Below are 57,671 nucleotides of genomic sequence, written 5' to 3'. Positions count from 1 at the left end.
GTTGGTGTGCGCACCGGCGCCGTTCCAGTCACCCTTGGCCGGCTTGGCGTCCAGGGTCGCGGCGACGTCGTACTCCTCGGCGATGCGGTAGAGCAGCCAGCGGGCCACCCACAGGTGGTCGGCGACCTCGACCGGACCCACAGGGCCGATCTGGAACTCCCACTGGCCGGGCATGACCTCAGCGTTGATACCGGAGATCTTGAGGCCCGCCTCGATACAGGCGTCCAGATGCTTCTCGACGATCTCGCGGCCGAAGACCTCGTCGGCGCCGACGCCGCAGTAGTACGGCCCTTGCGGGGCGGGGAAGCCGACGGCCGGGAAGCCGAGCGGACGCCCCTCCTGGAAGAAGGTGTACTCCTGCTCGATGCCGAACCAGGAATCCTGCTCGGCGTACCGTTCGGCGATCGGGAGGAGCTTGGCGCGGTTGTTGGTCGGGTGCGGGGTGCCGTCGACAAGGTAGACCTCGCACAGCACCAGCTTGTGGTCGCCGCCGCGGATCGGGTCGGGACACGAGAAGACCGGCTTGAGTACGCAGTCCGAGTTGTCACCGGGTGCCTGGTTGGTGCTCGAACCGTCGAAGCCCCACTCCGGCAGTTCGGCGCCGTCGGAGAGGATCTTCGTCTTCGAGCGAAGCCGCGCGCTCGGCTCGGTACCGTCGATCCAGATGTACTCGGCCTTGTAGGTCAACCGTCTGTCCCTTCGTCGCGGCCGTCCCTCAGGTATTCCTGAACCGACCGACGTCGACAGTGCCAATCGGCCATTACGGACCTGTTGCCCGATTGTGAACAGCGTGTTAACCGCGCCCTCTGACCCCTGTGCCAGTGGAGTTTCCCACTGCCGAACCGCTGATCTGGGTGGGCCATCTTCGATGGCAGAACGAGTGCGTGACCAGGTGGCCGTTCGACTTCCCGTTGCGCGAAGCGGCATTTTATGGCCGCTGCGGCAGGCCGATAGCGTCGGATTCATGGAGTGGAGTTTTCTTTCGACCGAAGAGCTTTCGGCTGCTTTGCGTGCCGGTGAGACGACCTCAGTGGAACTGACCGAGGAGGCGATAGCCCGTATCGACCGGGACGACAAGGTGATCAACGCGATCTGTGTGCCGGACTTCGACCGCGCACGGGCTGCGGCGCGCTCGGCCGATGAGGCGCGGGCCTGTGGCGAGGATCGGCCGCTGCTCGGTATTCCGGTGACGGTCAAGGAGTCCTACAACCTCGCCGGGCTGCCCACGACCTGGGGCATGCCGCAGCACCGGAACTATCTGCCGGCCGAGGACGCAGTACAGGTGTCGCGGCTCAAGGCCGCCGGCGCGGTGGTGCTCGGCAAGACCAATGTTCCGTTGGGGCTGCAAGATATCCAGAGCTTCAACGAGATCTACGGCACCACCAACAACCCGTGGGATCACGCCCGCACGTCGGGTGGATCCTCCGGCGGATCAGCGGCGGCCCTGGCGGCTGGATTCGGCCCGTTGTCCATCGGCTCCGACCTCGCCGGCTCGCTGCGCACTCCCGCGCATTTCTGCGGTGTCTACGCACACAAGCCGACGCTTGGGCTGGCGGCAACCCGCGGCATGGTCGCTCCGTCCGCGCCCGCCTTGCCGGTCGATCTCGACCTCGCCGTTGTCGGCCCGATGGCGCGCACCGCCCGCGACCTCATGCTCCTGCTCGACGTGATGGCCGGACCGGACCCGCTGACGCTCGGCGTCGCGTACGACGTGACGCTGCCGCCCGCGCGCCACGAGCGGCTCCGCGACTTCCGGGTCCTGGTCATCGAGGAGCATCCGCTCATTCCGACCGGGTCCGCCGTACGAGCGGGCGTGAACCGGGTGGCCGACGCGCTTGTCGACGGCGGCGCCCGCGTCGAACGGCACAGTCCGCTGCTGCCCGATCTGACCGAAGCCGCGACGCTCTACATGCAGTTCTTGTTTTCGGGCTCCGTTGCCCGTTTCCCCGTCGAAGCGTACGAACAGCTGCGGACCCGCGCGGCCGGACTGAGCGCGGACGACCAGAGTCTGGATGCGGTGCGGTTGCGCGGCATGGCGTCCAGCCACCGTGACTGGATGGAGGCGAACAACCGTCGCGAGCTCCACCGGCACGGCTGGCGGCAGCTTTTCGCCGAGTTCGATGTCGTGGTGTGTCCGATCACGCCGACGCCCGCGTTCCCGCACGACCACAACCCCAATCCGCTGGAACGCCGGATCGACATCGACGGCGTCGAGTACCCGTACTTCGACCAGCTCGTCCTGGCCGGTCTGGCCACCATGCCCGGCCTGCCCGCCACCGCCATCCCCGCTGGCCGGTCCCCCGAAGGCCTACCGGTGGGAGTGCAGCTCATCGGTCCGATGTTCCAGGACCGCACCCCGCTACGGCTGGCCGAACTGCTCGAGCAGAAGATCGGCGGCTTCCAGGCACCCAGGTAGGGCGTACTCCCGGGTGACCGTCGAGCACGAGGTGCGGATCAGGCCCCTCGAGGACGCGATCGCCGGGACCGGCTTCGTCCTGCCCACTCAGTGCAGGGCCGCTGATGACCGCGGGAGCGCCAGGCGCGGTTGGTTTCGGACGTGGTCAGGTGGCGTTCAGGAGGGTGGTGAGGTAGGCGTCGAGGCGTCGTTCGGCGGCTCGGGTTGTCAGGTCGGGTCTGCCTGCTGCGCGCCAGGCTTGGGAGATCAGGTCGATGTCTTCGGACAAGGCGAGGGCGTCGCGTACGAGCCAGTACTGGCGTTCGGCCGGACCTGCCGCGAGGGTGCCGCCGGCGGCTTCGTAGGCGCTGACGAACTGGAGGCCCCAAGCAGCGCTGTGGAGTACGGCGAGGTTGGTGGCGCAGTGCGCGACGTCCAGGTCGGCCGGACCCCAGCAGGGACTTGCCCAGTCGGCCACGCCTGTGAGGGCTGTGATCGGTCCGCCGAACAGGACGTTGCCGGGTTGGAAATCCCGGTGCAGGTAGCGGCCTTCGTACGACGGCGCCGACCGGCGGATGATCTCGATCGCGGCGGACCATGCCTGAGCATTGACGCCGGGCGGAGTGACGACGGTGTCGGCGGTCGTCAGGGTCTCGTAGATGGGAGGCTGTTCGATGGGCTGGATGGCATGGATCGCCACGAGTTCACGGGCCAGCAGCGGGATACGCGCCTCCACTCCCTTGTCCTCGAGGACTGCTCGACCCGGCAGATGCGTCATCAGCAGCGACGGGTACTCGCACTCCGCAGCGAGGGGATCGACCCCGACCAACTCGGGAGCCGTCACCTCTGTTGCTGCAAGCATCGTCAGTGCGGCGGCTTCTCTGGTCAGGGCGTGGTTGGCATTGCCCACGCCGACGTACGAACGCAGCACCAAGGTGCGGGTGTCTCCGTTCAGACTGCCGATGGTCAACCGTCGCATCTCCGCGGTGATGCCGCCAAGCAGAACATCGGCGCGGACGATCCGTTCACCGGCGGCGAGGTGACTGGCTGCCCAGGCCAGAGTATTCGCTCGCACAGCCGTGTGGTCGCTCACGTCACCACCTCATCATTCGGGCGGCGCTGCGCGGAAACGGTTTTCGGTTCACCCGCGGCTCCTCCGGCGAAACGGAAACGCCACCCTCGGCTGCCTGGGAGTTCGATGTGGGCCGCACGATCTTGTTCCGACGACCTGCAACCTGACGCCGCCGGCTCGCGGAGATCCCGCTTTGGAAGACTCCCTCAAACATCTGAGGCAGCGCCGAGCCGAAGCCACACAACAACTGAAGCCGACAGCGGCAGCCCCACTCGCGACTGGTTGAGTTGGTTCTGGGCAGCGGTTTCTACATCCATCGTGCACGGTCGTGCGGTGCGTTGGAGGTGAGCGTTGTCTGAACGTGGTCGATCAACTAGGAGCTCCGCAACAGCGACGCCCGCACCTCTCGCGGTTCCGGGGACAGCGGCGGCTGATACCGCCTGACCTCGGTTCAATACTCCGTTGCTGCGGCATCGGCGGTTCGGTTGGATGCGGACATGGCATCGGACGTCAGGCTAGTTCTGCTGTGTGGGACCTCGTTCTCCGGGAAGAGTACGGTGGCGCGGTCCCTGGCGCCGAGGCTGTCTGCGCGGATCGTGAGTCTCGATGAGATCAATGAGCGCCGCGGGTTGTGGGGTGGTGACGGTATTCCAGCCGAGGAATGGATCCGGACCCATGAGCTGGCCTCTGATGAAGTCCGTGGACTCCTAACCTCAGGGATGTCCGTCATCGTCGACGACACCAGTTCGCCGCGGTTCCTGCGCGACGGCTGGCGTTCGCTGGCTGCGTCAGCGCAGGCCCGATTCGGCCTGATCTATGTCGACGTCGATCACGCGACGATTCGCCGGCGCCGGGCCGAGAATCAGGTGGATCCGCGTCGGCGAGATGTTGCGGGCGCAGTACTGGATCAGCACCTCGCCGAGTTCGAGCCGCCACAGGACGATGAGAACGCGGTACGGGTGGAGTCTGCCGACGACCTGCAGGACTTGACGATCTGAATGCCTCCGGAACGACCGAGGCGAGCGTTGCGAGGGGCGTCGGCCGAGCGGGCGCCAGGCTCGGCGTCAGGACTTGAGCAACTGTTCGCTCAGATTCCCGATCTAGCTGCTGCGCCACGCCGCCTGCCAGCGCCGAACTCGCCCGCTGGATCAGCACACCACGCCGCCTCTGCGATCGCAGCAGGTTCGCCGTCACCGTCATACAGGTAGGCGAGCTCGTCACCCGTCTGCCTCGTACCATGAATTCACGTCAACCCGAGTTGGCGGAGCCGGCCAAAGGTTCCCGATTTCAAAGACCTGCAGCCGTACGGCAGGTCCTCCTTCAGCCCGCCGTCGTGGTGAGGCGGCGTCTGGTCGCGGTGGAAATTCCGTCGGCTTACGTCGATGGATCGCCTAGTGTCATGTGTCATGAGCGAGTCGTTCGTGACCTCCGGTCCGCTGCGCGTGTGGACCGAGCGGATCGGAAACCCCGATCATCCCGCCGTTCTGCTGATCGCGGGCGCGTCGGCTCAGGGCATCACCTTCCCCGACGCGCTGGTCGACCGCCTCGTCGTTCGCGGCGTGCAGGTGATCCGGTTCGACCATCGCGACACCGGGCGCTCGAGCATCATCGACTTCGACCGGCATCCGTACGGCCTGTCCGACCTGGCCATCGACGCTGTGGCCATCCTGGACGCCTATGAGCTGCCGTCCGCCCACGTCGCCGGGGCATCGATGGGCGGCGTGATCGCGCAGTGGCTGGCCGTGCACAAGCCGGCCCGCGTACGCTCCTTGACCCTGCTCTCCACCACCCCCATGAGCCACGATCCCGGTCCGGTTTGGCAACGAGCCATGGCCGGGCAACCCGCCGACCCGGACGACCTGCCCCCGCCGACCCCGCGTTTCCTGCAGCACGTGGCCGACTCGGACGGCACCCCGCCGGGCGTGGAAGCCGACGTAGCCATCTTCCAGGTCATGAACGGCGACGTCCGCCCCTTCGACGAACCGGCCGTCAGAGCGATGCTCCAGCGCTGCTGGGCGAGGGCCACCGACCCGTCCGCCGCCGCTCACCACGGCTTGATCGGCCGGAAGAAGGGCCCGGACCTGCTCACCCCCCTGTCGACGATCACCGCCCCGACCACGATCGTCCACGGTGACCAGGACCCGATCTTCACGCTGGCCCACGGCGAGGCTCTGGCCGCCGCCATCCCGGATGCACACCTGCACGTCATCCCTGGCATGGGACACGTCTACTTCTCCCCCGGCCTCCCGCAGCAGCTAGCCGACCTGATCTCCGTGGATGCCCCGTAACCCGGCCGCCAGCCCGAGCTGCAGGCCTTCGCGGCCGGCCAGAATTTCTCGGCCGGTCGCGTGCCCAGCGCCTTCGCTCCGCCGGGAGCGGTTCCCCTCGCGGTGCTGCTGCCCTGATCAGGTGCTGATCTTGAACTTCGCCGACGTCACCAGCTCGGCCAGCTGATTCTTGGTGAACACCGGTTGCGTCAGCGGCGACCGCCGCTGATCGTCGCTCTGCTTGGCCTGAGCGAGGTACACGACGGTGCCGTCGTCGTGCCGGTAGGCGGCCCACTGGTCGTAGCTGCCGCGCCCATTGGTGGTCAGCACGCCGACCTTCTTGCCGCCGACGACCACGATGGTGCAGGGACCGGTGCCACCCCAGAACTTCTGCGCCAGCTTGCAGGGGTCCATCGCCGCTTTCCCGTCGGGCGTGGTCGACTGCACCAGCAACTGGCCGACCCGGTCGTCCTTCTGCACCGGGATGGAGGCCTTGTACTCCCAATAGTCCTGCTCCCCGGCATTGGACGCGTACTGGCTCTGCGGCCATCTCATCGAGCGACCGTCCGGGTACTTCAGGTTCGGCGTGCTGAACCCCGGCGGCACCGACGAGCTCAGTTCGTTCATCAGAGTCACGGACCGAGCGGCGCGAGGACCCGCGGTCGCCGTGCGGTCCACCTGGCCGTCCGGCCACGGGTCATTTGTCTTCCGCGTCGTCGGCGTCGTCGTCGGCGTCACGGTGGAGACCGGCGGCGGTGTAGACACTGGCTGCGACGTGCTGGTGCCGCTCGCCACCATCTGGCCCGCCGACCGGTTACCGGTGTAGTTCGCGACCAGCGCGGGACCGGCCCCTACGCCAACCACCAGCGGCACGACGGCGACCCCGGCCCACGCCACCCTGCGCCGCCTGCGCGCCCGGCGGCCCTGTTCAAGCGCGTGCGCAGGATCCATCGACGGCGGCGGACTGCTGCGCACCATGACGTCATGCAATGCCTCGTTGAGATCCTCTTCGTTCATCGAACCCTCTCCTCTTCAAGCAGACCGCGCAGCGTCGCCAGCCCGCGCGCAGCCTGGCTCTTGACAGTTCCCGCCGAGCATTCGAGCAGCGCGGCCGTCTGGTCGACGGACGCGTCCTCCCAGTACCGCAGGACCAGAACGGCGCGTTGCCTCGGCGGCACCTTCGCGAGTGCCTCCAACAACACGAGCCGTTCGTCGGCAAGGCCAGACGATGGCGCCGCCCGATCGGCCGACTGAGACCCGACCGACTCGTACCGGAACCACCCCCGGCGCCGCTCGGACAGGAACGTACGTACGAGGGTCTGCCTGGTGTAGCTGTCCATTGCCTCGTGCCGCTGGATCCGGCGCCACACCAGGTAGATCTTCGTGAAAGTCTGCTGGACCAGGTCTTCCGCGCGATGCCAGTCGCCGCACAGCAGGTATGCCGTGCCGCGCATGGCGTCGGAACGTGCAGCGAAGTACGCCTCGAACGCTGCGTCCCGATCACTCATCTGTCCTCCTCATCCTCGGTACCGGGTTAGACACGCCTACGAGGGTTGAGTTGGTTGCATCCACGGACCGATCCGGCACACACGACGTCACCAGGCATCCGCACGGGTGCAACGGCACATCCACGCGCTGATGGACGAGGTCGGCGCGGCCACCCGGTTGCACTCGGCATGGAACTGGTCTGCCGACCAGCGCCGGCGGGGTCAGACCGTAGTGGATGCCGTCGTTCGGAGGCCTTTCGGCAAGGCGGTAGAGGTCACCTGCGGGTCAGCGTGACCGCCACCGGTGTCACGTCGTACGGCGTATCGGTCACGAACGCGAAGCGGGCGGCATAGGCACCGGCCGTCGAGGTGGCAGCGGGATCGAATCGCACGCGTACGGTCACCGACCCGCCGGGCGGCACCGTGAGCTGCGTACGGTCGGTCGAAAGCCATCCCACGTCGGAGCCGGTCACGCAGGCATCCTGGCCGGGCAACTGCTCGGCGTACGGCGATGCGGTGAAGGAACCGATCGAACCGCCGATCCGGCTCAGCCCACAGGCTGCACCGCCGCGGAACATGGTGTACGTCGCGTTGGGCAGCGCCGACCACGCACCGCTCTCGGGGTCGAATTCGACGGCCTGGTTGGTGATCGAACCGCTGGTGATGCCGCCGACGAGCTGCAGCTTGCCGCCACTGCCCGAGGACGCCATTCCCCAGACGGGATAGGGCAGGTCGGCGATCCGGGTCCAGGTATCCGAGCCGGCGACATACTGATACGCGCTGGCAACCGGGAACTCGTGCCACGGGTCGTCCGACGGCACCAGACCGCCGGCGCAGATCACACTGTCCGCCGAGCCGGTGCAGGCCTGCATCACCACGTGCTCGGGGTACTCCGCCAGCCGCGTCCAGGCGTCATGGCCGGAGTCGTAGCGATACGTGGGAGCCGTCTCGGCGCAGGCCACGGTTTCGCAGCCTGCGACGACGTACAGCTTCCCGCCGGCGACGGCGCCTGCCGCCGCACTGCTCGGCGACGGCAGATCCGCAACGCGCGACCACCGGTTCGCCGCCGGGTCGTAGACGTAGGTCGTCGAGGTCAGGTTGCCCTGCACGTCCCAGCCTCCGGCGACGTACAGCTTGCCGCCGACGAAGCCGCCGACCGCGTTCTCGCGCGGCTCGGGTAGGTCGGCGATCCGCCGCCAGGACTTGGCCGTCGCGGCGTACGCGTATCCGGCACCGGTCAGGCCGTTGTCGGTTGCTCCGGCGACCGAGTAGACGATGCCGTCGTTCGCGGCGACGACGTTGTCCATGATCGGTGTCGGATAGTTCGGGAGAGCGGACCACGCCGGGTTCTCCGAGACGTCACGCGACGGTGCGGGTTCGTGTCCTTTCCCGTGCTGCTGGGCGAACGAGAGCGGCGCAGCATCCACCTTCTCTCGTCGCAGCGGTGCACCGGGCGACGCCGTACGGCGCTGAACGCCGGCCGACGTGAATCCGCGGTCCTGTTCGACGAAGGTCACCTTGGCCGGCTCGGTGCCGTGGTTGGTGAACGTCACGGTGCGCGAATCCACCGGCCGTCCGCCAGTGCTGACCGATATCGAGTGTGGGGTGACAGTCACCTGTCCCGCCCGCAGCGACCAGTCCTGGCGGGCCGTCCGATGCTCGGCGACGGCCGCGGTGGCGGCAGCCGACGCATAGCGACGCCCCGAAGCGGTCAGCGCGACCCGGCCGGCGTGATTGCTGAACAGCCAGTAGTAGCCGTCGCCGAGCTGCGCGTCCTCAGGTGTCGCCTGGCTCACGGCCGGCGTTCCTCCGGAGATCTGTACGCCGCTCAACGCCGCGCCGGTGTTGTGGTCGCGCACGAAGCCGGCCACGAGTCCACCGGGCGTCGCCTCGCACGAGCGAGTGCCGACGTACACGTTGTCCAACTCCCAGTAGTTGTCGTTCTCACCACTGAAGCGGAACCGCACCCGGACGTCCTTCGCGTTCGCGGCTTGTGGAACCGGGACTTCGACATGTCCCTGGACGAACGCATCCGGCGCGCGCCAGACGGTCCCCCAGGTCGCCCCGCCGTCGAGGCTCAGGTCGACGTACCCGTCCTGCGTGCCGAAGCCGTAGTCGTAGTAATAGGTGTCGAAACCGATCACAGGCTTCGACTGCCCGGCCAGGTCAACGGTCGGGCTCGTCAGGCTGGTGTCGTTCCGATCGACGGGCGACGTCGACCTGTCACCTTCTTGACAGGCCGGTCCCACCACGCATTCAGCCCCGCGCAGGTCCGTGGACACGCAGCTGGGCCGGGTAGGGACCCCTTACAGACCTACGCTTTCTCGCACAAACCTCCGCAGGTGGTCGCGCACGACGTCCGGCTGCTCGAGCCATGGTTCGTGTCCGGCGCCATCGATCCGGGTCAGCCGAACGCCGAGCCGGACCGCCAGTGATTCGTGCCGACAGCGGGCGAGGATCACCAACACTGCCGAGGATCTCCACCTGCGGAGGCAGGCGCGCGCTGAGCTCGTCAAGGTGCAGATCGAGCGGATCTGTGCGTCTTTCCTTGCCCAGTTCACCGTTCATTGTGTAGTTGATGGGACTACGTTCCCGGGCAGCCTCCGCGGCCCAGCTCCAACCGCGTCCGGGGTCGAAATGGTCAGTGAACCAGCCCAGCGTGAGCCACTCGAGTTCCTGGTCCTCTGTGCGGTGCGGCAGTTCATCCAGCTGGCGGTAGCGGTTCTGCTGTGCTGCCGACATGCGGCGGCTGCGCGCCAATCGGTCTCCGGCGCGCCAGTCACCGACGAATGGCCCGGCCATCAACAACATCGCGGCCACTCTGTCCGGGTGGGCCAGGCAGAACCGGCAGGCCAGGTCAGTGCCGTAAGAGTGTCCGATCAACACGGCCGTCGGCGCCTCCCACAGGTCGAGTAGCTCGGCGAGGTCCGAAACATGCCGCGAGCTGGTATGACGGCCCTGCCACGGCGACCGGCCCGTGGCACGCTGGTCGTAGCGGAAGACGGGCGCGAGATCCTCGATCATGCTCGCGACGTCGCCGAGATAGTCCGGCAGGCCAGGCCCGCCATGCAGGATCACCAAGGGAGGCGTCCGAACTGTGTCACCCAGCGCAGTCCAGCTAAGGCACGCCCCATCGGTCACTGGCGCGAGACCCCGCGCCTCCCCCGAGCTCATTGGTGCCCGGCGGCCGACGGGCGGTCGCCGGGCGGACATGGCTCAGACCAGCACATTCTTGTAGAAGATGCTGGAGCGCCGGTGGTCCCTCTTGCCAGTGGCGAAGCCGATGAAGAGGCGGACCTCGCCACCATCGGTTTTGTAGATCGCCAGGCCCTCGGGTTCGCGGTACCAGAGCTTGCCGCCGGCCTTGGTGAGGACCGGCTTTTCCTTCACGGTGCCGGTGTTGATGTTGATCCTGCTGATCTTCGTGTTGCCGTCGCCGTTGGGGTGGCCGTCGCCGGGGTACGGGTCGCCCGTCAGGTAGTACATGTACGAGCCGTAGAGGGCGTAGCCCTGCGGAGTGCCGGAGATGCTCGGCTGCTTGAAGTCGACCAGCGGCGAACCGAAGCTGCGCGTCTGGAAGGCGGACAGGGGGTACACGGCGATGCGCTTGCCGCCGCTGCTCTGGTAGCGCACGATCATCCGCTGGTAGACCGGATCAACGGAGCAGGTGTACTCGGTGGCCCCCGAGATCGGCCGGTAGGCGGCCGAGGCAGCCGGCGAGCCGAGGGTGGTGTTGGCGGCGTACTGGACGGGGGTGAGCGCGGTGCCGAACCCGTTCTTGTTCTTGGCGCACTCGACCCACAGCTCGGTGCCATTGCCGCGCGGCAGCGCGGCGAAGGCGACGCCGTGGCCGAAGCCGTTGAGGTGCATGTACGAGATGTAGTTCCCGTGAAAGTCCATCTTGCTGATGCACAGGTTGCCGTCGGACTCGGCGGCTCCGACCCGTTTGGTTGCCACGAACAAGTACTTGTGCACCCAGTCGAAGGCGAAGCTCTGCTGGACCCGCGGACCGTGCGTCCGCATGGACCGGAACAGGTCGTACGACGGCTGCGTGAGATCGAACCGCTTGGTGGTGGTCACCGCGGAGGCGGTCTGCGCGCCGACGCCGAGCCCGAGCGCGGCGAGCGAGGCGCCGGCTCCCGCGCGTAGGAGAGTACGGCGGGAGAGGAGGAAGCCAGGGGCGTGGTTCATGCGGACTCCAAGGGTGTGGATGGGGAGACATGTGACGCTATCCATCGCCGGGGGCGGCAGGCGGTCGCCGTTCGCCCCCGTCTGCCTTGGGCAGATAAATCAACCGGCTCGAGCGCAGCCGCAGCTACCTACGGCGCACAAGCACGGTGATTCCTTTCAGGTAGCTCTTGCACCCAACCGACGAAACAGCCTGGGCAATCTGTCAGCCACACCCGAATGTGATCTACGTCTCCCGCCTATGCCTTCAAGTAGACGTCGACCTCGGGCAGCAGTTCGGAGAGCGGTCGGTGCATGTCCAGTTGGAGGTAGTTGTCCAAGGGACGTTGAACACGGTCCATCGAATCGCGGAACAGCGCCTCCCCGTCCACCGGCTGGTCACCGAGGTCCACCGGCGGAAGGTCCACGCCGCGACGGTGGCTTCTCAGCCGCGGCCGCCGACCGAGCCTCTCGTCGAGGAGTTTCAGATCACGAACCTGGCACTCGATGTATCTGTACCTCGCATCGTGCGCCCTGGCGATCTCCACGCCCTCGTTCAGGATCCTCGGCCAAAAACACGGACTGTCCATGACCACTGGATGACCCTGGCCGAGCACCTCACGAGCCAGCGCGTACATGACCTCGTACGCCGCCTTGGCACTAGCGGCGACGTCGAAGCCCGCATCGAGAACAGCACTCCTGATGACGTCGTAGTCAACGGCAACCGCACCATACGAGTCTGCGACGTGGGTGGCGACAGTGGACTTCCCGGAACCTGGAACGCCCGACATCTGAAGCAGGAACATCGCTTACCAGCCTCCACTCGTCGCTGCCGCGACGCCTCGACCACAACGTCTACATGCCTTATGGCAAGCCACCCTAACAATGCGACAGCGGGATTCGGGATCCCAATGCGTAGGCGGCGTCAGGGCCTCACGGTGAGGCAAGATGGCACGCATGTCTCTGCCCTCCCCCACGCTGCACTCCGATCGCCTGCTGCTGCGACCGTTCACCGACGCGGACGCAGACCACCTCTTCGCGTTGCACAGCAACGCCTACGTGCTGCGCTATTGGGACGCGCCGCCGTGGGGCGAGCGTGCGCGCGCCCAGCGCTTCATCGCGGCTTGCCGGCAGATGGCGGACGAAGGCACCGGGGCGCGGCTGGCAATGGACCGTGCTTCCGACGGTGCCTTTATCGGCTGGTGCAGTCTGACCCGGTGGAACCCGGACTACCGCAGTGCTGCGTTGGGCTACTGCCTCGACGATGCGGCATGGGGTCACGGATACGCGACGGAGGCCGCGCGCTCTTTGCTGCGGTGGGCCTTCGACGCGCTGGACCTGAATCGAGTCCAGGCCGAGGCCGATACGCGCAACGTGGCATCTGCCCGTGTCTTGGAGAAGCTCGGATTCGTGCGGGAAGGGACGTTGCGGGAAGACTGCGTCGTGAACGGCGAGGTATCGGACTCGTGGGTCTACGGGTTGCTGAGACGCGAGTGGCGGCCGCCGTCCGGACCGAGTGACGCCCCTCTGTGATGAGCGACATGGCTTTCACGGTCCATCGGCCGTGGGGTTCGCCCTCTTCCTGTTTGCCGTGTCATCCCCGACAGCCCCCGCCATGACGGCCTGACTTGGCTCCGGCTGGGAGCGGGGCGTTACCCGACGAAGGCGGTCATCCGGATCGAGACGAGCAGTCCCGGCAGGTCGACGCCGAGCTTGGCGACGTAGCGAGTCGGCGGGTCAGACGGGAACCATCGCGCATACTCCTCGTTCAGGCCGGCGAAGTCTGCTGGGTCCGTGAGCAGTACGCCCACCTCGAGAACGTCCTGCAGGCCGGCGCCGCCGGCCTCCAGGATGGCCTCACAATTCGTCAATGCCTGCCTTGTCTGAGCTTGGATCGTGTTCTCGACGAGACTGCCGGTCCTCGGATCGATGCCGACTATGCCCGACACGAGCACGTGGGGCCCGGCCTTGACTCCCTGGCTGTAGAGCGGCGAACTCGGCGCGTTCGTGGTCGTGATGATCTGCCGTCCCATGACGGTCCTCCTGTAGCTCCCGCATTCAATGCACCAGGGCAGCATCGCACGGTTCAACGTCCCGGCATCCTCGGATGCCCGTACACGCGGCTGGTCGTTGTCAAGTGCCGCGGGCTACCTCGACGAACGCGGTCGATGAAACCCGCTCGGTCCGACCGGCTACGCCTCACCGTGAAGGAACTGGGTGACGGCAGCGGCCGGCTCCAGCACCCTCCAGCCCGGAGCCTGGGTGGCACCCGAAGGGCCGTACGGCGCGATGACGGCTAAGGGCGGTCCTGCTGCTACAGGCTGAAGGCGATTGAGCGCAGGATCAGTGCGGCGATGAAGACCGCTGTGAAGGCCAAGTCGATCCCCAGCCCGCCGACGCGCACCGGGGGCAGTACCCGCCGCACCCGCCCGATCACCGGCTCCGTCCAGGCATGCGTCAGCTCGCGGGCCCGGCTCGCCCACTGAGGTCCGTTCGCCAACACACCCGACCAGTCCAGCACCATCCGGGCCAGCAACACCAAAATGAACGCCGACAGGGCGTACCCGACCAGGGCTCCGATCAGGCTCATGATCAACTCCTCCTTGGCGGCCACACTGGCCGTCTTGCCAGTATCAACGTTGCCGGCCGCCTAGGAATGTCCGCGCCGCCATCTTCTTAGCGGACTATCAGGCAAACCAGGGCCTGGGGGAACTGCGGACGTTCGGACGACGGCACGGCCCGGCGTGGCTTCAGTGCCCGAAAGCCCAGGCCACCACGAGCGGGTCAGGTTTGGTTCAGGGGGGTGGCGTAGAGGACCAGGTTTTGGGTGTAGTGGTGGGTTTTGTGGTTGTAGGGGCCGGTGCAGGTGATCAGGGCCAGGCGGGGTTTTGCGGCGCCGTGGAAGAGGTCGGCGGGTAGGGCTTCCTGGTTGTAGATGCGGCGGGCGACTATCTCGTACCCGTGGGGGCGGCCGTCGCCGGCGGTGATGGTGACCTTGGTGCCGATCGGGACGTTCCACAAGGGGGCGAAGACGCCGTTGCCTTGGCGGGCGGTGTCTACGTGGCCGACGAGGACGACGGTGCCGCCGGCTGAGCCTGGGCCGGCGCCTGGAGCCCACCAGCCCACAGAGGTTGGGGACCTCGGGACCTGGAGTTGGCCGTCGGGGGCAGTTGCGACCGGGGTTACAGAGGCGTTGACGAAGCCGGGGAGGGTCAGGTGGGTTGGCGGGATGGCGGCTTCGCGTTCTGCGGCTGCGGGGGCGGCTTGCGGGACCTTGCCGGCGTCGCCGGGCGGCCCACTGAGGAGCAGGGCGGCGCCGACGACGAACACTGAGAGGCCCAGGAGGTGCCGGCGGGCTCGGATCGGTTTGCCGGCGAGGAGGAGGATCCCGAGGCCGAGCAGGACCAGACCTGTCAGCGAGCGTATCGCCTGAGTGTCGGCCATCTGGCCACCGTCGCCGGTGGGCACCGTCGGGGACTGGGTCCCGACGTGGCAGGGACCTTTCACCATGTCCTGATGCATCTGGATCACCGGCTGGGCGCCCTTGGCCACTGACTTGACGGCGGGCTGGGTGCCGTTCGCCAGCTCGGCCGTGATCAGCGTCTGGTACTGCTGGTGCCACTCGCGCTGCAACGCCAGCCAGGCGTCGTCGTACCCAGAGGTCCCGGCCTTGGCCGCGAGGGCGTCGAGTTGTTGGCGCTGTGCCAGCGAAGGGATGGGGACCAGCCCGACCCCGAGTTGGCTTGCGGCCTCGAGCTCCTGCGCGGCCAGCTTGCGATGGTCGCGTTCCAGGATGGCGCCCGCCTGCCGCACGCACGCACTCTTGCCTTGGGTCTTGGCAGCCACGCTGGCCTGGATGATCGTCAGATTGACCTGGTGGGCAGAGTTGAGGTAGGTGACATCTTGTTGCGTCGTCGTCGCAATCGCCGCCTGCGCCGTTCCGAGCACACTCGCCACCACAAGCAGCAGGAACGCCGACACGCGGGCGATCGCGAGCCGTCGGGGAGAAGCCGAGCCTGCGTCCTGCCGCTGAGGCACCCCTACCTCCCAGCGCGCTCAGACGTCGGCGCCTGGGCCGACACCTCCAGCGTGATTCGTCGTACCCAAGACAGTAAGGCGGTGCGCAGTCCCGGTCCAGCCATCCGCGAGCCACGGCCTCATTCCACGGTGCGCAGAGCGCCTGGTGATGAGCCGGTGGCGGCCTTGATGTGGCGGCTCAGGTGGCTGACCGAGTCGTAGCCGGTGAGGTCTGCGATCGCCTGCAGAGGCAGGGTGGAGTTGCGGATGTGGCCTAGGGCGTGGCGCAGGCGGACGTGCTGGAGGGCTGCGCGCGGGCTGGTACCGCGGAGCCGGGCGAACGACGCTCGGAGGCCGGCTGGCGAGATGCCGAGTTCGGCGGCGACAGTGGCGATCCGGATGCGCGAGGCGAAGCGCTCCTCGAAGATCCGTTCGGCTTGTGCGATGAGTTGCTCCGCCGCGGTCACCGGCGACGTCGCCGCCGCGCGGCGCAGGAGGAGGTCGAGTTCGGCGAGCAGCAGCGTGCAGAGCCGGTCGCTGTCGTCGGAGGGCTGAGTACTTTCGCGTACGAGCGTGTCGAAGACTCGGCCGAGACTCCGGTCGCCGTCGTCGAAGCAGATGCGTGGCCACGGCGAGTCAGCGGCGGCGTCGACCTGGAGGAAGCGATTGGCGTAGCCGGTGCGGCTGAGCTCGGCGTGCCATGTCCGCGGAGGGGTGAGCAATACGGTCCCCGGCGTGGCGGCGTACGTCGCCTCGCCGACCGGGCAGGTGATCCGCCCGCGCACGTAGTAAACGAGCTCCCACGAGGTATGCGCGTGCGACGGGTAGTCCTTGCCCGGCCCGGCGGTGTGGATGCCGGCGCCGAGCAGATGAAGCGATTCGTGCATAACCACTGTCGCCTTCTGCATTGTTTCGCGAGCAGGTCGCATCGATGCTGGCATCGATTCGTGCATCTGTGAAGGAGTGCTTGGATGGATATGACGACCGCATTGCGCGACCTCGGCGTGACCGGCGACGTACTCACGGAAGACGAGAAGGACCGTCTGGATCGCGATGGATTCCTCCCGCTGGAGGGTGTCCTCACGCCGGAGGAGGTGTCCGGGTTCAACAAGCGGCTGGCGGAGCTCACCGCCGCCGAGGGCGACCGGGCCGGCCTGGAGGTGCACCAGGAGCACGGCACCGACCGGCTCGCCGACCTGATCAACAAGGATCCGAAGTTCGAGGTCTGCTTCAGCCACCCACGCGTGCTGGCCGCGATGAAGCACGTGCTCGGCGAGTTCAAGTTGTCATCCCTCAACAGCCGCGCGGCACATCCGGGTCAGGGGCACCAGGGCCTGCACGCCGACTTCGGTCACCCGGTCGAGCCCGGCGCGTACGAGGTGTGCAACTCGATCTGGCTGCTCGACGACTTCACGTCGGAGAACGGCGCGACGCGCGTCGTACCCGGGTCGCACCGGCGCGGAACCATGCCCGGCGACGAGATGGCCGACCCGGCCGACGAGCACCCGGACCAGATCCAGCTGACCGGCAAGGCTGGAACGGTCGTGGTGTTCAACAGCCACCTGTGGCACGGCGGCACCCAGAACCGCACCGACAAGCCGCGCCGGGCGATGCACTCGTATTTCGCGCTGCGTCACCTGCCACAACAGCTCGACCAGCAGGCCTACCTCCGAGTCGAGACCTACAAGCGGTTGAGTCCCGCACAGCGCTTCATCCTCGACGTCACCGGCACCGGCTGAGCACCCAGGCATTTCCAACCGGGTGCCTCCGGCGTAGCGTCGAATAGCTGCGTGTTCCCGCTGAATGAGGCACACATGAAACCCTCGGGACGACCACTTTTCGTCCTCGTCGCGGTGCTGGCGTTACTCGCCCTGGCAACCGGCTGCGGCTCGAATAACGGCGGAGCGAGCCCGTCGGCAACCGCGGCTCCGCCGGCGACCAGTGGTTCAGCCACGACCAGCGGTTCGGCCGCTCCCAGCGGCGGCTCGACGGTCGAGATCAACAACTTCATGTTCACGCCGATGAGCCTGACCGTCCCGGTCGGCGCGACGGTGACCTGGAAGTTCGACGACTCGACACAACACACCGTCACGGCCGATGACAACTCGTTCGCTTCGTCGCCGATGGGGAGCGGTCAGACCTTCACGCACACCTTCACCACCGCCGGCACGGTGCCGTACCACTGCTCCATCCACCCGTCCATGACCGCCACCATCATCGTCAAGTAGGCGGACCTGCCTGGGTGGCAGGATGCGCCTATGCGATTGTCTGTTCGGACCCATGGGCCGCTCGAGGCTCAGGCGATGGTGTTGTTGCATGGCCTGACATCGGATGGATCGTCGTTCGACGGGGTCGTCGGGGCGCTTGCTCAGAACTGGCGGGTGTATGTGCCCGATCAGCGGGGGCACGGTACGACGGGGCCGGCGGACGCGTATGCATTCGAGTTACTGGCTGCGGACCTGGACGAGTTCCTCGAGGAGCGTGGACTCGCTGCGCCGGTTGTGGTCGGGCACTCGATGGGCGCGGTCGCGGCGTACCTGCATGCGGCCCGGCGTCCGGACCGAACCGGCCCGCTCGTGCTCGTCGAGCCACCGCCGCCGTTCCCCCAGCGCCGGCCGATGCCCGAGCGCTCGGACGAACCGCTCGGGTACGACTGGGACGCGCGGGTCGCGCTTGTCGGACAGGTGAACTCACCCGATCCCGGCTGGCTCGGTGAGCTTGCCGAGATCCGCGTTCCCGCGCTGGTGCTCGGTGGCGGGCCGGCCAGCCCTTTCCCGCAGGATCAGATGCGCGCGATGGCCGACCGGATGCCTCGCGGAACGTTCCAGGAGATCCCGGTCGGTCACAGCGTCCATCGAGAGGCACCTACGGCCTTCCTGGCGGCCGTCACCACATTCCTCGACACCGCGATCTGATGACGTTCTCGGTCGCCGAAGTGAGCCAGGCACTGGGTGTTCCGGTGATCGGCGTCGACGTGGTCGAGACGTTCACGGCGTCGTCGGCCGAGGTTGCCCGGCTACGTCTCGGGTTCGCGGACCGCCCGGACCTCAGCGTGATCGGTAAGCACGCGACCGGTGCCGGCGCGGTCGGAGCGCGCCGCGAGGTCCGGTTCTTCGAGCAGCTCGCGCCGCGCTGGGATCATCCAGCACCTCAGCTGGTAGGCGTCAGTGACGCCGGCGAGGGTGGACGCATCCTGCTGCTGAGCGAGGACCTCATCGCGGCCGGCTATCGCTTGCTAGGCGTCACCGTGTCAGAGGCGCAACTGCGCGGCACGATCGAAGCGCTGGTGGATCTGCACGCGCGATTCTGGAACGACGTCCCGTTCGATGTGCTCGACTCCGCGCATCCCGAGCCGTCGGCGACCAGTGTGGCGCAGGCCTGGCCGCCCGAGGTGATCACGCAGCATGCGGCGGCCGTGCGGGCCGAAGCTACGACCTTCTTTGCCTCGACCAATGAGCTCGACACTGCCGAGCGCTCACGGCTCGACGAGGTTCTCGACCCCTGGGTGCGGCAGTTCCATGCGCGCGTGCAGGACGGCCGGGCGATCACGCTGATCCACGGCGACTTCCACTTCCTCGGCAACGTCTTCTTCGCGCCGAACGACGTACGCCCGAAAGTGATCGACTGGTCGGAGGCGAAGCCGGGCCTCGGCCCGCATGATCTCGCGTACTGCCTCACCGTGGTGCCCGCCGACGACCGGCTCGCGCGGGATCGGGTCCTGCTGCGGCGCTACTGGGAAGGTCTGCGCGGTGCGGGTGTCGACGACTACAGCTGGGAGCTCTGTGAGTGGGACTTCCGGTTCTCGGTGTTCTGCAATCTCTTCCAGTCGGTCTTCCAGCGCAGCGTGAAGTGGTACCGGAAGTCGCTGGCAGCGATCGACGCACTCGACGCCCGCACGGCACTGGCCGAACCACCGCCGCTGCACTGACCTCCCGGGCCTGAGCCCGGGAGGTCCGCAGGTGTTGCTACGGCTGTTTGACCGTGTCGACGACCCGCCGGCGGTTCGACCCGGTCTACTGGACGACGCGGAAGCCGTTGCGTTGACCCAGTTTGGTCAGGCTCGTGATGCCCGGGATCCCGTCGAACGGGGGCGGGACCGTGGCCTTCTGGAAGAGCGCGTAGGCCTTGCGGAACTCGGTACCGGCGTAGCCGTCGACGAACTCCGCCGGTTTGAGGCCCTGGTGCCGCAGCGCCTTCTCCACGATCAGTACGTCGCGCTCGTGCAGCCCGTCCCCCTTCGGACGGAACTGGTCACGGCGGGCGGCGTCGATGACGTTGCTGAGGTCGACAACCGGCATCTGTGGTGGGGCCATCGGCCGAAAGACCCGGACTCCGTTGACGTCCTCGCTCCAGCCGCGGTACTGCTGTCCCCAGCTGCGGGTGATGAACGAGATCGCGACCCTGTCGATCTTGCCGTGCCGCTTGATGTCGTTGCTGAAGCAGGTCCCGTCGCCGGCGCTGATGGCGACGTGCCCGTCACCTCCGTTGGTCCACCAGACGGGGACTCCGAGTGGTGGCGTACCCGTGGTGCCGTGCCTGAAGTCGGCCCCGAAGTAGCCCTTCTCGGCCGACCCGTACAGCGGCCCGACGTTGAAGCACTTCCGGACGAAGACCAGACACTGGCGGAACCAATCCTGGCTCGGGTTCGTCACTTGGCCCTGCGCGAAGTCGATCGCGGCCTGCCCGGTGCGGATCGCCATCTCACTGCCCCCCGTCCGGATCGACCTCGTCGGCCGACTTCACGGCCTCGTCGGGCCGAGTCTCCTGACCCGGCTCCTCGCCCGGTTCCAGGGCGACCTCATCGCTGTTGCCGCGCGGCTCGGCGAACTCGCTGTCGAGCGCCGGGTCATCGGCCAGCACCCCCGCCGACTTGCCCAACGGCAGCAACGTACTTTCGTCCAACACCTCGACAGATTGCGAACTGTCGACCACTACTTCGCTCATCGCGAAACCTCCCCTTGGGTTGCTGTTACTCCCCCCAACTTCTCTCCACACCACCCTTGCCACATCCGGGGGAAACCCTTAGATCCGCGGCACGAACCCTCAGATTCTCAGCCGGCCGCCAGACCGCTCAGATGGTCACGCTGAAGAGGCGTTGCGCGTTCTCGAGCGATTCGGTGACCGCGGCCTGACCGTGCGGAGTCACGTCCCGCTGGTACGACGTGAGCGCCTCGAGCACCGGGGTCTCTTCGGTCAGTGCCCGGGTCAGACGGGCGGCGTCCCAGAGGGCGGTGTTGGCGCCGGCGCCGGCGGCGGGGGTCATCGGGTGGATGGCGTCGCCGAGCAGGGTGACACGGGAGACGGGCCAGGTCGCGACGCGCCGGCAGGTCCGAAGGGTGATGGGGAACGCGGCGTCGACCTCCGCGGACGCGACCAGCTCGCGGACGGTCGGGTGCCACGACGCGGTCACGCGGGCGACGATGCTCCACAGGTCGGCCGGGGACATCGCGGAGAGTTCGTCATCCGCGCATCCGAGTACGGCGTTCGTCCCGGTGAGGACCGACATCAGGTAGTCGCCGTACTCCTCCGGCGGCGTCCGGAACAGCACCGGCGCGAACGCCGCACCCGCCCCGCGCCCGTTGCTGACGAAGCTGAAACCACGGAGGAACGCCTGTGGCACAAGGGATTTCACCGCCGGGCTCAGCGGCACCTTGCCGTAGATGCACCGCACCCCGATGTCGGCCACCTCGAAGTCGGGCACCACCTGAGCCCGAACGCGCGATCCGACACCGTCCGCCCCGACCAGTACGTCGGCAGTCGCCGAAGTCCCGTCCGCGAACCGGATCCCGACCTCGTCGCCGTCAACGACGTACGACTCGAGCTGCTTGCCGAACACGAGGACGTCGTCGAGCCCGGTCATCAGCGCCCGCCGGAACGCATACCGATCGACCGCGGTCACCCTGTCGGGTCCGCCACCCGGAAAGACCTGCTCGAACATCGGCTTCAACTGACTGTCGAACCCGGCCAGCAGATCCCCCGGATGCGTCGCGGTCTCGATGACACGGCGGCGTACCGCATCCGGCAGCAGCGCGGCCAGCGCCTCCTCCCCCACCGGGCTGATGTGGATCCGGTACCCCTGGTTGCGGTGCCGCGGCGACGGATCCCGCTCGTACACCGTGACGTCCACGCCCGCCTTGACCAACCCGTGGGCCAGCGCCAGCCCGCCGATCCCGGCTCCGACGATCGCAACTCGCATCACGCAACTCCTTAATCATCCATTGAGAGGACTCTATCAATCATCTGGATGATTAAGTTAGCACGGCGGATGGCAGCTCGGTTACCATGGGCGCTGTGCGGAGATCCCCAGGGCCTGATGAGCGCCGGCGCGACGCCGAGCGAAGCCGGCAGCAGTTACTGGACGCGGCGGTCGCGGAGTTCGGCGCGCACGGCTTCAGCGGCGCGCGAGTCAGCGAGATCGCCCGGCGGGCCGGTGTCAACAAGCAGCTGATCTCGTACTACTTCGGTGGCAAGGAAGGTCTCTATCGCGCCGTCGCCGAGCGCTGGCGGGCCGGTGAGCCGACCATCACCGCGGACGCCGGCACGCTGGGCGAGGTCGTTGCCGCCTACGCACAGGCGGCGATGGCACAGCCCGATCTGCTCCGGCTGCTGGTCCGCGAAGGCGTCGACGGCGACTCCGACGGGCAGGACGAGGAGGGGCAGTTCGCACGGTTCCAGGGCATGCTCGCCGACTTCCGCCAACGACAGGCCGCCGGCGAACTCGCGGCCGACCTCGAGCCGGCGTACGCCGGTCTCGCGCTGTTCGGCCTGGCCTCGGCGCCGGTGGTGTTCCCGCAGATCGCCCGCGCGCTCGGCCTGGATCCCGACGCCAAGGACTTCGCCGAACGGTACGCCGAGCAAGCCGCCCGGCTAGTGTCACACCTGGCCGGCAACGACTAGAGAGCGCCGGAGATGGCCTTCTTGCGGAGGTCGGCGCGATACGCCTCGAGCGCGATCAGCTGGCCGAACATCTTGTTGTAATCGTCGGCGCGGTCGATCGGATTCGTCCGCTGCAGCTTGGATTTCAGGTCCTGGATCCGCCGCGCACACGTCAGCTCCTGCAACCGGGCCAGCAACGCCTGTGCGTACTGCTCGTCGGGCTCACGCCCCAGCCGCAACGGATCCACGGCCAGCGCGCTGACCACCGCGGCCGCCGGATCGTTGCCGATGGCATCGCGTACGGCGACCACCCACGCCTCACCGGGAGGAGCGGCCGCCGGACCACCGGCCTTCGCCATCCCGGCGCGGACCGCGGCCAGCCAGGGATGCGTGAAGTCGTCGTCGTCGAGCTCGTCGAAGGCGACGCCGACCAGCAGCGGATGCTGCATCGCGATCTTCAGCGCGTCCCACTCGATCACGAACCGCTGGTCCCGCGGCGACGGGATGTCCACGCGCGGCGGAGGCGCCGGAGTCTCGGTCTGTACGACGACCGGCCCGCGATCACTGGACGCTGCGGGCGCGGGGGCCGGCCGGGAGGCCGCCCGATAGACCTCGGAGCGGACCTGGTCGACCTCCATGCCGAGCTGCCCGGCGAGCTCGCGGGTGAAGGCGTCCACCTTCGACCGGTCGCGGATGCTGATCACCAGCCGGGCCGCCTCGCGCAGCGCATCGATCCGCGTGTCCGCACGATCCAGGTCGTACTTCGACAGCACGTTGGTAAGCACGAAGCGGTACAGCGGGACCCGCCGGCCAATCAGCTCACGGACCGCGGCATCGCCCTTCTGCAACCGCAGATCGCACGGGTCCAGACCGTCCGGCTCGACCGCGACGTACGTCTGTGACGCGAACGCCTGGTCACCCGCGAACGCCTTCAGCGCCGCCCGCTGGCCGGCCTCGTCACCGTCGAAGGTGAAGATCACCTCGCCGCGGAACTGGTCGTGGTCGAGCAGCAGTTGCCGCAGGACCCGCGCGTGATCCTCGCCGAACGACGTCCCACAGGTGGCGACCGCCGTCTGCACCCCGGCCAGGTGACAGGCCATCACGTCGGTGTAGCCCTCGACGACCACGGCCTGCCGGCCCTTCGCGATCTCGCGGCGGGCGACGTCGACGCCGTACAGGACCTTGGACTTCTTGTAGATCGGGGTCTCGGGGGTGTTCAGGTACTTCGCTTCGATCCGGTCGTCGTCGAACAGCCGGCGGGCGCCGAACCCGATCACGTCCGCGGACGCGTCCCGGATCGGCCACATCAGCCGGCCGCGAAACCGGTCGTACAGTCCACGCTGTCCCTCGGCGGACAGACCGGACGCGACCAGCTCGGCATTCGTGAAGCCGCGGCCGCGCAGGTGGTTGGTCAGCGCCTCACCGCCACGCGGCGCGAACCCGACGCCGAAGTGGACGGCGGCATCCTTGTCGAAGCCCCGCTTGTCCAGGAACTGCCGGCCGAGCGACGCCTCGGCCGCACCGAAGAGCTGCTCGACGTAGTACTCCGCGGCGACCTTGTGCGCTTCGACCAGCCGGGGACGCTGGTTACCGGGTCCACGCTGCAGCGGCGCGCCGGACTCGTCGTACCGCAGCTGGATGCCGACCTTCGCAGCCAGCGTCTCGACCGCCTCGTGGAAGGTGATCTGATCGATCTTCTGGATGAAGTCGATCACGTCGCCGCCCTCCTGGCAGCCGAAGCAGTAGAAGAACCCGCGCGCCGGGGTGACGTTGAACGACGGCGACTTCTCGTCGTGGAACGGGCACAATCCCTTCAGCGAACCACCGCCGGCGTTCTTCAAGGTCACGTACGAGCCGACGATGTCGTCGATCCGGGCCCGCTCGCGCACCAGCGCGATGTCCTCGTCCTTGATCCGGCCTGCCACCCCGCGAGTCTACGACGCCGGTGCGGTGGACTTAACCTGGATGCCGTGCCGCGAACTCTTCGTCCTGGTCAACGGTCCGAGCTCTACGTCGTGGAGGTGGGCACCGGCGACAGCCGGCTGGTGCACAGCTCGTCCACGGTGCTGTTCGAGGCGCCCAACTGGACGCCCTCCGGCGACCTCCTGGTCAACGGTGACGGGCGGCTGTTCCGGGTCGGCGACGGGCTCGAGGAGATCGACCTCGGCGGGGTGCCGGCGATCAACAACGATCACGTGGTGAGTCCGGACGGTAGAACGGTCTACGTGTCGGCCGACGACGGCCATCTGTACGCCGTCGCGCTCGACGACGGCACGCCTCGACGCGTGACCAACGACCGCGGACCGGGCTACCACCACTACCTGCACGGAGTCTCGCCGGACGGCACCACCCTGGCGTACATCGGGTTGGAGCACGTCGACGGTCGCCGGATCACCAACGTGTGGACGATCCCGGCCGCCGGCGGGGACGACGTACAGGTCACCGACGACGAGCACGCGGACGACGGGTCGGAGTTCAGCCCGGACGGGAAGTGGATCTACTTCAACTCCGAGCGAGCCGGGCACGCGCAGTTGTTCCGGATCCCGGCCGGCGGCGGCGAAGCCGAGCAGTTGACGTTCGACGAGCGGGTCAACTGGTTCCCGCACCCGGCACCGGACGGGTCGGCGATCGCCTACGTGAGCTTCCCGCACGGAACCGAAGGGCATCCGGCGGACGTCGACGACGTACGCCTCCGGCTGCTCTCGGCCGACGGCGAGATCCGCGAACTCGCGACGCTGTTCGGCGGCCAGGGCACGATGAACGTGCCGAGCTGGTCGCCGGACAGCACCCGCTTCGCGTACGTCGTCTACCCGCTCTAGACCTCGGACAGTTCGACCGAGGTGTCGGCCAGCCGGGCCGGGTCGACCTGCTTGCCGGAGCGGATCAGCTCCTGGATGGTGTCGGTCGCACCCCAAGTGTTGACGTGCATCCCGGCCAGCACGTGCCGGTCGTCGTCCAGCCAGAACGCGACATAGGCGCCGGACTTCGGGTCGCCGCGCAGCACCACCTGGTACGACGTCCCGCGCGGAACGTCGCCGGCATACTCCATGCCGAGGTCGAACTGGTCGGTGAAGAAGAACGGGATCGCGTCGTGCGCGACGTCCTGACCGAGCATCGCCTTGGCGGCCGACTTGCCGGTGTCCTTCGCGTTCTGCCAGTGCTCGACCCGGACCGGCCGCCCGAACAGCGGGTGGTCCCACCGCACCACGTCGCCGGCGGCGTACACGTCCTCGGCCGACGTGCGCAGATCCGGACCGGTGACGATCCCCGAGCCGTTCTCCCGGGTCGCGACCTCGATGCCGGCGTCCGCGGCCAGCTCGATGTTCGGCTGGACTCCGACACCGACGACCACCAGGTCCGCCGGAATCACCTCGCCACCGCTGACCCGCACCCCGGTCACCTTGTCGGTGCCCTCGAACCCTTCGACTCCGGTGCCGAACCGGAACTGGACCCCGTGCTGCCGGTGGAACTCGGCGAACAGCTCACCGATCTCTTCCCCGAGTACGGCGGCCAACGCGGTCGCCTGCGGTTCGACGACGGTGACCTCGCACCCACGTTCGCGGGCCGCCGACGCCGACTCCAGCCCGATCCAGCCCGCGCCGACCACGACCACCCGCGGCTTGGCGGCGTACGCGTCGGTCAGCGCCTGCGACTCCTCGGCCGTGCGCAGGTAGTGGACGCCGGGAAGGTCTGCACCCGGTACGTCGATCCGCCGGACCCGGCTGCCCGTCGCGATCAGCAGCTTGCGGTAGGACACCTGCGAACCGTCGTCCACGGTGACGGAGTGGGCCTTGGGGTCGATCGCGGTGACGGTCTTCCCGAGGCGCAGCTCGATGCTGTTGTCGTCGTACCACTGCTGGTCGTGCAGCTGAGCCACTTCGGTCTGATCCTTGCCGAGCAGCACCCCTTTGGACAGCGGCGGTCGCTCGTACGGCAGTGAGGTCTCGCTGCCGATCAGGACGATGCCGCCGCTCCACCCTTCGGTTCGAAGCGTCTCCGCCGCGGTCGCACCCGCGAGGCTCGCACCGACGATGACAATGGGCTGCTGGTCTGCATCAGTCATGCCTCCGACTCTAGTGCGCGAGGCCTTGTCGCGCTGTCGCCGAGTAATTACCCGTGACGCAGGACCACATAGAGGTGACCGTTCGGGGGCGCCGACCGCCTGATCATTCGATGGGTTGTCCCCCGAGCTGGCGGGTTGCCCCCTCGGATGACCAGGAGGCAACCCACCAGCTGAGGGGGCGACCCCTGCAATGGGGACGGCAATCCCGGGATGCCAGCGACTTGGAGGCTGGCGTGCTGGGGATCCGGGACCTGAGGGTCCAGGTGCGGGAGGCGAGTCGTGGATCGCGGTCGCCCAAGTCCTTCCCCACAACCACATTCCACGACTCAGCGATCACCTGTCCGCTGACACGGTCGCGGTCAGGTGCCCGGGCCGGCGTACCGAACGCTCCCCGGAGTAACGGGCGTCGGCGGATGAGCGTGGTGGACGGGGCCCGAGGATCGGGGTGCCGGGGTGCCGGGTGCCGGAGGTCGAGTCGTGGATTGCGGCTGGCGAGACCGGGCTTGGGTTCCCGACAACCGCGGTCCACGACTCAACGATCGAGTCACCCAATGCCTTTGGGATGCGAGGAGAGCGTTCGGGAGCGCTGACCGCCTGATCATTCGAGGGGTTGTCCCCCGAGCTGGTGGGTTGCCCCCTCGGATAACCAGGAGGCAACCCACCAGCTGAGGGGGCAACCCCTGAAGTGGGGACGCCAATCCCGGGATGCCAGTGTCTTGGGAAGCCGGCGTGCCGGGGACCCGGCGTGCCGGGATCGGGGGCCTGAGGACCCGGGTGCGCGAGGGCGATCGCAGTTGCCACAACCCCTGAGCCCAAGCCCTTCCCACAACCACATCCCACGGCTCCTGGCCGCTGACACCGTCGCGGTCAGGTACACGGGCCGACGTGCCGAACGTGCTACGCGGTCCGGGAGATCAGGCTGAAGACTCGGCCGGTCCCCGGAGTGACGGGCGTCGGCGGATGAGCGTGGTGGACGGGCCCGAGGCTCGCAGCGCCGGACGACACGGCTGGGCGGATGTGCCGGCGGGCGTGCGGGTGTGCTGGGTGGGGTCAGCGGACTAGTTGCGCGTGCCAGGCCTGAGCCGAGGGGTCGGTGAGGGAGGCGACCTGGTCGACGATGACGCGGAGGCGGGCGTTGTCGTCGGCCGCCTCGGCGAAGTCGGCTCGGAAGGCGGCGTCCAGATGGCGTGGCGCCGTCTTCCACAGGGCTTCGACGAGGTCTGTCAGCAACTGACGCTGGGAGGCCCGGCGGGCCTGGCGTTCGGGTGAGTTGAGCACGTGGAACATCCCGACGCCCTTGAGCAGACCGATCTCGACGCGGACCCCGTCGGGGATCACCAGATCCGCCTCGTAACGGATCAGCCGCGAGCGCCCGAAGACCGCATGCGTCGCCTGCTCGGCCGCGGTCGCGAAGCGGCCGATCAACTGGCTGGTCAGATCCTTCAGCCCACCGAGCGCCCGCCGGCTGTCGTCGAACGGACCGCGCGGCCAGTAGTTCAGCGATGTCAGCCGGTGCCAGCCCTCGTCCAGCTCGGCATCGGTTGCCTCCGGCAAGTACAGCTGCCGGACGATCTCCCAGTACGGCGCCCGGTCCGCGTCGACCGCGGCGAGATCGATGTGGTGGGCAACGATCCCGTCCTCGACGTCGTGGACCGAGTAGGCGACGTCGTCGGCGAAGTCCATCACCTGCGCCTCCAGGCAGCGCCGCTCGCCGACGCCCTGGCGCAACCAGGTGAAGACCGCGAGATCGTCGTCGTACACCCCGAACTTGCGCTCGCCCGGACGCCGGGGCCACGGGTACTTGGTGGCGGCGTCGAGGGTGGCGCGGCTGAGGTTGAGGCCGACGCTGCGGCCGTCCGCGTCGAACGTCTTGGACTCCAGCCGGGTCAACAGGCGCAGGGTCTGTGCGTTCCCCTCGAAGCCGCCGATGTCCGCCGCGAGCTGGTCGAGCGCCCGCTCACCGTTGTGGCCGAACGGCGGATGACCGAGGTCGTGGGACAGACAGGCCGCGTCCACGATGTCCGGATCGCACCCGATGGTCGCGGCCAGCTCGCGGCCGATCTGCGCGACCTCGAGGCTGTGGGTCAGCCGGTTGCGGACGAAGTCGTCGCTACCGGCCGTCACGACCTGCGTCTTGGCCGCCAGCCGGCGCAACGCCGCGCTGTGCAGGACGCGCGCACGATCACGCGCGAACGCGGTCCGCCCCGGCCGCTTGACCGGCTCGGCGACCCATCGCTCCGCGTCATGCTCGTCGTACCACTCATGCTGCTTCCTCATCACTGCTCACAGTAGCGGCCATTACCGACAGTTCGGTGAACAACTCACGCCGTGCATGCGGCTGGGAAGATTGGGAACCTGAGGAACACAAAGGCAAACGACGGGACGAGCCATGAAGGACAGCACAACCGCCGCCCTGCCTCCGGTCGTCCATCGCGAGGCCTACCAGGCAGAGGTGGACGCACTGCGGATCCGCGAGAAGGCGCACACCCACGAGGGCGACGCGATCGCGGCGGCCCGGCGGCGACTGCCCATGGTCGAGGTGGATGCCGGCCTCACGCTGACCGGACCCAACGGACCGCTCACCCTGCTCGACGCCTTCGAAGGGCGCAAGCAGCTCATCGCGTACTACTTCATGTGGCACCCCGGCCACCCCGCCGCCGAGCAGTGCCAGGGCTGCACCTGGTGCAACGGCAACGTCGGAGAACTGTCCTACCTGCACTCCCGCGACATCACGTACGCCGTCTTCTGTCAGGGTCCGTACGCCGAAAGCGTTCGCTACCGCGATTTCATGGGCTGGCCGATGCCGTGGTACTCGGCCGTGGACTCCCTCGACGACCTCCTGGTCGGGCGGAAGATCAACATGATGCACATCGTGTGTTACGTCCGCGACGAGGACCGCGTGTTCGAGACCTGGTGGACCACGATCCGCGGCGTCGAAGCGATGGACAACAGTTACTCGCTGATGGACCTCACCGTGTACGGACAACAGGAGGCACACGAAGACTCCCCCGCCGGCTGGCCACAACAGTGGGAGGTCGGCGGGCTGACCGCCGACGGCCGTCCCATCTCTCAGTGGTCACGCCTCGAAGCCGGCCGCTCTGACGAACTCACCTGAGGAGCGTGAATCGCCAGAGCGGTCGTCACGTCGAGACGCAGTAGCGAAGCCAGACAACGCCTCCTTCGAAGACCTCGGTGTTGGCGTGACGCAGCGGCAGGCGGCGCGTGTCACACCAGGGTCGGCCGATCCCGACGAGCACCGGATGCACCAGGAGGGCCAGCTCGTCGAGCAGGTCGAGGTCGAGAAGCGCGTTGACGAGCGCGTCGTCGGAGTCGACGCGGACCGTCTGGACTCCACGGTCGCCGAGAACCTCAAGCGCCTCGGCCAAGTCGACCTGCTCGTATCCGGTGACGAGCTCGCGGGTCGTCGCGTCGGGCGGTCGCGCGGGCGTCTGATCGGCGTACAGGGCGAGGACGTCGGACCAGTAGCCGAGCTGCCGTAGCGCCTCCCACTCCCGGACCCGCGCCCGGCTGTCGACGACCGCGAGCAGCGGACCATCCGCCCGCGGACCCGGCCGGGGAGCGGCCCGTACGGCGGTCTCCTGCGCGAGGATCGTGTCCGCGCCGACCAGCGTGACGTCCTCCTGCCACAACGTCGCGAGCGCGTAGAACCGCGCGAGGTCGACGTCGAATCCCGACGTCACCCCGTCCAGCGAGACCGCCAGCTGAGCCACCACATGAGGCCGCATGCGCCAAAAGCTACAGGCGGCCACCGACAGTTACCGAAATCTCTTGCAGAGACTTCTCTGCAGAGATTACTCTGCAAGCATGCGACGGATCGATGCCCGCAGTCTGCGCGGACTGGCCCACCCGCTCCGGATGAGCATCCTGGAGGCGGTCGAGCTCGACGGGCCGGCCACGGCGACCACGCTGGCGGCGCGGCTCGGTGAGAACACCGGGACGATCAGCTGGCACCTCCGGCTGCTCGCCGAGCACGGCTATCTCGAGGAGGATGTCGAGCGCGGGACCAAGCGGGAGCGCTGGTGGCGGATCCCGGGCCCGACCGTGCTCGACCCGGCCGAGTTCCGCGACGATCCGGAGACCAGCCGCGCGCTGGACGTCTACCTGCGTGGCCTGGTCGAGCAGTACTTCGACCGCGTCCGCGCGTACGTCGACGAGAACTGGCCGGGCGAGTGGCAGCACGCGGCCGCGCTGTCCGACTGGCGCGATCTCCGCCTCACCCCGGAGCAGTTGCACCGGCTCAACGAGGAGATCGGTGCCGTCATCGAGCGCTACACCGGGGCGGAACCCACCGGCGACAACGCCGAACGGGTGATCGTCCAGCTGCAGTCGTTCCCGCGTCGATCGTGAGCCTGCTGCGGCGGCATCGGGACTTCCGGCTGCTCTGGATCGGCGAGACGATCAGCCGGTTCGGCAGCGCGACCTCGTCGGTGGCGCTGCCGCTGATCGCGATCTCAATGCTTCAGGCAACTACCTTCCAGGTTGGCGTGCTGACCGCGGCCGCCTGGGCGCCGTGGCTGCTGATCGGGCTTCCGGCCGGCGCCTGGGTCGACCGCGTACGCCGTCGCCCGGTCATGCTCGCCTCGTCCATCGCCTCGCTCGGGCTGTTCGCCGCGGTACCGATCGCAGCGCTCGCCGACCTGTTGACGATCCGCTTCCTGCTGGCCGTCGCGATCGTCGCCGGAGCTTCCACAGTCCTCTTCCAGACCGCGTACACCGCCTATCTGCCCAGGTTGATCGACCCGGCCGATCACGCCGAGGGCAACGCGAAGTTGCACGGCAGCGCGTCCGCCGCACAGATCGTCGGACTCGGCTGCGGCGGGCTGGTGGTCCAACTCGCCGGCCCGGCGAACGCGCTGTTCATCGACGCCGCCACCTTCCTCGTCGCACTCGCCTGCCTGTCGGCGATCCGGTACCGGGAGCAGGACACGGCCGTCGACCACGAAGCCGGCCTGTGGGCCGGGATCAAGCTCGGGATCGGCTACGTCGCGAAGGACGTCTGGCTGCGCACCCTCACCCTGTTCGGCGCGATCTCGAACCTCGCGCTGATGGGCTACCAGGCGATCGTCGTCGTCTTCCTCGTCCGTGAAGCCGGTCTGTCCGCCGGCACGGTCGGCGCCCTGGTAGCCGCGGCCACTAGCGGTGGCGTCGCAGGCGCCTTCGCCGGCCGTCGCCTGGCCGCACGCTTCGGCACCGCCCGAGCGCTTCTGCTGTGCGAACTCGGCCTGCCGACCCTCGCACTGCTCATCCCGCTGAGCATGGTGAGCCCCTGGCTCTACCTCGCCGGCGGGTTCGGCGTCAGCCTCGGCGTTGTCGGCGGCAACGTCGTCAAGGCCACCTTCCAGCAGTCCTACTGCCCACCAGAACTGCTCGGCCGCCTGGCTGCGACAACGTCGTTCGTCAACTACGGAACGATCCCGCTCGGCGCACTCTTCGGCGGAACGCTCGGCCAAACCCTCGGTCTCGGCCCCGCACTCTGGATCACCACCGCCGGCGTACCCCTCGCCGGACTGGTCCTCATCGCGTCACCGATCCGCTGGCGCCGCGATCTCCCGATTCACCAGGGCAGCGTCGTACCGGCGACGGCCGCCGACTCCAGCCGGGCCCGGACGGCCTGACGCGCCTGGTCGTACGTCGTGTCGTCGTTGAGCAGGATCGACGCGAGATTCGCAGCTTCGTAGTACGCGTTGAGATCGAAGGCCAACAGCTTGGGGTCTGCGGCCAACTCACCCCGCTCGACCGCTGCACCGATCGCGGTCTCGATCAGGTCCATCCACTCGCGATGCACGGCGGCGAGCGCATCGTGTACCGCTCCTTCGCGGGCGGCGTACTCGTGCGAGACCTTCTGGAAGAAGCACCCGCCCGGGAACACCCGGCGCTGCGAATACTCCAGCCAGTGCGTGCTCAACGCCCAGACCCGCCCGACCCCGGGCTCGACCTCGAACGCCGGTGTCACCACGTTGTCGGCGTAGATCCGGCGCGCGGCCCGGATCGTCGCGAGCTGCAACTCTTCCTTCGACCCGAAGTGCGCGAACAGCCCGCTCTTGCTGATCCCCAGCTCGGTCGCGAGCCGCCCGATCGACAGTCCCTCGAGCCCGTCGACCGAGGCGATGTCGACCGACCGCCGCAGCACCGCGCGGCGGGTCTGATCACCCCGCACCAAGCGTCCGTCCACCTTCTCCACGACTACCGATCCTAAGGGTGTTGACGTCCAGGCCCTGACAAACTAATAATACGACCGTTCGTATAGTTTGCCAGCCAAGGAGCGCCATGAAGAAGCTGATCAACACCGGATTGTCGACAATCGGATCGTTGTCACCCCGACTGGCCGGGCGCCTCGCGTTCGAGCTGTGGCGCCGCCCGATGGCCCGCGGCCAGGTCCGCGACTCCGAACGCATGATCCACGCGGCCGCGCGGGTCGAGGTCGTCGAAGGGGTCGTCAGCTATGCGTGGGGCGACGGCCGCCGCCCGGTCCTGCTCGTGCACGGCTGGCGCTCCCGTGCGTCCCGGTACGCCGGTTTCGTCACCAGGCTGCTCGAGCTCGGCTACAGCCCGGTCGCGTACGACGCTCCCGGCCATGGCGACTCCCCCGGGCCGATCGTCTCGATCCTCGGCCACCAGCGGATCATCCGCCGGCTCGAGGAGCGCCACGGCCCGTTCGAGGGCGTGATCGCCCACTCCCTCGGCGTCCCGTTCGCCCTGTACGCCGTCCGCGAGGGGGTCGCCGCCAAGCGGCTGGTGATGATCAGCGGGGTCGCCGACTTCGGCTATCTGGCCGACGCGTTCTGCCATGAGCTCGGACTGGGGCCGAAGATCAACAAGGTGCTCCGGCGGTCGATCGAGCGCCGCTACTTCGACGGTGACGACCAGATCTGGACCAGGTTCTCGGTGGCCACCGGCGACGTCGACCTACTGGTGATCCACAACGACGAGGACGACGTGGTGGATCCCCGCCAGGCCCGGGTCCTGCTGCGGGCCTACGGGCCGCAGGCCCACTTCCTCGCGACGAGCGGCCTCGGTCACCGCCGGATCATGATGGATCCGGAGGTGATCACCGAGGCCGTCGCCTTCCTGCAAGACCAACAGAGCCTGCAGGACTCAGATGTCCCTGAACGTCTCGATCTGGGCGCCTAGCGAGTTCAGCCGGGTGGCCAGGTCCTCGTAGCCGCGGTTGATCACGTAGACGCTGCGCAGGACCGACGTACCCTTCGCGGCCATCATCGCGATCAGCGTGACCACGGCCGGGCGGAGCGCCGGCGGGCACATCATCTCGGTGCCGGAGAAGTGCGTCGGGCCCTCGACCATCACCCGGTGCGGGTCGAGCAGCTTGACCCGGCCGCCGAGCTTGTTCAGGTCGGTCAGGTAGATCGCACGGTTCTCGTAGACCCAGTCGTGGATCAGCGTCTGCCCGGTCGCCTTCGCCGCGATCACCGCGAAGAACGGCAGGTTGTCGATGTTCAGACCGGGGAACGGCATCGGGTGGATCTTGTCGATCGGCGCGTGCAGCTTCGACGGCCGGGTGGTCAGGTCGACCAGCCGGGTCCGGCCGTTCTCGGCCAGGTACTCGGCGCTGCGGCTGTAGTCGAGCCCCATCTCCTCCAGCAGCGCGAGCTCGATCTCGAGGAACTCGACCGGCGCCCGCCGGATGGTGATCTCCGAGCCGGTCACGATCGCCGCGGTGAGCAGGCTCATCGCCTCGATCGGGTCCTCGGACGGGGCGTAGTCGACGTCCACGTCGATCTCGGCCTTGCCGTGCACGGTCAGCGTGGTGGTGCCGATGCCGTCGATCTGCACGCCGAGCAGATCGAGGTAGAAGCACAGGTCCTGGACCATGTAGTTCGAGCTCGCGTTGCGGATCACCGTGACGCCGTCGTACCGGGCCGCGGCCATGATCGCGTTCTCGGTCACGGTGTCGCCGCGCTCGGTCAGCACGATCGGCTTGCCCGGGGTGATCGCCCGGTTCACCACCGCGTGGTACTCACCACCGGTCGCCTTCACCTCGAGGCCGAACGGCCGCAGCGCGGCCATGTGCGGCTCGACGGTCCGCGTGCCCAGGTCGCAGCCACCGGCGTACGGCAGCTGGAAGGTGTCCTCGCGGTGCAGCAGCGGGCCGAGGAACATGATGATCGAGCGGGTCCGGCGGGCGGCCTCGGCGTCCATCGCGCCCAGGTCGAGGTGGGCCGGCGGGACGATCTCCAGGTCGCCGGCGTCGTTCAGCCAGGTGGTCCGGACGCCGATCGAGTTCAGCACCTCGAGTAGCCGGTTGACCTCTTCGATCCGCGCGACCTTGCGCAGGGTGGTGCGGCCCTTGTTCAGCAGGCTGGCGCAGAGCAGCGCGACCCCGGCGTTCTTGCTGGACTTCACGTCGATCGATCCGGACAACCGCAGGCCGCCGACGACACGAAGGTGGACCGGGCCCCCACCGAGAGAGACAATTTCAGAGTCGAGTGCCTCGCCGATCCGGGCGAGCATCTCGAGGGTGAGGTTCTGATGACCCTTTTCGATCCTGTTCACCGCACTCTGGCTGGTGTTCAGTACTTCCGCGAGTTGCGTCTGTGTCCAGCCGCGATGCTTGCGGGCGTCCCGGATGAGGTTTCCGATCCGGCTCAGGTAGTCATCGGTCATGCGCCGGACCTTATCTCACATGTGAGATACCTCTGCATCGACCCGCCGGTGTCAGCGTAGCCAATGTCACGTCGGCCCGCACACCGGGCCCCGGTCGACCCCTCACCGTCCGTCGAACCAGCAGCCGCCTACAGTTACTCCAACTCCCGCCGCCACTCGGAGAGGACCAGCAGATGCCCGACGACACCTCCGCTGCGGTGGTGAACGAGTTCGAGGCGGAGTCCTGGCCGCTCGAGGCTGCGGCCGACAGCCTGCACCAGGTGATCGACGGGTTCCAGAACGGTGACACCCGCCCGCTGGTGATCGGCGACGGCGACCAGCCGGTGCTGGTGGTGCTGGCGATCGCGGACCTGGCCGACTTCCGGGCCAGGGTCGCCGAGCTGCTGTCCAGCCCGGTCGACGCCGGCTGGCTGCGGTACTACCTCCGCTCGAACTTCGACCTGAGCTCCGAGCGGCTGGTCGAGCTCCTCGGAGTCGACAGCGACCACGGGCTGTCCTCGCTGGCGAGTCAGGTGAACGTCGAGCAGGCCGCCGTACTGATGCCTGATCACCTGCGCCGGACCGAAGCCGGTGGGAACCCGCTGATGCTGATCGGCGACGGGATGATGGCGACCGCGGCGCTGGTCGCGTTCCCGGCGTTCCAGGTGCTGGTCGCGATGGAGGGCGAGGGCAAGGGCGAGGACGACTCCTGCGCGCACGACGACGAGGAGAAGCCGACCACGCCGCTGGAGGTGCTGGCCGAGCGGCTCGGGCCGGTGTCGACCCAGCTGGTCGCGCAGCTCAACGCCGGCCGCGAGCCCGGCCTACCGCGGTACGAGCTGCACTTCGAGGACGACCTGGTCGACCACCTGCGGGACCTGGAGGCGCGAGCGCAGAAGGCACCGGGCGGCGGGGCGTACGACGAGCTGAACGGGCTGCTGCATCAGTTCGACCAGATGCGCAGCGGGCTGACCGAGATCGAAGAGGAGGAGCCGGCGGAAGCGCCGTACCTCGAAGCCTCGGATCTGAAGGCCGCGCTGCCGGATCTCCGGGACAACTACCGCGAGGGCGGCGACGACCCGTACCTGATCGGCCTCGACGGCCGTCCGCTCGCCGGACTCATCACCTTCGACCTCTACGAGGAGCTGCAGAAGGTTTCGGTCGAGCTGGACGGGACCGACGAGGCGCCGGTGCTCCCACTCCCCCAGCCACGCTGGGAGAACGGGCCGCCGCTGCTGCCGTTCGAGGTCGCGCTCGAGACCTGCGACGCGGTGATCGAGGACATCTCCAACGGCCAGGCGTCGATGATCTTCATCGCCGACGAAGACGGCGAACCGGAGCTGGTCCTCGCGCCACTCGTCTGGCTCTGGGCCTACGTCGACCACCTGGATCTGGAAGCCGCCGACGTCTGACGCCCCGGTGAACCGGAGCAGCGCGACTATTGAGGTATGCACCGGATCTATCTGAGCGCCGCAGTTGTCTGCCTGGTCGCGGCTAGGTGTTCGTCCGGTGCCGACCACCCAGCCATTCACGTCGATCACCCGGTAGCCCTCGCCGACCAGGCTGTCCACCTGACGGTGACCGACCTCGAGCCCCACGCGAAGGTCACGGTCGGCGCCGAAGCGGTCGACCGCGACGGCAAGAAGTGGCACGCCGAGGCGACCTTCACCTCCGATGACCACGGCACCGTCGACCTCGACCGCGCCCAACCCTCCGGCGGCAGCTACCAGAATACCGACGGCATGGGCCTGTTCTGGTCGATGAACCCACCGAACGGCGACCCCGACCAGCAGACGTTCACCCCACCGACCGTGGACGATCGCCCGGTCGAACAGGTCGACGTCCTGGTCCGCAAGGACGGCCGCGAGGTGGCGCGCACGACCTTGACCCGAGAGTGGTTGGGCCGGGGCGTCACCACGAGACCCGTCACCCTGGCCAAGGACAAGATCAGCGGCGTGTACGTCGCTCCGCCCGCCGGTCAGGCCAAGCACCCCGCAGTCGTGCTGATCGGCGGGTCCGAAGGCGGAGTGGCCTCACCGCCCTTGACGGACCTGCTGGCATCGCACGGGTATCCCACACTGGCCTTGGCCTACTTCCACGCGCCCGGTCTGCCGACCGATCTGCGCAACATCCCAGTGGAGTACTTCGCGTCGGCTGCCCACTGGCTGGCCCGTCAACCCGGTGTCGATCCCGCGCACGTCATCGCTGTAGGCGGGTCCCGAGGGACCGAGGCTGCCCTCTTGCTGAGCCAGAACTTCCCGAACCTGGTTCACGGGGCCGTGCTCTACGCACCGAGCGCGAAGATCAACGGTTCGTTCCCGGATAACCAGGGCGTGCCCTGGACGCTGCACGGCCGGGCGCTGCCAGTCGGCGACGAGCCGATACCGGTCGACCACATCAGCGGCCCGGTGCTGGCGATCGCCGGCACAGGTGACCTCTTGTGGGAGTCGCAGTACGCGGCAGCGCAGATCGTCCGTGAGCTCGACAGCGCACACAACCGGTTCCCGCATCAGGCCCTGGTCGTGCAGGGCGCCGGGCACGGGGTCAGCGGAGCGCCGTACCTTCCGCATGGGACGACGCTCGTGCATCCGGTACTCATGCGCCCGCTCCACCTCGGCGGAAATCGCGCGGCCAACGAGTCCGCGCTCCGGCAGGGGTGGGCCAGGACCCTCGCCCTGCTGGGCTCGCTCAGCTGATCGGGAAGAGCGGCTCCCACTCCGCGAGGGTCGCGAGCTCGTAGACGTTGGCCGGGGTGTAGGGGTCCTTCGCGAGGATGTCGCGGAGCTCGGCCTCGTCGGCGACGTCGTACACGAGGAGGGCGCCGGTCTGGTCGGTGAAGGGTCCGGCCGCGATGAGCTTGCCGGCCGCCTTCAGCTCGGTGAGGTACTCGCGGTGGGCCGGACGGACCTCCATCCGGCGGTCGGACTCGGCAAGGTCGAAGCGCAACTGCACGACATAGAAGGCCATACCGAAACCCTACAACGGCCTTGAAAACAAGAGGATTTGGTGCGGGAAGGGAGTCACGAGCCGCCACAGCGGCTGGTTCAGGTCAGACCCGAAAGTCGACGAGTGATCGCCCTTCCCGCCCGGTTATTCTCACCAGCCGGCGAGCGCTTACGCAAGGGGTTGGTTAAGGGAAATTACGCGGACAGCTCCCACCCGTAACCCACAGTGTTCGCCGGTTCGATCCAGTCTCTGAGAACCCCGATCCCGCTCTACGGACGGTCACACCTGCCCGCTGTCAAGCAGTCCACGCAGCAACCCGGCCCGACCATTCGAGGGGATATCCGGCTTTTCTGCTGGACGTGTGGGCGAGGTGAGCCAGGCTGGCCGGTGTGCAGCTCGACAGGTGGTGTCGGTCCAGGGCGCCGCTCGGACGAGGCGTTCACGCCTGAGATCGGCTGGCCCGGCCGGGCTGGGGCCGACACCTCCTGTCGACCTTGCACATCCCAGCCTCCAATTGCGCCCCATCAGCCTCCGGCCGCACCCATACGACCGCACCGCGAGACACGGCGGAGCGGGAGCCGGGCGGGACAGCGCGGAGCGGGAGCCGGGCGGGACACGGCGGAGCGGGAGCCGGGCGGGACACGGCGGAGCGAGAGCCGGGGCGGGTTCGTGGGGCTGACGGTGGGATCGGTGCGGATCTGCGGGGCCTGGGCCACCATTTGGGGTCGTCGGACAGGTTGTGCCGTGTCCGCGGTTCCTGGTACCTGTCCGAGGTCGCACCGATCCCGCTGTTGGCCGGGGGTCTCACACAGGACGTGGTGGGCGGGGACCTGATGTTGCAGATTCCCCGCCCACCACGAACTGTCTCAGGTCAACGGATCCGGCCTCCGACGAGGACGCGGCACGTCGGCCACCACCCACACAGTGAGCAGGAGACCCAGATATCCGCCGGACTTGTCCCTTCTCCGCCCGTATCCGAGGGAGGGAAGGGACAACCCACTGGGATATCCCGTCGAACGGCGCCGGTCAGTCGAGGGCTGCGCGGCCGGCCTCGAGGCGGGCGACCGGGATGCGGAACGGGGAGCAGGAGACGTAGTCCAGGCCCACCTCGTGGAAGAAGTGGATGCTGTCGGGGTCGCCGCCGTGCTCACCGCAGATGCCGAGCTTGAGGTCGGGCTTGCTGGCACGGCCGCGGTCGACGCCGGTGCGAACCAGCGCGCCGACGCCCTCGCGGTCGATCGACTCGAACGGCGACACGGCGAAGATGCCCTTCTCCAGGTAGCGGGAGAAGAACGCGCCCTCGACGTCGTCGCGGCTGAAGCCCCAGGTGGTCTGGGTCAGGTCGTTCGTCCCGAACGAGAAGAAGTCGGCCGCCTCGGCGATCTGGTCCGCGATCACCGCGGCCCGCGGCAGCTCGATCATCGTGCCGATCGGGATGATCCAGTCGACACCGACGTCGGCGAGCACGCGCTCCACCTCGTCCCGGACCAGATGCAGCTCCTGGACCGCGCCGACCAGCGGGATCATGATCTCCGGCCGCGGGTCCTTGCCCTGCGCCCGCAGTTCCACCGCCGCCGACGCGATCGCCCGCACCTGCATCGCGAACAGGCCCGGGACGACCAGGCCGAGCCGGACCCCACGCAGGCCGAGCATCGGGTTCTCCTCGTGCAGCCGCTCGACCGCGGTCAGCAGCGCGGCATCGTGCCCGAGCTCCTCACCACGCTCGCGCGCCAGCGCGACCTTCACCGCGAGGTCCTCCATCGACGGCAGGAACTCGTGCAACGGCGGGTCGATCAACCGGATCGTCACCGGCTGCCCGTCCATCGCGGCCAGCAACTCGAGGAAGTCGCCACGCTGCAACGGCTCGAGCTCCGCGAGCGCCGCCTCGAGATCGGCGTCGTTGTCCGCCAGGATCAACCGCTCGACCGACTCGCGCCGCTCCCCCAGGAACATGTGCTCGGTCCGGCAGAGCCCGATCCCCTCGGCGCCGAACCGGCGCGCCCGGGCCGCGTCGTCCGCGGTGTCCGCATTGGTCCGTACGCCGAGCCGCCGTACCTCGTCGGCGTGGATGATCAACCGGTGCACCGACGCCACGAGTTCGTCCCCGGCGTCCGGGGACAGCGAACCCTCGAAGTACTGCACGACCGGTGAGGGGACGACCGGGACCTCGCCGCGGAACACCTCGCCGGTGGTGCCGTCGATCGAGATCGTCTCGCCGGCCTCGATCACCGTGCCGTTGACCTTGATGGTGCCCTGGGCAACATTCACGTCGAGTTCCTCGGCGCCGCAGACGCAGGTCTTGCCCATGCCACGGGCAACCACGGCCGCGTGCGAGGTCTTGCCGCCGCGGCTGGTCAGGATGCCCTGCGCGGCGATCATGCCGTGCAGGTCGTCCGGGTTCGTCTCGCGCCGGACCAGGATCACCTTCTCGCCCTTGTCCGCCGCCTCGACCGCGGCCGCGGAGGTGAACACGACCGTGCCCGAGGCCGCGCCGGGCGACGCGCCGATCGCCTTGGTGATCAGGTCCTTGTCCGCGTCCGCGTCGAACCGCGGGAACATCAGCTGCGCGAGCTGCGCGCCCTTCACCCGGCGCAGCGCCTCGTCGGTGTCGATCACGCCCTCGTCGATCAGGCTGGTCGCGATCCGGAACGCCGCCGCCGCGGTCCGCTTGCCGACCCGGGTCTGCAGCATCCACAGCTTGCCGCGCTCGACGGTGAACTCGATGTCGCACAGGTCGCGGTAGTGCCCCTCGAGTTTCGCCATGATCGTCATCAGATCGTCGTACGACGTCTTGTCGATCTGCTCGAGATCCGCGAGCGGGACCGTGTTCCGGATGCCGGCCACCACGTCCTCGCCCTGCGCGTTCTGCAGGTAGTCGCCGTACACGCCGGGCTGACCGGTCGAAGGGTCGCGGGTGAACGCGACGCCGGTGCCGGAGTCCATTCCGAGGTTGCCGAACACCATCGAGCAGATGTTGACCGCGGTACCGAGGTCGGTGGCAATCCGCTCCTGGCGGCGGTAGAGGATCGCGCGCTCGGAGTTCCACGAGCCGAAGACGGCCTCGATCGCCAGGTCCATCTGGGTCCGCGGGTCCTGCGGGAACTCGCGGCCGGTGTGGTCGTGCACGGCCTGCTTGAACGTCTCGACCAGACCCTTCAGGTCGTCGGCGTCGAGTTCGAGGTCTGTGCTCGCGCCCTTGGCGTCCTTGGCCGCGTCGAGCGCCTGCTCGAACACCTCACCGTCCATCCCGAGCACGGTCTTGCCGAACATCTGGATCAATCGCCGGTAGGCATCCCAGGCGAACCGCGGGTTGCTCGACTGGTGCGCGAGGCCGTTCACCGAGTCGTCGTTCAGGCCGACGTTGAGGACGGTCTCCATCATGCCGGGCATCGACGCCGCCGCACCGGACCGCACCGAAACCAGCAACGGGTCGTCGGCCTGACCGAGCTTCTTGCCCATCTTCTGCTGTAGTACGTCGACGTGGTGGTCGATCTCGTCGGCCAGTTCCGGCGGGACCGAGCCGGTCCGCAGGTAGGCCTTGCAGGCCTCGGTGGTGATGGTGAAGCCCGGTGGCACGGGCAGGCCGAGATTGGTCATCTCGGCGAGATTCGCCCCCTTTCCGCCGAGCAACTCCTTCATCGTCATGTTGCCTTCGGCGAAGTCGTAGACGAGTTTCGGCACTGTCACTCCCTTGGTTCGGGCGGTGCTGGTGAGTCGCGGTGTGGTGGTCCGCTGGCCCATCGACTCCGGTGGCGGGGGCGTGCTTTCAGAGTAAGCCAAAAAACCAGTCCAGTTGAACACTGGTCTCACGGTGCCGGCGTGACCCTCCCCACAGGTTGAAGGCCGGAAAACCCTTCCCTGGTTGACAACGCGAGACAATCCGGCGATTCGTCGACGAAACGCAGAAGCAGGGTGCTACCCGCATTTCCGGCGGGTTACACCCTGCTTCCGGGACTGAGACAACTAGAGTTTGCGGCGGGTTCGGAGGTAGTCGCCGACGACGGCTGCGCCGAGGCCGTCCGCGTCGGGCGCGAGGACGCGGCCGCCGCTGCGGCGGGCGAGGAGGTCGACGAAGGCGTTCAGCCGCGGGTCGTCGCCGAGGCGGAACACGGTCAGCGAGGCGCCGAGTTTTGCCAGCCGGTCCACCTCGAAGACCGTCTTCCGCAGCGTCGCCGGCTCGGGCGGGTAGGAGAATTCGGCCGTCCCGTCCGGCTCGAGGTGCGCGGTCGGCTCGCCGTCGGTCACCATCAGCACGACCGGCTGCGCGTCCGGGTGCCGCCGCAGGTGACGTCCCGCCAGCAGCAGGGCATGGTGTGCGTTGGTGCCCTGCTCCCAGGTGCCTTCCATCCCGATCAACTGCGGCAACTCGACGACTCCGGCATACCGCCCGAAGGTGATCAGCTGAAGCGCGTCGTTGCGGTAGCGGGTCGAGATGAGCTGATGCAGCGCGAGCGCCGTCCGCTTCATCGGCAGCCAGCGACCCTCCTGAACCATCGACCAGGACGTGTCGACCAGCAGTGCGACCGCGGCCCGAGCCCGGTGTTCGGTCTCGGCGATCTCCACGTCCGCCACATCGAGCTTGACGGACCCGCTGCGCGAGGCGGTCCGCAGTACGGCGTTCCGCACGGTCCGCGGAACGTCCCACGGCTGGGTGTCGCCGAACTCCCACTGCCGCGTTGACCCACTCAACTCACCGGCCGCGCCCGCGTTGGCCGCGTCGCGTTCACCTGAGCCCCGAGCAGTCCGCAGTACGTCGGCCAACGCAGTCTGACCGAGTTGTCGCAGCGCCTTCGGCGACAATCGCAACGATCCGTCGGGCGCACGTTCCAGCAGACCCTGATCGCGCAGCTGCCGCTCGAGCTCGCTCAGCCGGCGCGCATCGACCGTCGCCTCTTCGCCGAGCTGCTGGGTGAGCGCATCGAGGTCAATGTCCTCCAGCCGCGCGCCCGGATAAGACTGCGAGAGTTGCTCGGCCAGCGCATCCAGCTCGGCAAGATCCGACATCGCCCGTGCGCCCTCGGCGAGACCGAGTGGATCGTCCCCACTCATCCGCTCCGAACCGGACCAATCCTCCCCCGGCCGGAGCGACTGCAGCTGAGCATCCAGCTGCGCGAGCTGCTGAGCCAGCTGCGGACTGCCGAACGCCTGCTGCGACAGCTCCATCAGCTCGGCCCGCTGCTCGGGTGTCATCGAGTTCATCATCCGCTGGGCCGCGGCCGCCCGCTGCGCGAGTACGTCGATCAGTTCGTCGACGTTCTGTGGATTCTCCGGGAAGAACTCGCCGTGCTTGGCCATGAACTCGTCGAACAGCTGCGGCACCTCCGGCCGCCCCTGCGCGTGCGCCGCGAGCAACGCGTTGAGGTCGGTGAGCATCTCGTTGATCCGCTCGACGTCCTCGGGCGTGGTCTGCTGCAACGCCTCCTTCATGCCTTCGAACCGCGACCCGAGCAGCTCGCGGCCGAGCAGCTCACGGATCTGCTCGTACTTCTCCCGCGCCTCCGACGACTCCCACTGATAGTTCGCCAGCTCCCGCACGGCGGCCGCCGTACCGGATGGGAGTGCGTCGAGCTCGGCCTCCTTGAACCGGGCGTCGTCGGACGGGTTCGGGAACAGTTCGTGCCGCTCGGCCTCGAGTGCTTCGTCGAGCAGCCGCTGGACGTCCCGCAGCGTGCCGTCGAGGTTGTGCCGCCGCTGGATCTCGCGGCGGCGCTCCCACAACCTGCGGGTGAGGTCGTCCAGGCCCTGGGTGTTCCGGGTGCCGCGCCGGAGCAACTCCTCCAGCGCGGACCGGGGCGACGATCCGTTCATCACGTCGCGGCCGATCTCGTCCAGCGCGTCGCGCAGATCCGCGGGCGCCTTGAGCGGATCCGGCCCGTCGTGCCACGGCCCGTACGACCAGCCTTCCGGAATGGACGCGGTCATGTCAGATCCCGTAGATCGTCGTGTCGTCGTCGGCGTCTTTGGCGACGCGTTTGGACAGGTACAGCGCCTCCAGGGCGAGCTCGACCGCGGCGGCGATCCGGCCGGGCGACTCGTCCGGCTCGACGCCGGCGCGGGCGGCGACGTCGTGCAGCACCGGCAGCTCCGGCAACGCGGCCAGCACGTCCCGGCCGGGCACCCGCTCACCCGTGGTCACAAGGTTGCCGTCGGCAATCGCATGGGCCAGCGGGCTCAGGTCGAGACCGGCGAACCGCTCCCGCGCGGTGTCCGCGACGGACCGGCGCAGCAGGTACTCGAGCAGTTCGATCTCGCGCCCTTCCTCACCGGGCTCGAACTCGAGCTTGCCGCGCAGTACGGCGGGCACGGCCTCGAGATCCACCGGCCGGGCTACGGCCGGCTCCTCACCGGTGATCGCGCTCCGGCGCAACGCGGCGGCGGCGATCGTCTCGGCCGCGGCGACCGCGAACCGCGCGGACACCCCGGACCGCTGGTCGATCGCGGTCGACTCCCGCAGGTGCCGGACGAACCGGGCCAGCACCTCCAGCAGCGGTTCGCCGACCTCGGCGGTGAACTCCGCCTCCTGCCGGATGACGTCCACCTCGGCGTCGATGTCGAGCGGGTAGTGGGTCCGGACCTCGGCGCCGAACCGGTCCTTCAGCGGCGTGATGATCCGGCCGCGGTTGGTGTAGTCCTCCGGGTTGGCCGTTGCCACCAGCAACACGTCGAGCGGCAGCCGGAGCGTGTACCCGCGGACCTGGATGTCACGCTCCTCCATCACGTTCAGCAGCGCGACCTGGATCCGCTCGGCCAGGTCCGGCAGCTCGTTGATCGCGACGATGCCGCGGTGCGCCCGCGGGACCAGTCCGAAGTGGATGGTCTCCGGGTCACCGAGACTGCGGCCCTCGGCAACCTTCACCGGGTCCACGTCACCGATCAGGTCGCCGACCGACGTGTCCGGGGTCGCGAGCTTCTCGGCGTACCGCAGGCTGCGGTGCAGCCAGGCGACCGGAAGATCGTCGCCGAGCTCGGCGGCGCGGCGGCGCGAGGCGGGCGTGATCGGGTCGAGCGGGTGCTCGGGCAGTTCGGCGCCCTCGATCACCGGGGTCCACTCGTCCAGCAGCCCGACCAGGGTCCGCAGCAGCCGGGTCTTGCCCTGGCCGCGCTCACCCAGCAGAACGACGTCGTGCCCGGCGAGCAGGGCGCGTTCGAGTTGGGGAATCACCGTGCGGGTGAATCCGACGATGCCGGGCCAGGGATCACGCCCGGCCCGGAGCTCTGTCAGCAGGTTGTCACGAATCTCGGCCTTGATCGACCGGGGGAGATATCCGGCGGCCCGGAGGTCACCGGCCTTACGAGGAAGTTCAGCAGGTGCACTAGTCACCCTGACGACGTTAGCTCGCCAACCCCAGCAACGCCCGCGGTATTTCAGACCTTGGGCGTGACCCGGCCGGAGCTGAAGAGGTGAGTCGGGGTGAAGGTCAGCGGCACCCAGGGGTGGTTGGGTGAGGCTCTGACGACGAAATGATCGCCGTCGGCGGGCTCGGTCGGAAGCAGGTCGTACTCGGTCGCGGCCTCCTCGGCGAACGCCAGCCGGTCGCCGGTGGCATGCTCGACGAGGACGAGGCGGTCGTCCCGGCGTACGACGTCCAGCCGCACGCTGGTCCGTTCGTACCGGCCGACGTGGCGATCGTCGGTCGGAACGTCGACGGGCTGCGGCGGCGCTGGGTGCGCGATGCCGGCGTACTCCGTGAACACCTCGGACGCCAACGGCTCGAACAGCGCCGGACCGTTGCCGGAGTTGGTCAGCAGGCAGACCACCAGCCGAGCGACGGGATCGATGCGGAGGAACGCCGTCTGGGAGATCGTCGAACCGTCGTGACCGAACAGCGGCCGTCCGCCCCAGTCGTAGATGCGCCAGGCCAGGCCGAGGTTCGTGAAGCCGCCGACGCCGCCGGCGAACGGCACCTGCGGCTCTTGCATGGCCGCGTACCGGTCGTCGGTCAGATGCATCAGGGCGAACTGCAGAACGTCACCGGCACTCGCCGTGATCAGCCCGGCCGCTCCGATGCTGCGGGGCAACTGCCACGTCTTCACCGGCGCTCCGTCGCTCGCGACGTGGCCGCGCGCGGCACGATGCAGGATCGCCTCCTCCGGCAGTGTGACCGTCTGCGTCAGGCCGAGCGGCTCGAGCAGCCGGGCCTTCAGCGACTCGTCCCAGGTCCGGCCGTCGAGAACCTCGATGATCCGGCCGAGCACCACGTAGCCCGCGTTGCAGTAGGAGTACGCCGTACCCGGCTCGAACAGCAGGTCCACATCACCGAGGAGCGCGACGTACCGCTCGACGCAGTCATCGCCGCGGCCGGTGTCGGTGAACACGTCGCCGTCGATGCCGCTGGTGTGGGTGAGCAGGTGCCGAACCGTGATCCGCGGATCAATCGGTGCCTCAGGCAACAACTTCACCACGGCGTCGTCCAGGTCCAGCCGGTCCTCGGCGGCGAGCTGGACGATCATCGTCGCGGTCCACGTCTTGGTGACCGAACCGATCTGGAACAGCGAGTCGGCGGTGGTCTCGACCCCGGTCGCCGCGTTCAGGACGCCGTACGGCGTGACCGTCGTCTCCCCGTCGTGCCAGATCCCGAGCACCGCTCCGGGGACCTCGGCCGCCTCTGCCAACTCACTCAACCGCGCAGACCAGTCAGGCATGCAGCCAAACCTACTTCGCTGCCTCCTCGAGCAGTGCACGCAGGGCGGTCCAGGCGGCTGTCTCGTCGAGACCCTGCTCGAGCAGGATCTTCGTCGCGAGGCCTGCCGAGTCCCGGTAGAACGCCAGCAACAGGTGCTCCGTGCCAACGTAGTTGTGGCCGAGGGTGACAGCCTCCCCGACGGCACCTTGCAGGACATGCGCGGTACGGCGGGTGTACGGCGGATTCTCGGAATCCAGGGTCTTCGGCAGATCGGTCGGCGTACCGGCCGGGCTGACGACGTCGACGGCTTCGCGGACCCGGTCCTCGGTGATGTCGTGCTGCAGCAGGACCTTCGTGGCCAGCGCTTCGGGCTGGGTGAAGAACGCGAGCAGCAGGTGTTCGGTGCCGATGAAGTCGTGGTTGCGTTCGCGGGCGACGTCGGCCGCGGCCTGCACGACGGCCTTGGTCCGCGGGGTGTAACGCTCGAACGCGGGCTTGGTCGTCCATGAGTCGGCGAATCGCTTGTGCGCGGCTTGCTTGCTCACCCCGAGCACTGCGCTGATCTCGACCCATGACTTGCCGGCGCCGCGGGCGCGGTCGACGAAGAAGCCGAGCGCGGCGTCGCCGGTGCTGGTCAGTTCGCTGATCGTCGTCGCCGCGGTGGCTAGCTGCCGCAACTCGTCGTCGCTGCCGGCGTCCGCCTTGATCGTGGTGATGAGCTGCTGCAAATCAGGTCCAGGAGTCATGCCGTCAACCCTAGGTTGACAGCAGATATCTCGTCAACCTTGGGTTGACGATCTCAGCAGCTGTGCCGGACGTAGTCGGTCAACGACCACCCGGTCCGCCCGTCTGGCAGCCATGCGTACCGAAGGACGGGTAGAAGTCGCCGATCGGCGGGTCTTACCGCCACAGGCAGGCGTGACGCCGGTCGGCGATCACCACTACTACCCGTCCTTCGGTACGGTGTGCCGCGTGCAACCTCTGCCAGATGTGATCAGTGACGGGTTGCGGGTGCTGTTCTGCGGGATCAATCCGGGGCTGATGTCGGCGGAGACCGGTCATCACTTTGCTCGGCCGGGGAACCGGTTCTGGCCGGCGTTGCACCTGAGTGGGTTCACGCCGCGGCAGTTGCGACCGGCCGAGCAGGGTGAGCTGCTGACCTACCGGCTCGGGATCACCAACGTGGTCGATCGGCCGTCCGCGCGCGCCGACGAACTGACTCGCGCGGAGTACGTGGCCGGCGGAGAGAACCTGCTGAAGAAGGTGCTCCACTTCCAGCCGGAGTGGCTTGCTGTCGTCGGCGTCACGGCGTACCGGGACGCTTTCGGCGAGCGGACCGCGCAGATCGGGCGGCAGGAGCGCCTGATCGGCTCCACCCGGGTCTGGATCCTCCCGAACCCGAGTGGTCTCAACGCCCACTACACGTTGCCGAAACTGACCGCCGCGTTCGCCGAACTCGAGCAGGTCAGTTGAGCGCCTGACACCAGCGGTTCGGCAGGATGGGCTCATGCGAGCCACGGATCTGCTGCGGTCGATCGACCACCTCCCGCACGGCCAACGCCTCCGGAGCGTCGCACTTGAAGGCCGACGCCTGCGCGCGACGGCCGAGTTGCGCGAGCTGCTCGGCGAGCTCAGCCGCGGTACGCCGTTCGAGCGAACCCTCGGCCTGGTTGTCGCCCAGGTGGCGGGCGAGGTCGACTACGTGACGCACTTGCTGCGCGATCCCATGCCGTCGGTCCAGCAGCGCGCGCTCGCAGCGGTCCGCGCCGGCGTCGCGGTTTCGGACGACGACCTCCGGATCCTGTACGACGACGCACCCGCGGAACTGCGGACGAAGCTCATGCAGGTCATCCGGAAGAACGGCCGGACGTTTCTGGCTGCTCGCCTGATCGATGAGCATCGCGAACGCTGGGGCGACCGCGCCGCCGCGAGCCTGCTCAACTCTACCGACGATCAGACCGTCGAGCGTCTGCTCCCGGAGCTTGCCTACTGCCTGGGCAGCGGCGAGTGGCGGCGCCTGGGCGCCAAGCATCCGAAGGTGGTCCTCGCCTACGCGAGTACGACGCTGCCCAGCGGCCCGGACAAGGACGAGTGGTGGCGGGGTCCGGCGTACGGCGTCGTCGGCGTACTGGACCGTGACCCGTCGCAGGCGGCCGCCCTGCTCACGACGGCGCTGCCGCCCGATCAGTTGCCGATGGCAATCGTCTCGGTTCTCGGCCGGCTGGTCGACGCCGACCCGGGCGGGATACTGGCGATCCTGCTCGCACCCGATCGCGCGCCGGCACTGGGGACTGCACTGACAACTGCGGTTCGGCGTCGGCTGCACCGCTACCCCGACGACGACCTGATCGGGCTCGGCCGGCTCCTCTGGCCTGACCTGACCCAGTTGCTCGAAGACCTCCCGCCGTCACGACGGGCGACGGTGTTCACCGCCGTCACCAGCGGCGTCGACCTGGGCCAAACCGTTCTCTCTACGGAACTTCTCGCCGTACTCCCCCGCGAGCTCCGGTTTGCCCAGGCCCGCCGCATGCTCACGCTCGCGCCGATCGCGGACGACCACCACGAGCGGTGGCGGATCACCGCCTTCCTCCCGTACGACGAGGCGTTCGCGCTGCTCGAGCCGGAGATCGGCCGGCCGGACGCCGACGATCGCGCGCAGGTCTACCGGGCGGTCGTCGACGCGGCCGGTCACTCCCGGGAGACCGCGGCAGTCGAGAGCGCACTGTCGTGGGCGACGCGCGTACGGAACGATCGCGACATCGTCCGGCAGGGGGTCTTGCGGGGTGTCGAGGAACTGCCGCCGTCGATGCTGACCAACCGGTTGGTTGCTTCGCTCCAGACGCTGCTGACCGACGCGCTCGAGGCCCGCGACACGGCGTGGTACACCCGCTCGGCGCTCGGCACGATCGCGGAGACCGCCGTACGGCAAGGGGCGTTGCGGCGTGACCCGTCGTTGCTCGAGTGGGGTTTGCAGGCACATGCCCGGATCACCGAGAACCAGGGCATGATCCAGCTGTACGGCGTGATCGACGGGCTGCCTCGCGGTCAGGACGTCGCGGTGTACGACGTACTGCGGAAGTACGTGGACGATGCGGTGGCGCGGCGGGAGTTCCGGCTGCCGTTGGGGATCGCCCGGGCTTTCGGCAAGCGTGGCTGGTCGAACGAGCACTTGCAGGCCGCGCTCGAGCAGGGCGTGTGGTCGAACCAGGAGTACACCGTCGCGGAGGCAGCGGAGCTGTGGCTCTGGCCGACCGCGACCAGGGCCGAGCGGACCGAGCGGATCATCAAGCGCGACGTCGGCATGGCCCGGTGGGATCCGGTGTGGCGGGCGGTCACCGAACTGCGGACCGACCTCCTGGACGCCGTACTCGCGAAGCCCGACCGGATCCGGCGGTTCGATCGGAACCACCCGGCTTGGCAGGTGTCCGACCGTGCGCTGAGCCGCTGGCTCCCGCGCCAGCAGGCCCAGTACGCCGAACTCGTGGGGCGCGCCGCGGGGGACGAGCGGATCCCGGACTGGGCGCGGGCGAACGCGGTGTCGATGCTCGGGCACGTACCCGGGACCGGACGCGCTGCCCTCGAACCGTTCTTGCGGCACGAGTCCGTGCTGCTGCAGGAGGCGGCACTGGGTGCGTTGGCCTGGACCGATGCGCCGCAGGAGGCGCTGCCGGTGCTGCTGTCTCATGCGGGTGACGATCGGGCCCGGGTCGCGATCTATGCGGCGACTCGGGCGGCGCGGTTCGTGCGGCCGAGTCTGTTGCCCGGACTACTACATCCGGTGCTGGTTGGTGCGGATGCGAAGGTGACGTCGCGCAAGGAGGCCGCGCGGCTGCTCGGGCAACTCCGTGCTCCCGGGGCGAGCGCCGTACTGGCTGATGCTTGGGCGTCGGCGCATCGTGATGTGAAGGCGGCGATCGCCAGTGCGGCCTCGCAATATCTCCTGCACGAGCCGGCGAGTTGGGCGCTTTTGCAGCAGGCTGTGCATGACAGCGCGGCGACGGCGACGGTGCTGACCCAGCGTGCGGCGTATGGCATGGCCTTGAAGTACCGGTCGCGCTACGCGGACCTTCTGGTCGCGATCACCAACCGGCCCGAGCCGGAGGTAGTCCGGGTCGCTCTGCGCGCACTGCCGCGGTGGGCCCGCTGGAATCCTTCGGTGGCGCCGGTGTGTGCCGGTGTCATGACCGATCTGACCGCGCGGACGACCTGGAACGACGCGACCATTTCTTTGGTTGCCATCGTCGCCAGCGATCCGCGACTCGGCCTCGACGACCTGCTGGCCGCCGTGCGGTTGCTGGTCAGGCTGGAAAGCGACCCCAACCTGCCGAACGCAACCCCTGACCGCGACCACCCGGCGCGGCAGCGTCTAACCACTCTCACCAAGCGCCTGACCGAGGCCTTCAACCCGAAGCCGGCCGACGCACGCCAAACCCTCAAGCCCGTAGCCGCCGAGCTCGACGACCCAGGCCTCCTCCACCTCCGCCTGGAACTCCTCGTTCACTCCATCGACTGGCCCAACCTGCCCGCCGAACTCTCGAACCTCATCACCGCAGTAGCCGACCGCCCACTACTCGCCCACCACACCGCATCCCTCCTCGGCGCCCGCCTGAGCTGGACCCACCCCCAATGGACCCCGTCCCTCCTCGAACAACCAGCCCACAACCTGGTGCAAGGCGATTCCCTGATGGAGGGCTTACTCGCCTGGACCCTGATCGGAGAAGCAGGCAGCCGCACAAACTGGTCGCCCGCCTGGCGCGACCTCCTAGTTGCCTTACGCAACCACTCTCGACCGGACGTCCGTCAGCTCGCCCTCGACCTGACGACATCCCCCGAGGCCTAGCTCTTCTCCTCCGTCGCCTTCTCCTCGGCTTCGCGGGCGCGTTTGCGGCGTTTGCCTTCGTGCATGGCTATGACGCGGGCGATCGGGATCGCGCGGCCTTCTTCGAGGAGGTCTTCGGGGAGGGACTGGGGTGCGGGGAGTTGATCCGCCCAGCGGTCTGCGTCGCCTAGTTGCGCGACGGCGGTGCGGACGGTGAAGTCGCGCGGGGTGACCCGGTCGAGGTCGTCCCAGCCGACCGGGAACGACACCGGCGTACCGGGTCGGACGCGCGGGCTGTAAGCGGCGACGACAGTGGCCCCGCCGGAGCGGGTCGAGTCGACGAAGACCTTCCCGTGCCGGTCCTCCTTGATGTACGCCGTGGTCGCGACGGACCGATCGAGCTTCTCGGCACGGGCGGCGATCGCCCTGGTGGCAGCCGCGGCGTCCTCGATCGACACCGAATCGTCGATCGGCACGAAGACGTGCACGCCCTTGGCGCCACTTGTCTTGACCGCACCGGACAGCCCGGCGTCGGTCAGCGCCTGCCGGACCAGGAACGCGGCCTGCACCGCCATGGCGAACGTCTCCCCCTCGGGCGGGTCGAGGTCCAGCACCAGATGCGTGACGTGGTCCCGGCGGTCGGCGCGCACAAGCGTCGGGTGGTACTCGACCGCGCGCTGGTTCGCGAACCACAGCAAGGTCCGCCGGTCGTCGCACAACGCGTACGACACCTCGCGCTTGGACGCCTCCGCCCACACCGGCACCGTCTTCACCCAGTCGGGCGTGTACTTCGGCACGTTCTTCTGCATGAACGCCGGCTGCCCCGGCCGGATCCGGATCACCGACAGCGGCCGCTCCCGCAGCTCCACCAGGATCCGCTCGTGCACCCCGTCGAGGTAGTCGACCAGGTCCCGCTTGGTCGCCTCCGCCCCGTCGAACAGCGGCTGATCCAGGTTGGTCAGATCGACCCCGTCACGCGTCTCATCCGGCTTGCTCGCCATTACCCGAGCTTAGAAGGCTGACCAGGGCATCGAGAACCACTGCGTCCTCTCCGGGTTCGAGCGTCTGCGGGTTGAGGGCGATCGCGTCGTCGGGCAGGCGGAAGGTACCGACCGCGATCCGCGGGTCGCGGTCCCACAACGCGGCCACCAGCCCGTCCCGTGTCCACCCGCAGGTTGTCGACAATCGGACGATGGCGCGGCTGTGGGGTTGGCCGGCCTCACTCGGGTAGCCGCGCTCGACCACCACTCCAGGCAGTCCTTGCAGGCCGGCGATCCAGCGGTCGACCATCCGCTCGTAGCCCGCGAGCATCGCGTCCTCGTCCTGCTCGAGCGTCCACTCGACGGCGGCGAGGAGGGCGAGCAGTTCCTCCTTGCCGACCTTCATCCCCCGCCCGATCTCCTGGTACGGCGACGCATGGGCGCGGCATCTGTCGACAATCCACCGCTTACCCAGCACCAGCCCACTGGCCTGCGGTCCGCGCAGCCCCTTTCCCCCACTGAAGATCACCGCATCCGCACCAACCTCCGTCGTAAACCGCCACAACGAAGAAGCCGGCGGAATCTGCGCCGCGGCGTCAACGATCACCGGCACGGCCCGTGGACCGGGAAGTGCCGGGTCCGTCCCAGAGAAACCTGGACGTTCCGGAGCGGTCAGGTCCGGGAGACCTCGAGGCTCCAGGGCGGTCGTGTCGGGGAGTGATCCGGCGACTTCTCGGGCGACGCGGACCACGTCTTCGATCGGTAGGGCACCGCCCGCGAGGTGCTCTCCCGCGAACCACAGGACGCAGACCGGGCGTCGTACCAGCGCCTCCCGCAGCTCGGCGACCGACGGGCCGATCTCCACGATGCGGGCGCCGGTCAGGCGGGCCGAGTAGTCGTAGCCGTTGCGTTGACCGGCGAACATCACCACCTCGGCGTCGGCCGGGAACGTCTGCGCGGGCTCACCGACGCACGACGCGACCGTGAGGGTGATCGCCGCCGCGGCACCGGACGTCACACACGCCGCCTCGTTGCGGGTGAGCTCGGCCAGGCGTTCGCCGACCCGGTCGTGGAGTTCGGGCAGGTCGACGAAGTGTGCGGCCGCGTCCGCCATCGCCTTCAGCGCCGGCGGCGGCATCAGGGAGCCACCAAGGACGGTCAACGTGGCGGACGCGTTGATCACCGACCGCACCCCGAACGGGTTCGTCATGCCGACCACCTCCGAGCTGCGCTGGTCATCCGCCCCGGGCTCCTCCAGGTCGCGGCGATCGCCCGACCCGCGCACCTCCGCGCCGGGGCGATCATCCGACCCGGACTCCTCCGGGTCGAGGCGGTCATCCGGCCCGGACTCCTCCGGGTCGAGGCGGTCATCCGGCCCGGACTCCTCCGGGTCGAGGCGGTCATCCGGCCCGGACTCCTCCGGGTCAAGGCGGTCATCCGGCTCGGGCTGCTCTGGGTTGGGGTGGTCATGTGGTGATGAACTTCGAGAGAGGCTGGACGCCGGAGAGTTGGGCCAGCCAGGCGTCCAGGTAGTCGTTGTCGGTGCCGTCGAGGTGGGTGAGTTTGTAGACCTCAGCAGATGGCAGTGCCTCGATGAGCGAGGCGCACCAGTCGGGGTCGTCGACGGCGAGCAGCGTGCGGGCGGTGACCGCGGGTGCGTGCCGGGCAGGGTCGAAGTAGGCAAACGTATTGTCGACAATCTGCGCCGACGACCCCGCCCGCAGGTGATCGTTGATCTCCTCGAGTGGGTAGTAACTGGACTTCAGCCGAGCCTCCATCGCCCGGTAGAACAGCAACTCCGCCACCCGGACCGCGCTGAACCCGGGCCGCCGCGCAGCCGTCAGCACCGCCAGATCGTCGCCACTCACGGCCACCCGCGCGGTATCCACCTCCGACAGACTCATCAGGAACTCGGCCGCCCGCAGACAGTCCGCTGCGATCCCGCGATAGATGTACGACGCCGGGTCGTCGATGCCCATCGTCAACAATCCCGGGTACGCCGCCGAGAACCCTTCGTCGGCCAGCCGCTGACCACGGTGCATCAGACCGAGAACGACGTACCGGCTGCGATCGTTCGGATGGGGGACGTGGTTGACGCTCCCGTAGCGGGGCGTCTGGAGCAGCGCGGGGAACGGCCCTTCGCCGGCCGGGATGCTGAGATGACCGAAGACGCGGTAGGGCCCAATGCTGGTGAGGCGCACGGTGTAACTGTTCGCCTCGTCAGTGGTCCGGGCCGGCACGAGATCGAGCACCGGCCGGGAGGGTATCGCGGCCAGTTCCTCGTCGACCGCGGCCCAGTAGTTGTCGAAGTTCATCGGTTCACCGTCCCGGACTGAGGTGTTCGGCAAGGAAGTCCTCCACGATCCGCATCACGCCGGGCAGCCCGGCGTGGTGGGCGCAATGCGGGTAGGTATGCAAGGTGGTCTCACAGGCCAGCACACGATGCAGCGCGAACCCGGTCTCCGGCGGGCAGACGTCGTCCTCGAGCCCGAGGTAGAGCAGTGTCGGCGCCTGCACCTTCGGCGCGAAGTTGAGCCCGTCGTAGTACGCGACCGTCTCGCGCACGCGGTCGACGTCCTTCGGGTGCACCCGCAGGTACTCGTTGATCTCCTCGTACGGATACGACCGGGTGAGCGTCGGAGCCGTCATGATCCCGCACAGGTACGGCGCTCCCGCGGCAACGCACCGGATCACGTCGGGCATCAGCGCGGCGGTGCTGATCCCAAGCCCACCGCCCTGGCTCGACCCCTGCAGTCCGATCCGTAGATTGTCGACTTCCGGACGATCGAGCAGGACCTCGACGGCGCGCACCACGTCGAGATAGAACCCGCGGCACCCGTAGGTGTTGGGATCGACGATGTTGTGCGTCAGTAGCCCCGGATAGCCGGGGTTGAACACGGAGTTCGACCGCAACTTCCCCCGGGGCGCCACCGCGAGAGCGGCGTACCCGAGCTCGGACCACTCCTTCGGGATGGTCGGCTCGGAGATGTAGCCGGGGATCGTGACCAGAGCCGGGTACGGCGCCGGCCCGCCGCGCGGGACCGTGTACCAGCCGGCGATCCGCAGACCTCCGTAGCTCGTGTAGCGCAGATCGTAGACAATCACCTGGTCCGTGGAGAGTGCGGGCATCTCGGTCAGCACCGGGTCCAGCGGGTACGACGCGCAGTCGGCCAGGCCGGCCGCCCAGAAGTCGTCGAAGTCGTCCGGCAGCTCGACCTCGACGGTCGCGTTCTCGGGGTCTCTCAAGAGCGTTCCTCTCGATGGTGGGGTCGTGCTGGTGGTCCCGCGCCGTCGCGAGCAGGTGCTCGGTGCGGTGCATCGGCGTACTGGTGCGAAGGCCTCGATGTGGTTCCATCGTGGCCTTGCACCGGCCGCGGAAACACAGGTGATGTGCTGAGCGGGCGGCCAACACCAGTGGGCTGGGACATCCTTCGGTGGCCGGGGACATGAAATAACCCATCCCACCCCACCACGTCCTGTCCAAGGTCCCCACTTCCACCCCCCCAGTCGGACCAGCTACACCCGGCCGCCACACCCAGCCCGTGAGAGCGATGTGCGGCGTCGCCGGAGGCGGCTACCGGAACAGCCGCCGCTGGAGGCGGGAGCATTTGTTGACCGCCGGAGGTGGTGTCCTCAGCCGCCGGAGATGCCGAGTTCTGCGTCGGCTAGGTCGGCGGTTAGGCCGTCGGTGTCGTCGAGCCAGCCTTGCGGGAGGACGATGTGGTCGCGGGGGCTGCCCTGGCGGCCGCGGGGAGCGCCGAGTTCGGCGACGGGGAACGGGACGCTGGGGTCTAGTTGGGCTAGCAGATCGTCCAGTTGGGCAAGGGACTCGACCATGCCCAGGGCCGCGCGGAGCTCGCCGCCGGCGGGGAAGCCCTTCAGGTACCAGGGGACGTGTTTGCGGAAGTCGCGGAGGCCGCGCGGTTCGCCCATCAGATCCGCCAGCAGTTCACCATGCCGGCGCATGACGACTGTGACCTCGCCCAGCGTGGGGAGGTTGAGGGTCTCGCCACCGGCGAAGGCGGCGGCGAGGTCGCGGAAGAGCCAGGGGCGGCCGAGGCAGCCGCGGCCGACGATGACGCCGGCGCAACCCGTCTCCGCGACCATCCGGAGCGCGTCGCCGGCTTCCCAGATGTCGCCGTTGCCGAGCACCGGGATGCTCACGTGCTCCACGAGCGCGGCGATCTTGGTCCAGTCGGCCTGACCCGAGTACGCCTGGGCCGCCGTACGGCCGTGCAGCCCGATCGCCGCGGCGCCCGAGTCCTCGGCGATGCGGCCCGCGTCGAGGTACGTCTGGTGGTCGAGGTCGATCCCGATCCGCGTCTTCATCGTCACGGGTACGCCGTACGGCGTGGCAGCGTGGACCGCCGAGCGCAGGATCGCGCCGAGCAGGTTGCGCTTCCACGGCAGTGCGGCGCCACCGCCCTTGCGCGTCACCTTCGGGACCGGGCAGCCGAAGTTCAGGTCAATGTGCGCAACGCCGTACTCGTCACAAAGGATCTGCACCGCGCGGCCGATGTACATCGGGTCAACGCCGTACAACTGCACCGACCGGACCGTCTCACGTGAGTCGAACGTCAGCATGTCGAGCGACTTCTGGTCGCCCTCGACGATGCCGCGCGACGTGATCATCTCGCACACGTACAGCCCGGCGCCCTGCTCGGCGCACAGCCGCCGGTACGCCGCGTTCGTGATGCCGGCCATCGGCGCCAGCACGACGGGCGTGTCGATCGTGAGGTTGCCCAGCTTCAGCATGACTAGGCCTTCGTCACCAGGACCTGGCCGTTGCCGGAGACCTGCGCCTTGTACGGCTGGACCGCGTTCCCCGTCGTGGTGACATCGCAGGCGAGCGGCGGACCGGCCGACTTCACCACCGCAACGTCCTCCATCGTGCAGGTGACCTTCGCCGCGCCGGAGACCGTGCGGAGGACCGCGTCGACCACCTTCGGCTTCACGATCGCAACCGACTCGGAGGTGAATTTGTACGAGGCGCTGTACTGCTGAGCGTCGATCGTCAACGTCCCGCTGTACGACTTCCCGGCGTACGTGACCGTGCAGGTCAGCTCATGCTTGCCGGGCGTCTCGGCCTTCTCGATGCCCGGGCACTTCACCGTCGTGGTGGCGGCCTTGCCGGCCGTGATCTGCGCCTGCTTGGCGATCGCGAACCGGATCCGGTCGGCCAGCGGCGCGTCGTCCGCCGGCGCGCCGGTGACCTTCGGCGTCGGCCACGGCTTGGATGGCGTCGGCAGCGCGGTCAGCGACGGCGTCGACGCGGTCGGGATCGGCGCGCTCGAGCTTCCCGCGGGCGCGGACGGCCCGGGACTGTTGCCCGCCTC

Annotated in this window: 51 protein-coding genes (2 of these 51 running past the window's edge); 18 read left to right on the top strand and 33 right to left on the bottom strand. The window is 68.4% G+C overall.

What is annotated here, in order from left to right:
* Positions 1-687: the 5' portion of a glutamine synthetase gene (glnII, locus tag OG558_RS27045; RefSeq protein WP_329475416.1), read on the bottom strand. 333 nt of this gene lie to the left of the window's left edge; 687 of the gene's 1,020 nt are visible here — the first part of the coding sequence; it begins with the start codon at positions 685-687; its stop codon lies off the left edge, out of view.
* Between the two features lie 181 nt (positions 688-868).
* On the opposite strand from glnII, the gene OG558_RS27040 reads away from it, so the two are divergent.
* Positions 869-2,416 (top strand): amidase, encoded by a 1,548-nt coding sequence (locus tag OG558_RS27040; protein WP_405065523.1) that lies wholly within the window; start codon positions 869-871, stop codon positions 2,414-2,416.
* Positions 2,417-2,561: 145 nt separating this feature from the next.
* Here OG558_RS27040 and OG558_RS27035 read toward each other — a convergent pair whose 3' ends face one another.
* Positions 2,562-3,488, bottom strand: a complete 927-nt coding sequence (locus OG558_RS27035; protein ID WP_405065522.1) for a phosphotransferase family protein — start codon at positions 3,486-3,488, stop codon at positions 2,562-2,564.
* Positions 3,489-3,964: 476 nt separating this feature from the next.
* Here OG558_RS27035 and OG558_RS27030 point away from each other — a divergent pair, with 476 nt between their 5' ends.
* Positions 3,965-4,465, top strand: coding sequence for an AAA family ATPase (locus OG558_RS27030; protein WP_405065521.1), 501 nt, complete (start codon positions 3,965-3,967; stop codon positions 4,463-4,465).
* A 408-nt stretch (positions 4,466-4,873) separates the two neighbouring features.
* Positions 4,874-5,755: an alpha/beta fold hydrolase gene (locus OG558_RS27025; protein WP_405065520.1), complete on the top strand. Its 882-nt coding sequence runs from the start codon at positions 4,874-4,876 to the stop codon at positions 5,753-5,755.
* Between the two features lie 117 nt (positions 5,756-5,872).
* Here OG558_RS27025 and OG558_RS27020 read toward each other — a convergent pair whose 3' ends face one another.
* From OG558_RS27020 to OG558_RS26995, 6 genes are all read right to left on the bottom strand, one after another.
* Positions 5,873-6,751: a hypothetical protein gene (locus OG558_RS27020; RefSeq protein ID WP_405065519.1), complete on the bottom strand. Its 879-nt coding sequence runs from the start codon at positions 6,749-6,751 to the stop codon at positions 5,873-5,875.
* A complete protein-coding gene (locus tag OG558_RS27015) occupies positions 6,748-7,242 on the bottom strand; it encodes a SigE family RNA polymerase sigma factor (protein WP_329475411.1) in 495 nt (164 codons plus the stop codon). Before OG558_RS27015 ends, OG558_RS27020 begins: the two co-directional genes overlap by 4 nt.
* Before the next feature lie 254 nt (positions 7,243-7,496).
* Positions 7,497-9,365 (bottom strand): kelch repeat-containing protein, encoded by a 1,869-nt coding sequence (locus tag OG558_RS27010; protein WP_405065518.1) that lies wholly within the window; start codon positions 9,363-9,365, stop codon positions 7,497-7,499.
* A 112-nt stretch (positions 9,366-9,477) separates the two neighbouring features.
* The gene (locus OG558_RS27005) at positions 9,478-10,299 is read right to left on the bottom strand and encodes an alpha/beta fold hydrolase (protein ID WP_405065517.1); all 822 of its coding nucleotides are present in this window, start codon (positions 10,297-10,299) and stop codon (positions 9,478-9,480) included.
* Positions 10,300-10,437: 138 nt separating this feature from the next.
* The gene (locus tag OG558_RS27000) at positions 10,438-11,412 is read right to left on the bottom strand and encodes a hypothetical protein (RefSeq protein WP_405065516.1); all 975 of its coding nucleotides are present in this window, start codon (positions 11,410-11,412) and stop codon (positions 10,438-10,440) included.
* A gap of 236 nt (positions 11,413-11,648) precedes the next feature.
* The gene (locus tag OG558_RS26995; RefSeq protein WP_405065515.1) at positions 11,649-12,194 is read right to left on the bottom strand and encodes an AAA family ATPase; all 546 of its coding nucleotides are present in this window, start codon (positions 12,192-12,194) and stop codon (positions 11,649-11,651) included.
* A 151-nt stretch (positions 12,195-12,345) separates the two neighbouring features.
* Here OG558_RS26995 and OG558_RS26990 point away from each other — a divergent pair, with 151 nt between their 5' ends.
* Entirely contained in the window at positions 12,346-12,921 is a 576-nt protein-coding gene (locus OG558_RS26990; protein ID WP_329475407.1) for a GNAT family N-acetyltransferase, read from the top strand.
* Between the two features lie 119 nt (positions 12,922-13,040).
* Here OG558_RS26990 and OG558_RS26985 read toward each other — a convergent pair whose 3' ends face one another.
* From OG558_RS26985 to OG558_RS26970, 4 genes are all read right to left on the bottom strand, one after another.
* Positions 13,041-13,421: a RidA family protein gene (locus tag OG558_RS26985; RefSeq protein WP_405065514.1), complete on the bottom strand. Its 381-nt coding sequence runs from the start codon at positions 13,419-13,421 to the stop codon at positions 13,041-13,043.
* Between the two features lie 281 nt (positions 13,422-13,702).
* Complete coding sequence (locus tag OG558_RS26980) at positions 13,703-13,978, bottom strand: YggT family protein (RefSeq protein WP_329475405.1); 276 nt, start codon at positions 13,976-13,978, stop codon at positions 13,703-13,705.
* Between the two features lie 194 nt (positions 13,979-14,172).
* On the bottom strand, positions 14,173-15,426 hold the full coding sequence (locus tag OG558_RS26975) for a DUF4142 domain-containing protein (protein WP_405065513.1): 1,254 nt from the start codon (positions 15,424-15,426) through the stop codon (positions 14,173-14,175).
* A 119-nt stretch (positions 15,427-15,545) separates the two neighbouring features.
* A complete protein-coding gene (locus OG558_RS26970; protein ID WP_405065512.1) occupies positions 15,546-16,292 on the bottom strand; it encodes a helix-turn-helix domain-containing protein in 747 nt (248 codons plus the stop codon).
* 84 nt (positions 16,293-16,376) lie between these two features.
* Between OG558_RS26970 and OG558_RS26965 the strand changes: the two genes are divergently transcribed.
* From OG558_RS26965 to OG558_RS26950, 4 genes are all read left to right on the top strand, one after another.
* On the top strand, positions 16,377-17,144 hold the full coding sequence (locus tag OG558_RS26965; protein ID WP_405065511.1) for a phytanoyl-CoA dioxygenase family protein: 768 nt from the start codon (positions 16,377-16,379) through the stop codon (positions 17,142-17,144).
* A 75-nt stretch (positions 17,145-17,219) separates the two neighbouring features.
* Positions 17,220-17,633, top strand: coding sequence for a cupredoxin family copper-binding protein (locus OG558_RS26960; protein ID WP_405065510.1), 414 nt, complete (start codon positions 17,220-17,222; stop codon positions 17,631-17,633).
* A 30-nt stretch (positions 17,634-17,663) separates the two neighbouring features.
* Complete coding sequence (locus OG558_RS26955; protein WP_405065509.1) at positions 17,664-18,320, top strand: alpha/beta fold hydrolase; 657 nt, start codon at positions 17,664-17,666, stop codon at positions 18,318-18,320.
* Positions 18,320-19,333: a phosphotransferase family protein gene (locus OG558_RS26950; RefSeq protein WP_405065508.1), complete on the top strand. Its 1,014-nt coding sequence runs from the start codon at positions 18,320-18,322 to the stop codon at positions 19,331-19,333. Before OG558_RS26955 ends, OG558_RS26950 begins: the two co-directional genes overlap by 1 nt.
* Positions 19,334-19,418: 85 nt before the next feature.
* Here OG558_RS26950 and OG558_RS26945 read toward each other — a convergent pair whose 3' ends face one another.
* From OG558_RS26945 to OG558_RS26935, 3 genes are all read right to left on the bottom strand, one after another.
* Positions 19,419-20,105: a hypothetical protein gene (locus OG558_RS26945; protein ID WP_329475398.1), complete on the bottom strand. Its 687-nt coding sequence runs from the start codon at positions 20,103-20,105 to the stop codon at positions 19,419-19,421.
* A 1-nt stretch (position 20,106) separates the two neighbouring features.
* A complete protein-coding gene (locus OG558_RS26940) occupies positions 20,107-20,349 on the bottom strand; it encodes a hypothetical protein (protein WP_329475397.1) in 243 nt (80 codons plus the stop codon).
* 127 nt (positions 20,350-20,476) lie between these two features.
* Entirely contained in the window at positions 20,477-21,601 is a 1,125-nt protein-coding gene (locus OG558_RS26935; protein WP_405065507.1) for an FAD-dependent oxidoreductase, read from the bottom strand.
* A 95-nt stretch (positions 21,602-21,696) separates the two neighbouring features.
* On the opposite strand from OG558_RS26935, the gene OG558_RS26930 reads away from it, so the two are divergent.
* Entirely contained in the window at positions 21,697-22,302 is a 606-nt protein-coding gene (locus OG558_RS26930) for a TetR/AcrR family transcriptional regulator (RefSeq protein WP_405065506.1), read from the top strand.
* Here the strand turns inward: OG558_RS26930 and dnaG are convergent.
* Entirely contained in the window at positions 22,299-24,206 is a 1,908-nt protein-coding gene (dnaG, locus tag OG558_RS26925) for a DNA primase (protein ID WP_405065505.1), read from the bottom strand. The genes OG558_RS26930 and dnaG overlap by 4 nt on opposite strands.
* Positions 24,207-24,251: 45 nt before the next feature.
* Between dnaG and OG558_RS26920 the strand changes: the two genes are divergently transcribed.
* Complete coding sequence (locus OG558_RS26920; protein WP_405065504.1) at positions 24,252-25,100, top strand: TolB family protein; 849 nt, start codon at positions 24,252-24,254, stop codon at positions 25,098-25,100.
* On the opposite strand, the gene OG558_RS26915 is transcribed toward OG558_RS26920, so the two are convergent.
* The gene (locus tag OG558_RS26915; protein ID WP_405065503.1) at positions 25,097-26,344 is read right to left on the bottom strand and encodes an NAD(P)/FAD-dependent oxidoreductase; all 1,248 of its coding nucleotides are present in this window, start codon (positions 26,342-26,344) and stop codon (positions 25,097-25,099) included. The two genes, OG558_RS26920 and OG558_RS26915, sit on opposite strands and share 4 nt — an antisense overlap.
* A gap of 1,050 nt (positions 26,345-27,394) precedes the next feature.
* Positions 27,395-28,621, bottom strand: coding sequence for a deoxyguanosinetriphosphate triphosphohydrolase (locus OG558_RS26910; protein ID WP_405065502.1), 1,227 nt, complete (start codon positions 28,619-28,621; stop codon positions 27,395-27,397).
* A gap of 112 nt (positions 28,622-28,733) precedes the next feature.
* Between OG558_RS26910 and OG558_RS26905 the strand changes: the two genes are divergently transcribed.
* Positions 28,734-29,459, top strand: a complete 726-nt coding sequence (locus OG558_RS26905; protein WP_405065501.1) for a DUF899 family protein — start codon at positions 28,734-28,736, stop codon at positions 29,457-29,459.
* A 25-nt stretch (positions 29,460-29,484) separates the two neighbouring features.
* Here the strand turns inward: OG558_RS26905 and OG558_RS26900 are convergent, their stop codons facing one another.
* Positions 29,485-30,090 (bottom strand): dihydrofolate reductase family protein, encoded by a 606-nt coding sequence (locus OG558_RS26900; protein WP_329475389.1) that lies wholly within the window; start codon positions 30,088-30,090, stop codon positions 29,485-29,487.
* 79 nt (positions 30,091-30,169) lie between these two features.
* Here OG558_RS26900 and OG558_RS26895 point away from each other — a divergent pair, with 79 nt between their 5' ends.
* Together OG558_RS26895 and OG558_RS26890 are read left to right on the top strand one after the other, a co-directional pair.
* A complete protein-coding gene (locus OG558_RS26895) occupies positions 30,170-30,712 on the top strand; it encodes a helix-turn-helix domain-containing protein (RefSeq protein WP_405065500.1) in 543 nt (180 codons plus the stop codon).
* Positions 30,709-31,980 (top strand): MFS transporter, encoded by a 1,272-nt coding sequence (locus tag OG558_RS26890; RefSeq protein WP_405065499.1) that lies wholly within the window; start codon positions 30,709-30,711, stop codon positions 31,978-31,980. The genes OG558_RS26895 and OG558_RS26890 overlap by 4 nt, the downstream gene beginning before the upstream one ends.
* Here OG558_RS26890 and OG558_RS26885 read toward each other — a convergent pair.
* Positions 31,920-32,546, bottom strand: a complete 627-nt coding sequence (locus tag OG558_RS26885) for a TetR/AcrR family transcriptional regulator (protein WP_405065498.1) — start codon at positions 32,544-32,546, stop codon at positions 31,920-31,922. The two genes, OG558_RS26890 and OG558_RS26885, sit on opposite strands and share 61 nt — an antisense overlap.
* A gap of 86 nt (positions 32,547-32,632) precedes the next feature.
* On the opposite strand from OG558_RS26885, the gene OG558_RS26880 reads away from it, so the two are divergent.
* Positions 32,633-33,496: an alpha/beta hydrolase gene (locus tag OG558_RS26880; protein ID WP_405065497.1), complete on the top strand. Its 864-nt coding sequence runs from the start codon at positions 32,633-32,635 to the stop codon at positions 33,494-33,496.
* Here OG558_RS26880 and OG558_RS26875 read toward each other — a convergent pair.
* Positions 33,461-34,987 carry a UDP-N-acetylglucosamine 1-carboxyvinyltransferase gene (locus OG558_RS26875; RefSeq protein ID WP_328522255.1) on the bottom strand — a complete coding sequence of 509 codons (1,527 nt, stop codon included), beginning with the start codon at positions 34,985-34,987 and terminating at the stop codon, positions 33,461-33,463. The genes OG558_RS26880 and OG558_RS26875 overlap by 36 nt on opposite strands.
* Positions 34,988-35,160: 173 nt before the next feature.
* On the opposite strand from OG558_RS26875, the gene OG558_RS26870 reads away from it, so the two are divergent.
* Both OG558_RS26870 and OG558_RS26865 read left to right on the top strand, forming a co-directional pair.
* Positions 35,161-36,378, top strand: a complete 1,218-nt coding sequence (locus OG558_RS26870) for a hypothetical protein (protein WP_405065496.1) — start codon at positions 35,161-35,163, stop codon at positions 36,376-36,378.
* 36 nt (positions 36,379-36,414) lie between these two features.
* Positions 36,415-37,662, top strand: coding sequence for an acyl-CoA thioesterase/BAAT N-terminal domain-containing protein (locus OG558_RS26865; RefSeq protein ID WP_405065495.1), 1,248 nt, complete (start codon positions 36,415-36,417; stop codon positions 37,660-37,662).
* Here the strand turns inward: OG558_RS26865 and OG558_RS26860 are convergent.
* From OG558_RS26860 to OG558_RS26835, 6 genes are all read right to left on the bottom strand, one after another.
* Positions 37,655-37,933, bottom strand: a complete 279-nt coding sequence (locus OG558_RS26860; protein WP_405065494.1) for a YciI family protein — start codon at positions 37,931-37,933, stop codon at positions 37,655-37,657. The two genes, OG558_RS26865 and OG558_RS26860, sit on opposite strands and share 8 nt — an antisense overlap.
* Positions 37,934-38,938: 1,005 nt before the next feature.
* Positions 38,939-41,653, bottom strand: a complete 2,715-nt coding sequence (ppdK, locus tag OG558_RS26855) for a pyruvate, phosphate dikinase (RefSeq protein WP_405065493.1) — start codon at positions 41,651-41,653, stop codon at positions 38,939-38,941.
* Positions 41,654-41,875: 222 nt separating this feature from the next.
* The gene (locus OG558_RS26850; protein ID WP_405065492.1) at positions 41,876-43,834 is read right to left on the bottom strand and encodes a vWA domain-containing protein; all 1,959 of its coding nucleotides are present in this window, start codon (positions 43,832-43,834) and stop codon (positions 41,876-41,878) included.
* Position 43,835: 1 nt separating this feature from the next.
* The gene (locus tag OG558_RS26845; protein ID WP_329475379.1) at positions 43,836-45,233 is read right to left on the bottom strand and encodes an ATP-binding protein; all 1,398 of its coding nucleotides are present in this window, start codon (positions 45,231-45,233) and stop codon (positions 43,836-43,838) included.
* A gap of 44 nt (positions 45,234-45,277) precedes the next feature.
* The gene (locus OG558_RS26840) at positions 45,278-46,555 is read right to left on the bottom strand and encodes a serine hydrolase domain-containing protein (protein ID WP_405065491.1); all 1,278 of its coding nucleotides are present in this window, start codon (positions 46,553-46,555) and stop codon (positions 45,278-45,280) included.
* A 10-nt stretch (positions 46,556-46,565) separates the two neighbouring features.
* Positions 46,566-47,282: a Clp protease N-terminal domain-containing protein gene (locus OG558_RS26835; RefSeq protein ID WP_405065490.1), complete on the bottom strand. Its 717-nt coding sequence runs from the start codon at positions 47,280-47,282 to the stop codon at positions 46,566-46,568.
* 226 nt (positions 47,283-47,508) lie between these two features.
* Between OG558_RS26835 and mug the strand changes: the two genes are divergently transcribed.
* The gene (mug, locus tag OG558_RS26830) at positions 47,509-48,009 is read left to right on the top strand and encodes a G/U mismatch-specific DNA glycosylase (protein WP_405065489.1); all 501 of its coding nucleotides are present in this window, start codon (positions 47,509-47,511) and stop codon (positions 48,007-48,009) included.
* Between the two features lie 34 nt (positions 48,010-48,043).
* Positions 48,044-51,376 carry a hypothetical protein gene (locus OG558_RS26825; RefSeq protein ID WP_405065488.1) on the top strand — a complete coding sequence of 1,111 codons (3,333 nt, stop codon included), beginning with the start codon at positions 48,044-48,046 and terminating at the stop codon, positions 51,374-51,376.
* On the opposite strand, the gene ligD is transcribed toward OG558_RS26825, so the two are convergent.
* From ligD to OG558_RS26795, 6 genes are all read right to left on the bottom strand, one after another.
* A complete protein-coding gene (gene ligD / locus OG558_RS26820; RefSeq protein ID WP_405065487.1) occupies positions 51,373-52,356 on the bottom strand; it encodes a non-homologous end-joining DNA ligase in 984 nt (327 codons plus the stop codon). The genes OG558_RS26825 and ligD overlap by 4 nt on opposite strands.
* The gene (locus OG558_RS26815) at positions 52,337-53,545 is read right to left on the bottom strand and encodes a hypothetical protein (protein ID WP_405065486.1); all 1,209 of its coding nucleotides are present in this window, start codon (positions 53,543-53,545) and stop codon (positions 52,337-52,339) included. Before OG558_RS26815 ends, ligD begins: the two co-directional genes overlap by 20 nt.
* A 256-nt stretch (positions 53,546-53,801) precedes the next feature.
* Positions 53,802-54,650, bottom strand: coding sequence for an acetylxylan esterase (locus OG558_RS26810; RefSeq protein ID WP_405065485.1), 849 nt, complete (start codon positions 54,648-54,650; stop codon positions 53,802-53,804).
* A gap of 4 nt (positions 54,651-54,654) precedes the next feature.
* Entirely contained in the window at positions 54,655-55,581 is a 927-nt protein-coding gene (locus OG558_RS26805; RefSeq protein ID WP_405065484.1) for an acetylxylan esterase, read from the bottom strand.
* 387 nt (positions 55,582-55,968) lie between these two features.
* The gene (gene dusB / locus OG558_RS26800; RefSeq protein ID WP_405065483.1) at positions 55,969-57,090 is read right to left on the bottom strand and encodes a tRNA dihydrouridine synthase DusB; all 1,122 of its coding nucleotides are present in this window, start codon (positions 57,088-57,090) and stop codon (positions 55,969-55,971) included.
* A 2-nt stretch (positions 57,091-57,092) separates the two neighbouring features.
* Positions 57,093-57,671, bottom strand: the 3' portion of a protein-coding gene (locus OG558_RS26795; RefSeq protein ID WP_405065482.1) for a hypothetical protein. The gene runs 99 nt beyond the window's last position; the window shows 579 of its 678 coding nt (coding positions 100-678); its start codon lies off the right edge, out of view — the gene reads right to left on this strand; its stop codon occupies positions 57,093-57,095.

It is taken from the genome of Kribbella sp. NBC_01510 (genome assembly GCF_045040325.1).
In the GTDB taxonomy this organism is placed as follows: domain Bacteria; phylum Actinomycetota; class Actinomycetes; order Propionibacteriales; family Kribbellaceae; genus Kribbella.
This window is presented reverse-complemented; position numbering and strand designations above follow the sequence as displayed.

Excerpts from the sequence above, each read along its gene's own strand:
- OG558_RS27040 (WP_405065523.1), top strand. The coding sequence starts at position 869 with ATGGCAGAACGAGTGCGTGACCAGGTGGCCGTTCGACTTCCCGTTGCG.
- OG558_RS27030 (WP_405065521.1), top strand. The coding sequence starts at position 3,965 with ATGGCATCGGACGTCAGGCTAGTTCTGCTGTGTGGGACCTCGTTCTCC.
- OG558_RS27025 (WP_405065520.1), top strand. The coding sequence starts at position 4,874 with ATGAGCGAGTCGTTCGTGACCTCCGGTCCGCTGCGCGTGTGGACCGAG.
- OG558_RS27020 (WP_405065519.1), bottom strand. The coding sequence starts at position 6,751 with ATGAACGAAGAGGATCTCAACGAGGCATTGCATGACGTCATGGTGCGC.
- OG558_RS27015 (WP_329475411.1), bottom strand. The coding sequence starts at position 7,242 with ATGAGTGATCGGGACGCAGCGTTCGAGGCGTACTTCGCTGCACGTTCC.
- OG558_RS27000 (WP_405065516.1), bottom strand. The coding sequence starts at position 11,412 with ATGAACCACGCCCCTGGCTTCCTCCTCTCCCGCCGTACTCTCCTACGC.
- OG558_RS26995 (WP_405065515.1), bottom strand. The coding sequence starts at position 12,194 with ATGTTCCTGCTTCAGATGTCGGGCGTTCCAGGTTCCGGGAAGTCCACT.
- OG558_RS26990 (WP_329475407.1), top strand. The coding sequence starts at position 12,346 with ATGTCTCTGCCCTCCCCCACGCTGCACTCCGATCGCCTGCTGCTGCGA.
- OG558_RS26985 (WP_405065514.1), bottom strand. The coding sequence starts at position 13,421 with ATGGGACGGCAGATCATCACGACCACGAACGCGCCGAGTTCGCCGCTC.
- OG558_RS26980 (WP_329475405.1), bottom strand. The coding sequence starts at position 13,978 with ATGAGCCTGATCGGAGCCCTGGTCGGGTACGCCCTGTCGGCGTTCATT.
- OG558_RS26970 (WP_405065512.1), bottom strand. The coding sequence starts at position 16,292 with ATGCACGAATCGCTTCATCTGCTCGGCGCCGGCATCCACACCGCCGGG.
- OG558_RS26965 (WP_405065511.1), top strand. The coding sequence starts at position 16,377 with ATGGATATGACGACCGCATTGCGCGACCTCGGCGTGACCGGCGACGTA.
- OG558_RS26960 (WP_405065510.1), top strand. The coding sequence starts at position 17,220 with ATGAAACCCTCGGGACGACCACTTTTCGTCCTCGTCGCGGTGCTGGCG.
- OG558_RS26955 (WP_405065509.1), top strand. The coding sequence starts at position 17,664 with ATGCGATTGTCTGTTCGGACCCATGGGCCGCTCGAGGCTCAGGCGATG.
- OG558_RS26950 (WP_405065508.1), top strand. The coding sequence starts at position 18,320 with ATGACGTTCTCGGTCGCCGAAGTGAGCCAGGCACTGGGTGTTCCGGTG.
- OG558_RS26945 (WP_329475398.1), bottom strand. The coding sequence starts at position 20,105 with ATGGCGATCCGCACCGGGCAGGCCGCGATCGACTTCGCGCAGGGCCAA.
- OG558_RS26940 (WP_329475397.1), bottom strand. The coding sequence starts at position 20,349 with ATGAGCGAAGTAGTGGTCGACAGTTCGCAATCTGTCGAGGTGTTGGAC.
- OG558_RS26935 (WP_405065507.1), bottom strand. The coding sequence starts at position 21,601 with ATGCGAGTTGCGATCGTCGGAGCCGGGATCGGCGGGCTGGCGCTGGCC.
- OG558_RS26915 (WP_405065503.1), bottom strand. The coding sequence starts at position 26,344 with ATGACTGATGCAGACCAGCAGCCCATTGTCATCGTCGGTGCGAGCCTC.
- OG558_RS26910 (WP_405065502.1), bottom strand. The coding sequence starts at position 28,621 with ATGAGGAAGCAGCATGAGTGGTACGACGAGCATGACGCGGAGCGATGG.
- OG558_RS26905 (WP_405065501.1), top strand. The coding sequence starts at position 28,734 with ATGAAGGACAGCACAACCGCCGCCCTGCCTCCGGTCGTCCATCGCGAG.
- OG558_RS26900 (WP_329475389.1), bottom strand. The coding sequence starts at position 30,090 with ATGCGGCCTCATGTGGTGGCTCAGCTGGCGGTCTCGCTGGACGGGGTG.
- OG558_RS26895 (WP_405065500.1), top strand. The coding sequence starts at position 30,170 with ATGCGACGGATCGATGCCCGCAGTCTGCGCGGACTGGCCCACCCGCTC.
- OG558_RS26880 (WP_405065497.1), top strand. The coding sequence starts at position 32,633 with ATGAAGAAGCTGATCAACACCGGATTGTCGACAATCGGATCGTTGTCA.
- OG558_RS26875 (WP_328522255.1), bottom strand. The coding sequence starts at position 34,987 with ATGACCGATGACTACCTGAGCCGGATCGGAAACCTCATCCGGGACGCC.
- OG558_RS26870 (WP_405065496.1), top strand. The coding sequence starts at position 35,161 with ATGCCCGACGACACCTCCGCTGCGGTGGTGAACGAGTTCGAGGCGGAG.
- OG558_RS26865 (WP_405065495.1), top strand. The coding sequence starts at position 36,415 with ATGCACCGGATCTATCTGAGCGCCGCAGTTGTCTGCCTGGTCGCGGCT.
- OG558_RS26860 (WP_405065494.1), bottom strand. The coding sequence starts at position 37,933 with ATGGCCTTCTATGTCGTGCAGTTGCGCTTCGACCTTGCCGAGTCCGAC.
- ppdK (WP_405065493.1), bottom strand. The coding sequence starts at position 41,653 with ATGGGCCAGCGGACCACCACACCGCGACTCACCAGCACCGCCCGAACC.
- OG558_RS26850 (WP_405065492.1), bottom strand. The coding sequence starts at position 43,834 with ATGACCGCGTCCATTCCGGAAGGCTGGTCGTACGGGCCGTGGCACGAC.
- OG558_RS26840 (WP_405065491.1), bottom strand. The coding sequence starts at position 46,555 with ATGCCTGACTGGTCTGCGCGGTTGAGTGAGTTGGCAGAGGCGGCCGAG.
- OG558_RS26835 (WP_405065490.1), bottom strand. The coding sequence starts at position 47,282 with ATGACTCCTGGACCTGATTTGCAGCAGCTCATCACCACGATCAAGGCG.
- OG558_RS26825 (WP_405065488.1), top strand. The coding sequence starts at position 48,044 with ATGCGAGCCACGGATCTGCTGCGGTCGATCGACCACCTCCCGCACGGC.
- ligD (WP_405065487.1), bottom strand. The coding sequence starts at position 52,356 with ATGGCGAGCAAGCCGGATGAGACGCGTGACGGGGTCGATCTGACCAAC.
- OG558_RS26815 (WP_405065486.1), bottom strand. The coding sequence starts at position 53,545 with ATGACGAACCCGTTCGGGGTGCGGTCGGTGATCAACGCGTCCGCCACG.
- OG558_RS26810 (WP_405065485.1), bottom strand. The coding sequence starts at position 54,650 with ATGAACTTCGACAACTACTGGGCCGCGGTCGACGAGGAACTGGCCGCG.
- dusB (WP_405065483.1), bottom strand. The coding sequence starts at position 57,090 with ATGCTGAAGCTGGGCAACCTCACGATCGACACGCCCGTCGTGCTGGCG.